Genomic DNA, 49,171 nt, shown 5'->3' on the forward strand with positions numbered 1-49,171 from the left:
TGGTCGGATGCTTACCTTAGATTTAGCTTATCACCCGCTTCAAAATCAGTGATAATATCAAAATTAGGGGTTAGTAGCCCATCGATGTCATTGGCCGTCCAGATAAAGGTATCTTCCCCTAATCCGCCTGTTAGTACGTCATCTCCAGATTTACCTTGCAGAATATCATTGCCCTCCATACCTAGTAAGATGTCATCTAATCCTTCACGGCCTACTAAGGTTTCTGAAGCATTGGTCCCTTGAACCGTTCCGGTATCACCTTGTTGGTACTCGATGCTTACTAACGCTGAGCTAGAAACGTCATTTTCAGAAATGGTGTAATCGAATGAGTTCACATCATCAAAGTCAGTCGTAGTATAGATGACTGGGTCAATACCTGAGGTTTGGCCCCCATTAACATCAAAGGTTGTTGTTACTTCAGAGTTAGGTGAGGTATTGTCATTGCCAACCAATACTGCCTGATCTAACTCCAACGTACCCGTAAAGTCATTAGTGATAACGCTATCGTCTTTCGCAGATAAACTGTAGACAAAGATGGTTTGCTCAGATTGAACACTATCGCCATCATCATCTATGAGGGTAAAGGTAATGTCTTCTTGATAATCAACCACTAAGGATTGCGTTTCATAAGTGTATTTACCTGTCTCGAAATCTAGCGTCATAATACCTTGTGCTAAGGTATTAATGGTAACCGTTGTGGTTAATTGGTCATAGCTATATATATCCGATGGTGGGCTAGAGGCTGTCATAGAGCCGTCACTGCCATCATAGTCATAAGTAATACCATCTAGGGTAAAGGTTAGGACGTGACCTTCATCCGCACCAAACAAGTTGCCATTAACCAGACCATAGTCTATGACATCAGGCAAGGTATCGACCAAAATATCATCTAGTTGATTTAGGTCAGTGATTAGCCTAGTAAGATCATCGGCACCTTGTTCACCAATCTGTCCATCATAAGCAATGGGTTCTAACTCATTGGTATCAGTGACGCTAGGACCAAATGCAAAGGCATAAGATTTAATGTCATTGGCATTTAAGAAGGTTGTCCAAAGTGACTCTTCTTCAGTTTGGATACCCTGATCTGGATCAGTACTGTTATTATAGCCTGTACCATTTAAACCAGGACCAAAGTCTTCTAGTGTGCCTTGACCATATGTTGGCTCACCATCAGTTAGGAAATATGAATAGTTGTTAGCACCAAATATAGCTCCTGCATCATCATAACTATTCATAGTCACATCTAAAGCAGCATCATAATTAGTCCCACCATCAGCGACTATACCAGGCAGGTTGGCTTTCAACTCATCGATAGTCATCCATTGTGGTTGAGACTGCGCCTCTTTAGCGAAGGTTATTAGTTGAACTTTAACATCACCGGCCACATCATAACCGTCTAGTAACTTCACAATAGCCGCTTTTGCTAAATCGAGACGGGTTTCCCCTCCAGAAATCTGCGTACTCATACTGCCTGAAGTATCTAGAATAATAGTGATATTTGAGTCTGAAGTTGCAGCAGCAATATCAATGTTACTTTCTGATTGCGCAGGTCTATCATCCTCGACGGTAACCGCAAAGTTAGTAGTCGCTGATTGCGCACCATCACTGACACTCGCTTCAAACTGAACGTCTAGCTGGTCCTCATCGTCATTACTAGGGTGGTCAATAGCATGTAACAACGTGGTATTGTAGTCGGCTACAAACCCACCTGAGCCGTCAGTAGTAATGGGTCCTACATCAACCGTCAAGACGTCTAACGATTCTCCCTCAATGATTACTTGACCGGTTAACTGACCCGTTAAGTCATCCCATGTCCAACTGACCGTTTCACCTTTCACAGTGATATCAGTTGGGCCCGCTAAATCAATAGAGAAGTCACTAATATCAAAATTATCAACATCTGTAAAACTGATTGAACCAGTGGCTTCTGTATTGTCCGTTGTATCATTATTACCTGTGCTATCAGGGATTGGGTCGAACTCATCTAGACCTTCTTCTGATACTGTCACTGGAGTAACGGTTGGAATGGCGCAGTCATTGCTACCTTCGATTACAATCTCTAATACTGCTATATCAGAAGCTGTACCATCGGTCATAGTGTAATTAAAGCTTTCAGTTAACGAATCACCATCATTTAAAGCTTGAACTGTGGCATCGTCATCATTAACTTCATACACATAGGTACCATCAGCGTTGACGGTCAGAGTGCCATACATGCCTACCAATGCTGTTCCTAATACGCCAGCGGTTCCACTGCCTTCAACTGCACCAACTCTAATATCGGTCACTGTAGCATCAGCTTGGTCTGGGTTATCATTGGTTAACAAATTACCTGTGGCATCTTGTGAGCCTGATCCGTTGTCAATACCACCTGCTTCAATAGCTTCAGCACTATCGTCTACTGCTAATAAGTCAATATCTAAAATAGTACCCGTACCACTATTTAAAATACTTACATTTGTACTTGGATTGCTTAGGGTTACGTTATATGTTTCAGTAGGCTCCCAGTCTAAATCATCGATAATAAGCACTTGGATGGTCTGAGTGTATACATTGGTGCCCGCTACAAAGGTTATTGTGCCAGTTACACCAGTATAATCTAAACCATCTACAGCAGTCATATCACTGGTAGCATAGTCAACCGTTATATCACCTGCTGGAGGCACATCACCGGTCAAAGTTACCGTAAACTCTGCAAAACCAGCATCTTCATCAACGATTACATTATCAACTGCTACCTGATAGTAAGGCTCATCAACGATTTCGACATCAGCTATATTATTATCAGCATCGATAGCTATAGATTCAAAACCGCCACCAGTTACGTCAGTGATGGTGATGACCACATCCTCTAAGTCCTCATCTAGTAAATCAGTTAAGGTCTCAATATCAAGGTTAACTGAACTTGAACCTGCTGGAATGATAACTGTGGTGCTTACCGTAGTATAATCATCCCCATTGGCTGCAGTTCCTGTATATTCAACGGTGACGGTCACATCAGTGGCGGCGACAATTAAATTACCGTCTGCATCACGTAGTTCAATTGGAAATACTGCCGTCTCACCTTCACTGACAGTACCCGCATCACTATAGGGATAATTGTCTACGATAGACACTTCAACCAGATCAGGTGGAGTTTCATCATTGATAGTTCCGGTAGCAATACTACCGCCTATGGTTAATGTGGTGGTTTCCCCATCGTCTGCATAGCTGTCATCAATCGTTGGGTAGGTTACAGTAAAGCTTGTAACCCCTGCCGGCACTGTAATATCACCTGTTACTGGGTCTAAGGTAACCCCATCACTAAACACTGGTAGGTTACTATAATCTTCACCCTCAGTAGCTGGGTTTGTTGCTCCATCTGCTAAGTCAAAGCTGTAGGTTTGGTCAGAAGCGCTAGGATTACTCAGCGTAACCACATGAACCAAATCTTCACCTTCAAAGGCTGTAGTCGGTGCAACATTAATCTGAATATCGTCATCATTAATGATGGTCATATCAGCGGTGTTAGCGTCAGGATTAATACCAATATCTTCAAAGCCGCCGCCTACAGGATTGCTGATAGTGATATCAACGATTTCATCACCCTCTGCTAGCAGATCATCTATCACCGTCAAGTCTAAATCAACTGAGCTTGCGCCGGCTGGAATAGTTACTTGAATAACGCCGGTAAAGTCATCGCCATTGTCAGCTGTTCCTGAGTAAGTCACATCAACCGTAACCTCTGTCTCAGCGGTTACTAGATTACCATCTTGATCGCGTATCTCAATAGGGAAGCTACCAACATTATCTGGATCGACGGCATCTTCATCTATTGAACCAACATCATCTACAATCGATACTGAAACTGCATCACGTTGATACTCATCTGTAATAGTGCCTATGCCATTATTTAAAATAGTGGCATTCACTGCATTACTTAACGTCATATTGTACGTTTCAGGAAGTTCAGCATAGACATCGTCTATAATGGGCACTTGGATGGTTTGGGTAAATACATTAGTACCCGCTACAAAGGTTATCGTGCCGGTTACCCCAGTGTAATCCAGACCATCTATAGCAGTCACATCACCCGTAGCATAATCTACCGATACGTCAGCTGTAGGAGGTACATCACCGGTTAAAGTCACCGTAAATTCTGCAAAACCAGCATCTTCATCAACGATTACATCATCAACTGCTACCTGATAATAATAACCGTCAGTGATTCCTACATCAGCTACATTACCATCCGCATCGATAGCTATGGCTTCAAAGCCACCACCCGTTACGTCAGTGATAGTAATGACCACATCTTCTAAGTCTTCATCAAGCAAATCAGTTAAAGTCTCAATATTAAGGTCAACTGAGCTTGAGCCTGCTGGAATAATAACTGTGGTACTGACCGTAGTATAATCATCACCATTGGCTGCCATGCCTGTGTATTCAACGGTGACGGTCACATCAGTGGCAGCAACAATTAAATTGCCATCTTCATCGCGCAGCTCAATTGGGAACGCTGCCGTCTCACCTTCACTGACAGTACCTGCATCACCCTCTGGATAATTATCTACAATAGACACTTCAACTAAGTCAGGTGGAGTTTCATCATTGATAGTGCCTGTCGCACTGCTACCCCCTATGGTTAATGTGGTAGTTTCCCCATCATCTGCATAGCTGTCATCGATGGTTGGGTAGGTTACAGTAAAGCTTGTGACACCCGCTGGTACTGTAATCTCGCCTGTTACTGGGTCAAAGGTGACACCATCACTGAAGCTAACAGTATTAGAATAATCCACACCTTCAGTGGCTGTACCTTCTGCTAAGTTAAAACTAAAGGTTTCATCCGTCATGCTAGGGTTACTCAGCGTAACCACATGTACTAAATTATCACCTTCAAAGGCTGCAGTCGGTTCGACATTAATCTGAATATAATCATCACTAATGATGGTCATATCAGCTGTGTTAGCATTAGGATCAACGCCAATACCTTCAAAGCCGCCACCAACAGGATTACTAATGGTGATATTAACAACTTCATCACCCTCTGCTAGCAGATCATCTATAACGGTTAGGTTTAAGTTAACTGAGCTTGAGCCAGCTGGAATAGTCACTTGAATAACGCCAGTAAAATCATCGCCATTGTCAGCTGTGCCTGAGTATGCCACATCAACCGTAACGTCTGTCGCCGCAATTATTAAATCACCGTTTTGATCGCGTATCTCAATTGGGAAGATTCCGACGTTATCGGGATTAACAGCCCATTCATTAATCGAGTCGACATCATCTACAATACATACAGTAACCGGATCAAGTGGATTTTCAGGATCTAAGGGAGGCTCGAGTTCATCATTGATAGTGCCCTCGCCTGTCACACCGCCTACTTCCAATGTGGTAGTTTCACCATCATCTGCATAGCTGTCATCGATGGTTGGGTAGGTCACAGTAAAGCTTGTGACACCTGCTGGTACGGTAATATCACCTGTTACTGGGTCTAAGGTGACGCCATCACTAAAGGTAAAAGTATTAGCATAATCCACATTTTCGGTGGCTGTACCTGGTGTTAAATCAAAGCTAAAAACACTGTCTGTGCTACTAGCAGCACTAAGAGTGACCGTATGAACTAAATCCGTTCCTTCAGTAGCTTGGGCTGGGCTAACCTCTACAATCTCAACAGTACTATCAATAATAGTTACGTTAGCAGTATTAGCCACAGGATTGACAAGGATGTCTTCAAAACCCCCACCCACAGGATTAGTGATGGTGATATCAACGATTTCATTGCCTTCTGGTAGCAGGTCCTCTAACGAGTTAATGTCTAAATTAACTGAGCTTGATCCTGCAGGAATAACAACTGTTAAGCTACCGGTATAATCATCACCATTAGTTGCCGAACCTGTATACTCTATGGTTACCGTTACATCAGTAATTGCGATTTGTGGATCACCATCAGCATTGGTAAGAGAAATAGGGAAATAAGTTGACTCGCCCTCATAAATTGAATCCACATCATCAGAAATAGAAACGGTTACCGGATCACCTGGATTACAGTCATCCACAATGTTCATATCAGCGACATACATCACTGGGTCAAGGGCTATAGCCTCAAAGCCACCACCAGACACACTTGTCAGCTCAATATTAACAATCTCCGAGCCTTCAGCGATATTATCATCCAGAGTTTGTAGAATCAGATTGGTACTTTGAGCACCTGCAGGAATTACAACACTGGCGACCCCTGTAAAGTCAGTACCATCAATAGCTACACCGCTATATTCAATGTTTACTGTGACATCCGTGACTGCATTAATAGCATTGCCATCTGCATCTTTAAGAACTATCGGAAACAAACCACTGCCGGCCTCTATGACATCTGTCGTGAAGTCAAGAATACACACAAAAGCTGAATCACAATCATCAACAATATTCATATCAGCGGTATTATGATCTGGATTAATGCCTATAGCTTCAAAGCCTCCTCCTGATACGTTGACAATTTCAATATTTACCAGCTCTGAGCCCTCAGCAAAATTATCATCAATTGTTTCTAATACAAGGTAGTTAGATTGACTGCCTGCGGGAATAATAATGGTTGATATACCTGTAAAGTCGGTACCATCAATGCCTACACCACTATAATGAATATCTACTGCAGTATCGGTAATTGCACTTATAGGATTGCCATCTTGATCATGCAGCTCGATTGGAAATACCCCATTACCACCTTCAATAACATCAGTTGCGAGGTCAAGAATTGACACGACTACTAATTCTGCATCACAGCAATCGTCGACTATATTCATATCAGCTGTGGCTTTAGTGGGATCAACTGCTATGGCTTCAAAACCACCCCCCGTCACACTGCTTAATTCGATGTTTACAATCTCTGAGCCTTCAGCGATATAATCATCCAATGTTGTAATATCAAAATCCACACTCGAGCTGTTAGCAGGTATAGTGACACTGGCCATCCCTGTATAGTCCGTTCCATCTATGGCCACACCACTGTAATGTATATCGACAGTGACATCTGTTATGGCGGCATTAAGGTTACCATCAGCATCTCTCAACTCTACTGTAAAGGTAGCAACCTCACCTTCATAAACTGAATCAACATTATCAACAATTGACACATAGACTGAGTCTAAATCTGTGTTACATTCATCAGTAATTGTGCCCACACCACTGTTTAGGATAGTGGCGTTGACCGCATCACTTAGCGTCACACTATAAGTTTCAGGTGCTTCAGCAATATTGTCATCTAAGATAGGCACCGTGATGGTTTGCGTGAGTGTACCCACTGGGAATACTAAGGTGCCGGTTACGCCTGTATAGTCCGTAGCGTCTAGAGCAGTAACATCACCAGTTGTGTAGTTCACAGTTACATCAGCTGTTGGGGCATCGCCTGTTAAAGTTACTGTGAATACTGCATTACCAGCATCTTCGTCAACTGTTACGTCGTTAATCTCAATAGTAGTGTATGAGCTGTCGATAATATCAACATCTGCAACACAATTATCAGCATCGACACCAATAGCTTCAAATCCGCCACCTGTCGCGTCAGTAACGGTAATGACCACATTTTCTAAGCCTTCGTCTAATAAATCAGTAAGCGTTGCAATATCAAGATCGACTGAGCTTGAGCCTGCTGGGATAGTGACAATGGTACTTACCGTGGTGTAATCATCGCCATTGGTTGCCGTACCTGTGTACTCAACCGTAACAGTTACATCAGTGGCAGCTACGATTAAATTACCCGCTTCATCACGTAGCTCAATTGGAAAGGTTGCCGTATCCCCTTCATTAACTGCATCATAGTTATCAACGATAGATACTTCGACTAAGTCAGGATACTGCTCTTCATCGGTAATCGTGCCAATACCGTTATGATCTATCGTGGCATTGACAGGGCTACTTAAGACAACATTAAAAGTTTCATCTGCTTCATAATAAGCATCATCTAGAATAGGCACTTCGATGGTTTGAGTCGTCTCACCTGGCAAGAAAGTTACTGTCCCGCTTACTCCAATATAATCTGCGCCATCTACTGCTGAGTCAGCATCGGTATTAAAACTAACTTCTACCGTTTCCGTACTCGGATGTGACAAAGTAACTGTAAATGTGGCAACAACGTCTTCCCCCATGAGACTTTCACTCACAGTGACATCATCAACACTAACACTTGGCATCATATCCGTATCTGTAATGACCGTATTAACCGTATGATCATCACCTAACTGCGCACCCCCTGTTACTGCAGTAATAACCACATTGTAATTTTCATCGCCTTCATAGACGCCGTCATCATTGATACCTACTTCGATAACCGCACTTAATTCTCCTGCGGGTATGGTGATTGTGGCAGTGGTAGGACCGGTGAAGTCGTCACTATCTGTGGTTTGATTTTGAACTTCATAGGTAACCACAGTATCCGTATCAGAAGCTTTATCGAGAGTAATGGTATAACTAGCTGGGCCAGCATTCTCATTAATGATGCCATCACCAGACAAAGAGACGATCGCTGGAGATTCTACGACAGCTGAATCACTGCTAGGTGCTGAAATATTTTCTTGCGGATCTGCAACATAGGCTATTACTTCGATAGTCTCACCGTTAGCAGGTGCTGGATATTCTAAGACTAAGCCGTTATCTATGATGGCTTGGGTAATAGCCACTTGACCCATAGATCCATCAGGATTGGTTATTACTAAAGTATCACCGACATTTGTCGCTGGATCTACGGTGATTAAGACACCCACAGTCCCATCTAGCTCACTTACTGAAATTATGCCATCATTTTTACTATCTTCAGTGATTGTCACAGTTGGAGGATTGATGACAACTTCACCATTAGGAGGATTTGGATCATCAGAGCTGCCAATCGAAGCAATACCTAAAGCGGCTAAAACAGGCAGTCCACCCATCCACCACGGTTGTACAAACTCTTCGCCGCCCAACGCATTACCTTGTACGGCACCATCTTGAAGCTGTGTAACATAATCAGCTTGCTCTGCACTATCAGGAATATAGTAGTAAGGCTCACCCTCTTTTGATGCGCCTACAAGCGCACTATTATTGTTCTCTTGATAAAAATCTCTAATAATAAGGTCTTCTTCTGTACCGCTACGATCAAAGGAAACCTTTAAATCGTCATCGACACGCCGAGTGATAATATGGTCGGGACCATATCCTTTAACGTTATCAAAAAATTCATAGTTAGCATTTTTTGTGGCATTTATTACCGTTGGGCCATTGTCAGAAAGAGTATTTTTTGCAACTACTCCGCTTGAATCTACTGTTGTTACAATGATATTTTTCATTATCTTTCCTTGTTGAATTTTAAAATGATTTATTTTTTTAATTACATCTAGAACTTTTACTAGGTAATTATTTGGGTCGACCCGCTAAATCTTGTTCAACTAGGCCTTTTGATATTATCTTTGTTGTATTACAGCGACTACTCTACGGTTCATCTGTCTTCCTTCTGCAGTTGTGTTTGAGGCAATTGGCCGTGACTCTCCATAGCCAACTGCTTGAATTCGAGCTGGGCTAATGCCGAACTGATTAATAAACACCTCTTTGACTGCCTGAGCACGACGTTTTGACAAAGCAATGTTATAAGCATCACTCGCATTACTGTCGGTATGCCCCTCAATAACTACAGTCGTATCTGAATACTTTTGCATGAATTCGGCAGCAGTAGACAGGTCGCGTAGATACTGAGGTTTAACCACTGATTTATCATTATCAAAAAGAACTTGAAGATTTATGGTTATTTTTTCTTCTAAAACAGGAACGCTAGGGGGCTGAGGTTTAGGTTGTGGACGAAGATCACAGTGTGGAATGACCTTACTTATTTGATGAGATTGATAGGACATGCCAGCCATGGCAGCACGGGCTTGATTTTCAGAAACACGCTTTGACTTTGCAACGCGGTTTTTATTGACATTTATTTCGAAATAGTAAGTCTCCTTATTTTTGATGTCTGAAACTTTATGATCTAGCAATAAGTCATTGGTATTGAGCTCAGAGGATTTGCTACTCAATCGGTTATCCCCAATACAGGAATAAACTGTAGTAAAGTTGCCAGGATGAAGACTGACCTGATAATCATCGTTTACTGCTATATTGACTCCTGTCCTTGAGTCATCATCATCCATAGGCCGGTAGAGGACCAGTCGGATTGTACCCTCTGGAGTTGGTGTATTTAATATAGCCTCGACATCGACAACTTCACTGGGATGCCATGCAACATTGTTTACTCTGACCATTTCGTTTTGAGTAGCACATCCCTGCGATAGGGTTGCTATAAGTAATGTACCAATAAGCGTTTTAATTGTTGTTTTCATTGAAGATATCCTTAATGTACGCTAGCTAAGTGATTACACCGAAGGAATGAACAACTTTTTTATTGATTTGTCTTTTTACTAAAAGCTGTCAAGGAAATCCTTTTCCTTACCCATCGACTAAATTTCTGGCATTAGTATTTACTAATAGGTTTTATTAACTCATAGGCTTATATCAATTAATTAGAGTCATGATTATTGTTCTATAACCTTTACAAACTTATTCAGCATAAATTTTCATAAAATAAGTGCTAGTAAATAAACTTCCTACCCTTCAGACGCCTACGATACTTCCATGACTCTATAACGATAGTACTTTTCGCACTCCAAAGTAGTAATGGTATAAACGTACTAAACTCTCTATTTAAAAAAATAAGTCATTTAAGCTAAGAACCCTCTAAACTGATTATTAAGGACAAAAAAATAAGCCACACTCTTAAGAATGTGGCTTATAAACTATGTCTTACTAAGTGTGGCTTATTTAATATTTCTTGCTATATACAATACAATGACTAAGGCCATTTTTTTATTTATCCCATATCCCTAATGCTCATATTTGCTGCTGACTTATTTTGATCAATAACAACAGCTTTAAAACCACCGCCATAAGCATGACTCAACTCAATATCAACAGCCTCAGAAGTTTCAACAATATGCTTATCTAAAGCAGCAATATCAAAATCAAAACTTGCACTATTGGCGGGTACTATTAAACTTACTTTCCCAACAAAATCCGTTTCATCTGTCATTGTTCCCGAGTACTGAACTTCAACTGTTACATCAGTGTTTGCGATATTTAGGGCGCCCTTACTGTCTCGAAGTTCTATAGCAAATGAACCACCCCCTATTTGAAACGGGCCCTCATAGGCTAAGTCATACTTCTCTATACTTGTAGCAGTGTTTTCTACAATGGAGACCAGTGCTAAATCTGGCTGCGTATTTTGGTTGTGCCTATCACAAGCCTGCCCAGAACACTCTTTAATTTGAGCATTGACACCATTGGTTAATACTACCTCAAAGTTACTATCACAATATTCGTAATCACTATCTGAGAAGGCTTGGGTCACTGTATGAGAAATAATACCAGGGTTAAAAGTTAAGGTTCCTGCATCTAATCGATAACAATCGATATTCTCCACAGCGACTTTACCTAAAAAATAATCTACAGATGCCTCTCGGGTTAAAGGGGCTCCGGATAAGACAACCGTAAATTCTACGACACCTGCTACCCCATCTACTGTTATCTCTGCCACACTAAACCCATCCTGCTGATAATCTATCATAGCTAGCTCTATAAAATTATGGCTCGCATCAATGGCTAAGTCTGCAAATTCATTACCTTTAATATCGATTAGGGCGACACTTAGCTGATCTATCTGTTCTGCTTTAAGATAGCTTTCTAAAAAAGGCGCATACTCCGTACTGCTTGATCCCGAAGCAATTATAACGACCCTACTTCCAATATACTCATCTCCATTGGCTGCTGTGCCGGTACAAATTATATTAACTGCCACCTCTTTATGCGCCGCAACTGGTTCATCATTATTATTGGTTAAACCAATACAGAGTTTTAAGTCCTGTGCTGCATAGACATTATTTACAGCATTAGTAATTGACACGTGAACCGTCTCAATGTTTTTAGTATGAGAAGTTTGAATTTCTTTGGTTTGAGAAGTATTAACTTTGGTTTCTTGGTTGTCCTGCATCCTTTGTCCTTGGTTGAATTACCGTGTAATTTCTCTTAAGCCCTCCTCAGTAAAACATATTTAAGCAACATTAGTTACTTAATAATAAAAAATAATCACAATCCATTACAATCTTAATTTTGCAACTTGCACACATAAACGGGCTTTAAAATGCTATAGTAAACCCCTAATTAGACCCTATGTCTGCGTATCAAAATCACAGTATTTAAAGCAGAAAACCTTTCATTAAGTTATTGAAAAAATATAGCCTTTCTCTAAAGTTAACTTAAACAAATTTTGTAATTTTAGTAGCAGTTGTCTCGCCCACAATTTTGCTTGCTTATTATCATCCGTTTATTAAAATCAGGTCGTTTATGGCATTTGTACATTTAGGCATCCACAGCGAGTTTTCAATTACCGACTCAATCATTCGTATCAAACCTTTGGTAAAGGCGGCGGCAGCTGATGGCCAAATGGCTTTGGCTTTAACCGACTTGTCTAACTTATATGCCACTGTGAAGTTTTATCGTGCCTGCCTAGAGGCAGGGATTAAGCCCATTATTGGGGCTGAAATTATCTTGGATGATGAAAATACCCGCTTAACCTTATTGGCGATGAATAATGAAGGCTACCAAAGCATCACTCGCATTGTGTCACTAGGATTTACAGACGGCCGTATGAATCCCGAAAACAGAGGCGTTCCTATCGTCAATAAAGAGCATTTAATGGCCAATAGTGAGGGGGTTATTGTCTTATTTACTGAAAAGTCGGATGTCGGCCAAGCTTTAATGGGCTCAAATCCTGAGCGAGGCCATGAGCTCCTAGCGGAGTATCAATCTGTCTTTGAAGACCGCTTATACTTTGCTATAAAACGTACCAGACGTGTGGGTGAGGACACCTTTATTGAACAAGCCATTTTGGCAGGTCAGCGTCATGGCATCCCTATCGTCGCTCATAATGACGTGCGATTCTTAGTAGAAGATGACTTTGATGCTCATGAGGCACGAGTATGTATTGCTTCCTCTCACGTTCTGGCCGACCCCAATCGCCCGCATGACTACTCAAGTGAACAATACTTAAAAACTCAAGCTGAGATGGTTCAGCTGTTTTCAGACATCCCTCAAGTAGTGGAAAACACTGTTATCCTAGCCCAACGCTGTAACGTTACCTTAACCCTTGGTATTAACGTATTGCCTGAGTTCCCTGTCCCCAGAGGTGAAACCATTGAATCATTTTTCCGCTCTGAATCTAAGCGAGGACTAGAGGCTCGCTTGGATAAGCTGTATCCAGTTTCAGAACGAGATGACACATGGCTTGAGGTTAGAAAGCCTTATGATGAGCGCCTAGAGCACGAATTAAATATCATTCTGGAGATGGGATTCCCAGGCTACTTCTTAATCGTAATGGACTTTATTCGCTGGGCTAAGGCCAATGGCGTACCGGTAGGTCCAGGCCGTGGCTCGGGAGCCGGCTCGTTAGTAGCGTATGCACTTAACATTACTGACCTTGACCCCTTACATTACGACTTGCTGTTTGAGCGCTTCTTAAACCCTGAACGTGTTTCTATGCCCGACTTCGATATCGACTTTTGTATTGAAGGTCGCGACCGAGTGATTGAGTATGTGGCCAGTCAGTATGGCCGTGAAGCAGTGTCACAAATCATCACTTTTGGTACCATGGCAGCGAAAGCTGTGGTGCGTGACGTGGCGCGTGTTCAAAGTAAATCTTATGGTTTGGCCGATAAAATCTCAAAACTGATTCCTAAAACTCCAGGTATCTCATTGCGAGATGCGGTGCTTGAAGAGCCACAATTAAAAGAATTGCTTTCAAACCCAGATAATATGGATTATGAGGATGCCAATGAAATTTGGGAGATGGCCTTAAAGCTAGAGGGCATTACCCGTAACGTTGGTAAGCATGCCGGGGGTGTATTGATTGCTCCAAATAAAATTACAGACTTTAGTGCTATCTATTGTGATGAAGAAGGTCACCGAGTTAGTCAGTTTGATAAAGACGATGTAGAATCTGTCGGTCTAGTTAAGTTTGACTTCTTAGGCCTGCGAAACTTAACCGTTATTAATGCGGCGGTTAAGAACATTAATGAGCGCCGAGCTCGGGAAAAAAAGCCAGCACTTGAGCTAGAAGATTTGCCGCTAGATGACAAGAATGCTTATAAACTGCTGCAAGAGGCTAAGACCACAGCGGTATTCCAGCTAGAAAGTTCGGGTATGAAAAAGTACCTGTCTAAGCTACAGCCGACCAATATCGAAGACGTTATCGCGATGTGTGCGTTGTACCGCCCAGGCCCGCTAGATGCCGGTATGGTTGAGATGTACATTGACCGCAAACATGGCCGTGAGGAAGTAGTCTATGACCACCCTAACCTTGAGCCTATTTTAGAGAACACCAACGGAGTTATCGTCTACCAAGAGCAGGTTATGCAAATCTCTCAGGTGATGGCAGGTTATAGCTTAGGTGGTGCCGATATGTTGCGCCGAGCCATGGGTAAAAAGAAACCTGAAGAGATGGCCAAGCAGCGGGATATCTTCGTCACTGGGGCAACAGAACAAGGCATTGATCCTGTAGTATCAGGCGGTGTATTTGATCTGATGGAAAAATTCGCCGGTTACGGATTTAACAAATCACACTCGGCCGCTTATGGTGTCTTAGCTTATCAGACCGCTTATTTGAAGTACTACTATCCAGCTGAGTTTATGGCTGCCGTCTTAACCTCTGATATGAACAACACCGATAACGTGGTGTTCTTTATCAACGACTGCCGTGAGAACTTTAATTTAACAGTCGATAATCCTTCTGTTAACCGCAGTGAGTGGCACTTCGTTGCTGATAAACCCACCAATATTATTTATGGACTTGGCGCCATTAAAGGCGTCGGTGAAGGAGCGGTTGAATCCATCGTACAGGCAAGAAGTTTAGGCGGTCCTTTTAGCGATCTATATGACTTCTGCCGCCGCGTAGATATTAAAAAAGTTAATAAGCGCACTTTAGAAGCCTTAATTAAGTCGGGCTGTTTTGATGATTTTGCCATTACCTTACGCCCTGACTTAGAGGATGATCAGCATCATCAAATTCGTGGCGCTCTAATGAAGCAGTTGCCTAGTGCCGTACAAGCAGCTGAGCAAGAGCGTCAAAATAACGAAATGGGCATGATGGATCTATTTAGTGAAGTCGACAACGCCACCACTGCCCCGCCGCTGCCTACGGGTCCTGAACTGATTTGGGGAGATAAGCACCGCCTTAAAGCTGAAAAAGATACCTTAGGGCTGTACCTGACCGGACACCCTATAGATCAGTACCGTAAAGAGGTAGCGGTCTATACCAGCAATGCACGTCTAGATAACTTATCTGATACGGGCTATAACGGCAGCACTCTGTTTGCTGGCCTAATTATGGATATTGCCAACTTTGGAAACCGCTGTGTAATTACCTTAGATGATGGCACGGCGCGGCTCGAGGTAAGCTGTTATGCTGAGCGTTACAATCGAATTAAAGATAAGCTCAAGGTCGATGAAGTTATTGTTATTAAAGGCGGTATCAGAGATCGTGATGGTCGCCTATTTGCACGTTTAGACAACGCTTATACTCTTCTTGAATGTCGTCAGCGTTGGGTGAAAAAAATTAGCATTAAGATTCATAGTGAAGACACCCTACTCTTAGACTCCTTAAAGCCTATATTAAAGCCTGCTCAGCTCGATATTATTCCAAGCATTTCAGCCCCTTCCTTTGAAGAAGAGGTCGATGAGAATGACGCAATGGAAGCTTATTATAATGATGAGCAAGGTGCTATGGGTATCTCGCCAGTGCCCCTCAATCAAAACGATGGCTGTATTCCTGTTGCCCTTAACGTCTATACTGACTTTGCCATTGCTAGTGTTAGTTTAAATGATGATTGGCGGATTTATCCCACTGATGAAAATTTAATGCAGCTAGGTATTGCGGTGCCTGAGGATAATCTTTATTTCCATTACTCTTAATTAGTTTAATACAGACCCCTGTGATGCCTGCTTCTGCAGGCATTTTGTTAATTCACTTAAGCCTAAGTTTGGTGTAATCAAATAGCTTTTAAGGTGACTTTTCTTTAAACTAATCTTTATGCTAACTGATGCCTTAGATGCCTTACTATGAGTTATGCCCTTTTAAACTTAACTCTTTAAATAAGAAAAATAATGACTGTTTCCTCCTCTACCAATCACAGCAATCCCCAAACTGAAACAATAGGGCCTAGCGCTTTACTGAATAAACGTCTAAGCAATATTAAAATAGTTATGGTAAACACTACCCTGCCTGCCAATATTGGCTCAGCGGCAAGGGCCATGCTGACTATGGGATTAACAGATTTAGTAGTGGTTGATCCTAAGCTACCCATTGATGAAGACAGTGTGGCGCATGCAGCAGGGGCTCAGTCTGTGTTAGCTAACTGCACTGTGGTAGAGAACTTAGAGGATGCCTTGGCTGATTGCCATCTGGTATTTGCTGCTAGCAGTCGGCAACGACACATCCCCCGTCCTGTAGTCACACCCAACGAGGCCGCGGATATTATTTTAGGTAGGCCGACTGATGAGACCAAAGTCGCCATCTTATTTGGCCGTGAGGACCGAGGGCTAACCAATCAAGAATTGGCTTTAGCTGATTATCACATTCAGATTGACGCTAATCCCGACTATCCTGTGCTTAATGTGGCCTCAGCGATACAAGTTATTGCTAGTTTTATTTATAGTCGTTTTCTGCAGCATGACCTACAGGCTAAGCCAACTGATAATACCACTGATACCACCGAGATTGAGATAAGACAGAGACAAAGCTGGGACATGCCAGCCATCGATCAACATCAAAAAAACCAACTACAAACTCGAATTATTGAGTTAATGCAGCGTTTAGAGTTAGTAGAAAGCACAGAAGCTGATAAACTAAGAGAGCTGCCAAGTCGGCTATCCCGTTTGCTGTCAAGACTGCAGTTGGATCAAAAAGAATTTGAAATTGTAAGCTCTATAATTGCTAAGATTAAACGAAAGTTGTAACGTTATACTGACTTAAATTTTTAACCCACACTGATAATAAAATAAGACAATCCTATGAGACTAATTAAAGCCATTAAAAAAGCCAAGGCCTCATTACAAGAGGATATCGCTGCGGTATTCGAACGTGACCCAGCTGCTAGAAACAGTACAGAGGTTTTATTAACCTACCCTGGTATCCATGCTTTGATGCTACACCGCGGTGCTCACTACTTGTGGAATAAAGACTATAAGTTCTCAGCGCGAGCGATTTCTTATGGCTCTCGCATGCTTACCGGTATTGAGATTCATCCGGCAGCACAAATTGGCAGACGTTTTTTTATTGACCACGGTATGGGGGTTGTCATTGGTGAAACCGCTAAAATTGGCGATGATGTCACCTTATATCATGGCGTTACCTTAGGCGGTGTCTCTCTAGGACAAGGCAAGCGTCACCCTACTTTAGAAGATGGCGTTATTGTGGGTGCTGGTGCCAAAGTATTGGGACCATTCACTGTGGGCAAAAACGCAAAAATTGGCTCCAATGCCGTCGTAGTAAAAGAAGTCCCTGCTGAAGCAACCATGGTCGGTAGCGCCGCTAGAATGATTAATGCTCCCACTGAAACTGAGTCAGAGTCGGTCAATGCCAATAGCCAAAAACCCAGTCAATCCGCTAAAGAGACAGACTGCCCAGAAACCTCTAAAAACTATGGGCAGCTTAATGGTAAGCGCTTGTCTGAAAGAGTCGACTTTAGCGCCTACGGTCTAAATCCAGACTCAGAAGATCCAGTCGCTGAAGCCTTTAGCAAAGTACTGAGCCACATTCAGCAGTCTGAAACCCGCATTAATGAATTGCAAAAAGCATTGTGCAAACTAGACCCAACCTTTAAGCCCAAAGACTGTGAGAAAATCTCAGTAGATGAGATTGATATGATGAATAATTAATAAAGCTATTAATTGTTTAAGGATCAGAAAACCATGACTTAATCACTGGCCTTAAGATAGCCAGTGATTTTGATAAAGCTCAATTAAACCTACCCATTCATGATTCTTGAATGGGTAGCGCTCTTCAACAGCAATGACCTCTCCCGAGTCGGTAACAATCGCTAAGATATCAATATCTATAATAACTACTCTATTTTTAGGCTCGGTAATAGATTGCAATAATTCATCAACTTCAAGCCGATTAATCTTTTCGGCCTCATAACAATCTTGTTGGATCTGCTTTTCAATTACTTTACTGGCCTTCACCAGCTCCCCTAAAGTTAAGCAAGGCTGATCAGCTTGATTTAGCTTTAAATAACCGCACTGATTGGTATAGTCAGGCTTGGGGTTTTCCGCCGTCGCCGTATAATCCGGGTTTATAAACTCAGTCGACCAATACGCCTCAATCGCCTGATCTTCAAGCACCTTCCTACTTTGCTGCAAGTGATAGCTTGCTTCTTGGTTGCTACCCAACTCAACAATATAGCCTGCAGGGGCAATATCAGAAATCTGCAATAAAGGTTGAATCTCTGAAATGATTTGCTTCTTAAGATTGTCTTGAACACGCTTTAATTTATCAGAGTCATTTAGGGCATTATCTTGTTTTGAAATGCTTAGGCTATTTACATCAACCCCTTTAGTAGAAAATTGTGCCGATGGTTTATCACTACACATCAATAGTTAACCCCTCACGGTTTTTTGAGATCCTATAGCTGTAAATCTACACTCAATTTTAGCTTGCAACAGAAGTTCTAATAATTTGTACTGCAACTGCATCAGCCTCTTTGATAGCGGTGGGCTTGGCGACACTAACTTCGACTTGAGTGGTGTTGTATTTAGTTAAGATATGCTCTGCAATCAACTCAGCCAATCGCTCAATCAGCATGGCTTTGGTTTGCTGGCATAGCTCAGTAATATCGTCACATATTTCTTTGTAATTAATAGCATCCTTGATATCATCGCTTTTACCCGCTTTGCTGATATCTGTGGCCATAGACACATCAATTAATAGGGGCTGCTCAATTTCACGCTCCCAATCAAACACCCCTATTACCGCCTTAACCTTCAGCCCTTTAACCTTGACGAAATCGGTGTTTTTCAGTGGTTCACTCATGACAATATTCTCATCTTATAAAAATAATTTTTTAGTAGGGTTAGTTTAGTGTTATTAACTTAATCGTTCTTTAGTAGGTGTAAAGGCAGCTAAGGATAGTTATTGGACTGATTAGCTGCTAAGCGATTCTTTTTTTAGCATTTTAGAAGGTCTGTTTTGCCACAAATCAATACTAAATAAAAACAACCCAAACCAAATCAAACCAAAGATCATTAATCTCTGAGTATCAAATGGCTCATGATAATAAAAGATAGCCAATAAGAAAATAATGGTCGGGGTCAGATAGTTCATAAAACTTAGAATACTAAAAGCCACCATTTTGGTTGATTTATTAAATAGCAGCAGCGGTATCAAAGTAATAGGGCCAGCAAGCATTAAAAACCAGATCTTACTGCTTAGCCAAAACGATAGTGATGAGCTGGCCACATCAGAGGTCATAAACCACCAAATACAAATAGGCACCAATAAGGCTGTCTCTATAAACATGGCATCTACTGCCTGAAGTGGGGTGCGTCTTTGCATTACCCCGTACACACTAAAGGAGCAGGCCAACACCAAAGATACCCAAGGGATACTACCTAGCATCACCACTTGAATTAATACAGAAGCTAAGGCAAAGCCCACAGCAATCCACTGTAATGGGCGTAGTTTTTCTTGTAAAAACACTAGAGACAATAAAATACCAATTAGAGGGCTGATAAAGTAACCCAAACTGGCTTCTAATATCAGATTGGCATTGACCGCCCACACATAAGTGAGCCAGTTAATAGCAATAATAATTCCCGATAGAAAGGTAATCCAGATTAGACGAGGATTAGATTTTAAGGTACCTAGCCACTGCCAGCGTTTGGTTACCACCAAAAACAATGCCAAACAGGCAAAGGTCCAAACAATGCGGTGCCCGATAATCTCGACGGCATTGTATTCGCCTAGCTGCTTGAAATAAAACGGAAAGCTACCCCAAATGCTAAAGGCAATCAAAGCCGTCAGAATACCTTTGCTGGTGGTATGGACTACTGTGGTTTTAGGTTTACTGAGCGGGCTGTCGTTTGAGGTGGATGAAGACATATAAACAATCCAGAATACGGCTTACGATATGTGAGTGAGTCTATTTATTTTTATAATTATTAGCTGTCCATTATATAGCCTGCTAGCGGACAACTGTGTATTATCTTTATTAGCATAGAAAGAGCAAAGCCACCCTGATTAGGATGGCTTTATTTTTGTTGTTTTAATCTATATCTTTTATCAAAAAATTATCAAAGACTTTATTGTGAATTTCTGAGGTCAAATCTGTAATTAGAGGTTAAGGTTATACCGATTTAACTTCAATATTCATACCCAGTCTGTTACACAGCTCAGCAAATCCTGGGAAGCTTGTATTAACCGTTTCAACCCCTTCAATTTTAATGGTATCTGAGGCTCTTAAACTGGCTACTGAGAAACTCATGGCAATACGGTGGTCATGATGTGAATAAATCTCTGCTCCGCCAAATACCGCTTCTGAATTATTACCGCCTTTACCTTCAATGATAATGCCATCTTCGGTCACAGTGCAGTCCACGCCTAACTGAGTTAGGCCATCCGCCATCACTGCGATACGGTCCGACTCTTTGACACGCAGCTCTTTGGCACCGGTAAGTACCGTTTGACCTTCAGCACAGCTAGCAGCGATAAACAGTACTGGGAACTCGTCAATTGCTAGTGGCACAAGCTCTTCAGGGATTTGAATACCTTTTAATTGTGAAGATTTAATCGTGATGTCAGCGACAGGCTCACCACCCACAAAGGTCTCATTACTGATGGTAATATCGGCATTCATCAGCTTTAAGATATCAATCACTCCGGTACGTGTGGGGTTCATGCCTACCTTAGTGATGGTAATTTCACTGTCTTTAGCAATGGCAGCTGCTACCATAAAGAAGGCCGCAGAGGAGATATCAGCAGGTACCGCAATGTCACAGGCTGTCAGTTGACCACCACCAACCACACTGATTTTATTGCCTTCAACTTCGACGTCATAACCAAAGGCGCTTAACATACGCTCAGTATGGTCACGGCTAATTTCAGGTTGGATAACCGTGGTCTTGCCTTCTGCCCATAAGCCGGCTAGCAATAAGCATGATTTTACTTGTGCTGAAGCCACTGGCATATCATAAGTGATGCCTTGTAGCTTACTGCCTCGTTTATCGCTACCAGTAATACTAATAGGCGCGGTGCCGCGTTCACCTGTGGTCTGTAAGGTCGCACCCATCTCACGCAATGGTTTTGCCACACGCTCCATAGGACGCTTCGATAGGCTGGCATCACCGGTTAATACACTGTCAAATGGCTGAGCCGCTAGAATGCCCGATAAAAGACGCATGGTAGTACCAGAGTTGCCCATATATAAAGGCGTTTTACTGGGCTTAAGTCCATTAATACCCACACCATGAATGGTTACTTCGCCATTTTCTGGACCTTCAATGGTAACTCCCATATCCCTAAATGCTTGTAGGGTTGCTAAGGCATCTTCCCCTTCCAAAAATCCAGTGACTTTGGTCACCCCTTCAGCCAAACTTCCAAACATAATACTGCGGTGGGAGATAGATTTATCGCCTGGAACAGTCATGCTGCCATTAATAGTGGTACTTGGGGTAATAATGTATGCGCTAGAGGCTTGATTTGAGGTTGCCATAGAGTTATCCGTATTAGAAGGGTCCGTTAATTTTTTAGTATAAGGGGTGCTGGTCAGCATATGACCAAAATGTTTTCTGGCGGATTGAGCCCGGCCCAGTAAACCTAATAATTGAGTAGAATCCTCGTTAACAATTAAACTGCGTAGTTCTGATAAATACCTGCTGTATTCATCCAAAGCATTGATTAAAGCTGGCTTATTGGCGATAAAGATATCATGCCACATCACTGGATCGCTGGCGGCGATGCGGGTGAAATCACGAAACCCCCCAGCAGCATAGCGAAAAATATCCATATTATCATCATGACTGGCCAATTGCTCTACTAAGTTAAAAGCCAGTAAATGCGGGAGATGGCTGGTATAAGCCAATACTGCATCGTGATGCTCGACCCCCATTTTCATTATGGTAGCGCCTGCACCCTCCCACAGCTTAGCCACCTTATCAATGGCTTCAGGGTCGGTGGTCTTTAGTTCACAAATGATTAAACTATGATTGACAAATAAGTTGCTGCGGCGGGCATTATAACCAGACTGCTCGGCTCCCGCGATGGGGTGTGCCGGCACGAAACCTGAAGGCAGCTCTTTAAAGACTTCCTTGGCAGCCTCAACCACATTTAGTTTGGTACTACTAACGTCACTAATGATGCAGTCTGCTTCAATCAAGCCTTGTCTCATCGCTTGTTCAATACCTTTGAAGACTGCGCCAACGGTCTTAACTGGGACCGCCACAATGATACAATCACTGCCTGCTACCACATCAAATAATGAATCACTACCTGCGTCTATCACATCGTCTGCTAAAGCAGCTTCAATACTGGGAGCATGCCTGTCTACCGCCACCAATCTTCCAACCAGCTGTCTGTCTCTGATAGCTTGAGCCAAGCTTGCCCCAATTAAGCCCAAACCTATTATACAAACCTGTTCAAACAGCATGTTTCATTAACCTACTTTTATTATATTAGTCATGAGGATATCTATATTGTCTTGCTTTGCTTTGCCTTTGTGCTTTGTCACATCAGCCAAAAGTCTATAACTTAACAGGCCTACATAGATTCCAAGGTGTCGCGAAGAGTGTCTATTAGACGGGTATTGTCTTCTGGCGTTCCTACCGTAATACGTAGCCACTCATCCAATCCATAACCTGCCAAGGGAAGTACGATGATTCCTTGCTCTAGTAAGGCTTGATTGATGCTGTCAGCGTCGCCTACATTGACCATTACGAAGTTAGCGTACGATTTAACAAAGCCTAGGCCTAGCGCATCAAACTGCTTACAGATCCAGCGCATCTGACCATCGTTTATTTTATGAACTTTGGCTATAAAATCTTGATCAGCTAAGGCAGCTACCGCCGCTGATTGTGCGAGTAAACTGACATTAAAGGGCTGTCTGATACGATTCAACATATCTGCAATGTTAGGATGACTTAAGGCATAACCCACGCGTAAACCTGCTAGCCCATAAGCCTTAGAAAAGGTTCTTACCAAAATAACGTTATCAAACTCATCGATTAGCTGGCGATTATTGCTCTCTTCGCAGTACTCAATATAAGCCTCATCCAACACAACCAAAACGTGTGCTGGCACTTGCTCTACAAACTCTTGAATCTCTTGTTTGCTTAATAAAGTACCGGTCGGGTTATTAGGGTTGGCGATAAATACCATACGTACATTATTGTTCTGCTGGATGGCTTCAAGCATCGCCTGTAAGTCATGACCATAGCGCTTAGCGGGCACTTCAATCCCAGTAGCTCCGATCATTTTCGCCAACATAGAGTAAACGATGAAAGCGTACTCACTATAAACTATGGCATCGTTATGACTAACAAACGTGCGAGCGATAATATCTAATAAGTCGTTAGAGCCATTACCCAAAGTGACTTGGCTACTGTGCACATCATTAAAGTCTGCCACCGCTTGCTTTAAATCCGTGCCATTGCTATCTGGATAGCGCGCCAGCTGATCCAACTGCTTGGTAATCGCTAAGGTCACATAAGGAGACGATCCTAAGGGGTTTTCGTTGCTAGCTAGTTTTAGGACATCATTAACCTCATACTCCCGCTTTAAATCCTCAACAGATTTACCGGTTTGATAAGCTTTTAACTTTAAGATGCTATCGTAGGCTGGGGTTAAAAATGTTTTTTCGGTCATGGTTTTACCTAATTTTGTGACAAATAGCCAATGGGTAACGGATACTGGCGGATTAACAGCATTTTAGCTCAAAACAACAGCTTAAGGCTCTAAATAACAGCTTGTGGATAAGAACCTAAAATTCTAACATCACGAACTAAAGGACGAATCTCCTCAATAGCGGCTCTAACATTCTCATCTTCAATATGACCTTCCATATCGATGAAGAACACGTATGACCACTTATTTGGACGCTCTGGACGAGTCTCAATACTGGTCATAGAGACCCCATGCTTAGACAGAGGCTTCAGAATTTCAATCAGCGCCCCTGCTTTGTTATGGGCTGAGACCAAGATGGAGGTTTTATCCTGACCTGAAGGCGCGATATCCTCATGACCGATGATTAAGAATCGAGTGGTGTTGCCTGGGTTGTCTTCAATATTTTCATGTAGCTTATGTAGATCATACTCTGCTACTGCCACATCCCCAGCAATAGCTGCCGAATGCCACTCATTTTTTAATCTGCGAGCTGCTTCCCCATTACTTGAGACTTGAACCCGCTCTACATTAGGATAGTTCACATCCAACCAATGGCGACACTGAGCCAATGACTGCTGATGTGAGTAGATACGACTTAAGCTATCAATCTTGGTATGCTCTGCCACTAAGAAGTTATGATGGATTGGCAGTTCCACTTCACCGATAATTTTTAGTGATGAGGTCAAGAAACCATCAAGGGTATGGTTTACTACCCCTTCTGACGAGTTTTCCACTGGCACCACGCCATACATGGCAGAGCCTGCTTCAACTTCACGGAATACATCAGTAATGGTGGTTAAGGGGACAGTAGTTGACGCCTTACCAAAATGCTTTAATGCCGCGGCATGAGTAAAGGTTCCGACAGGCCCTAAAAAAGCAATTTTCTGTGGGGCTTCTAAGTCTAAGCAAACCGACATAATTTCTCGGAATAAGCGTGCCATTTTTTCGTCACTAATAGGACTGTCTGAAGCTTGATTGCGCTTCATAATGTTTTTTAATACCTGTGCTTCACGCTCTGGACGATAGAAGATGGGGTTTGTATCTACTTCATCTGCATGTTCTTTTTTGAAGATGGCCACTTCTTGAGCAAGTTTGGCACGGTTACTAATGAGCTGTAAAATTTCACCATCCACTTGGTCAATTTTTTGGCGTAGCTCAACCAATACATTCTCAGGAGCTGAAAAATTTTCAGTAGCGCCTTTTTTGATATTGTTATCAGCGTTATTATCGTTATTTGTTGACGAAGTCATAAAAAAGCCTATGGGTCATGTTATGATAGTTGGGTACGTTACAAGTCATAATAAAGTAACTATAACAAACTTACGCCCTGTTTAGATAGCGTCGTTTAAGTTGTCAATACACTTACTTTCCATTTTCAGCCAACTTATGGATAAGTAAGTGTATTTTTAAAGGTATTAACCTAGTTTAATACTCTGCAAAAATTAACGCTAGAGGGTCCGCACTTTTATATTAAGTTACTGTATTTATTTACTATAACTTAGCATATACGACTGTGATGATACCCTTGATATTTTTTAATCTCATAGAAATAAATTAGGAATAGATGATGAGTGCCTTATCACAATTACAAACCATGACTACTATTGTTGCTGATACTGGAGACTTAAGTGCCATTGCTCGCTTAAAGCCAGTTGATGCTACGACCAACCCCAGTCTAATTACCAAAGCACTCACCCACCCAGACAAGCAAGCCATGTTGGCTGATACCCTAAACCGTTACTCCAATCATGGCGATGACATGATTGATAAAGTGATTGATGACTTAACGGTTCAAGTGGGCTGTGACATCCTAAAATTAATCGATGGCCGTGTTTCTACTGAAGTAGACGCTAGACTGTCTTATGACACTGAAGCCACCATTGCCAAAGCACATGAGTTTATGGAAGCCTATGAGCGTGCCGGCGTAGACAAAGACCGCATCTTGATTAAAATTGCTGCTACTTGGCAAGGTATTAAGGCTGCTGAACAGTTGGAAAAAGAAGGCATCCACTGCAACCTAACTTTAATCTTCGGTCAGCATCAAGCTGTGGCTTGTGCCGAAGCAGGCGTGACGCTAATCTCTCCTTTTGTCGGCCGTATCCTTGACTGGCAAAAACGTGAGCAAAACCGTCAAGACATTCCTGTAAGTGAAGACATGGGCGTGCAATCGGTTAAGCGCACCTATCAGTATTACAAACAACACGGCTATAAGACTCAAGTTATGGGTGCTAGCTTTAGAAGTGTGGATCAAATTCTAGCTTTAGCAGGATGTGACCTACTTACCATCTCACCCGAGCTTTTGGATGAGTTGGCTGCTTTAGACACTAACGTGGAGCAAGTGCTTTCAGCAGATATGGCAAGCGAAACCATGCCAAAGGTGAGCCTAACTGAAGAACAGTTCAGTGCTGAATATGAAAAAGACAGCATCACTCAGCATTTATTACCGAAAGGTATTGACGGCTTTATCAATGCGCGTGATGAGCTAGCCAAGGCTTTAAAGCAATTAAACAAATAATAAGTTAAATGCACAACTGTTGAATAAATAACTTTTAAAAGCATTAACTGTCTTTAAACCAAAAAAACTCTACGCTAGCGTAGAGTTTTTTATTATCGGCTATATCTATTATTTTTAAGATCTATTATTGCTAAGGGCTTAGCCTTCTAGTACGGTATATACTGGCACTGGGAAAGGCTTATGTAAATCTACTAAATCCAGTAGCACTAATACACCTGCCACTTCATGGCCAGCTTCTTTACACAAATGATAAGCGGTATTTAAAGTGCCCCCAGTAGCTAAAATATCATCAACCAATAATACTTTACGTGGAGCCATACCGCCTTGGATTTCTAAAGTATCACTACCATACTCTAAGGCATAGGACTTATTGGCCACAGGAGGCGGTAGTTTACCAGGCTTACGCAGTAACACCATACCTTTGCCCAAGCGTCCTGATAACAAACTTGCAAAAACAAAACCACGGGCTTCAACAGCCACAAAACAATCAATCTGCTCTAATAAGCCATCCGGTAAAGCTGCTAGCATGGCATCAATAACTTCATTCACATGATCAAGCAGTAACGGAGTGATGTCATAAAAATCAATACCAGGCTTAGGAAAGTCAGGAACAGTGCGAATGGCTTTCCACAAGTCATGCTGTCTACGGCTTTGTAAATCTTCATTGCTCGGTGGCACAGCGCCTGTCTCTTGCACGCTTGAGAGGCTTTGAGGGTTGTCACTCATAAGTTTTCCATCAAAATTAGGGTCGAAGAGGTAAGATAAACATATAGAGAGGGCTATTGTTTAACAAAACGTCTATTTTACCATATCATCTCCCTTGAGTCTTACAGATAGGTCACTGAAATTCGAATACCTGTTACTGAGCTTGTTTGCTATAATCAATGCCCAAATTTAAACGTTAACCTTATGCTATATAGAGAGCTGTATAATGAAAAAATGGGAATGCATAATTTGTGGCTGGATATATGATGAAGAGTTAGGCTGCCCGGAAGAAGGGATTGCACCAGGCACCAAATGGGAAGATATCCCTGATGACTGGACCTGTCCTGAATGCGGGGTCGGTAAATTAGACTTTGAAATGCTAGAGGTATAGTTTATCTTAATAGATACGACCCAAGGCCATTAAAAGGATTTTATGTACCATGCCAAACTCCATTCTCAACCAGTATGATTGGTATCCCTCGCCTGTTTCAGCAATGATGCAACAAGCCATAATTCCAGTCTCTAAGGATATTGAGCTTTGTGTCGAAGTGGGTGGCGATCCTAAAAACCCTCCCTTACTGCTGATTATGGGGTTAGGCTCACAGCTTATATTTTGGCCTGAAAACTTTGTAAAGCGCCTTATAGATGCCGGATTCTTTGTCATTCGTTTTGACAACCGTGATATTGGCTTATCTACTAAAATTTCTCGCTCAGATCTGCCCAAAACCAATACCTTGGCTGCCATGATGAAACTGCAGTTAGGACTGGATAACTCAAAAACACCCTTTCCCTATCGATTAGATGATATGGCAGAGGATACCGCAGACTTGATTAAGGCTTTAGGCTTTCGTCAAGTGCATGTGTTAGGTGCCTCTATGGGCGGTATCATTGCCCAGATTTTAGCCGCTAAGCATCCTCATTTAGTGGACCGTTTGGCCTTAGTATTCTCTACGCATAACAAACCTTTATTAGCGCCGCCTCGACCAAAACAACTGTACACGTTAATCAAACGTCCCAACAGTTATAAAGAAGAAGATATCGTTGAGCATGGCAAATGGTTTATTAAAACCGTGGGCTCACAAGGTCATATCGATGAAGAAGCTGTGGCTGAGGTTGCTAAATTAAGATATCAACGCTGCTTTTATCCGGTGGGTAGCCTGCAGCAACTAAAGGCTATTTTAATGACCGGCTCGGTGCAGCCTTATACCAAAGAGATTAAAGCCCCCACTTTGGTGATGCATGGCAGCAACGATGGACTATTACCTCCGTCGCACGGCAAAGCAGTCGCCAAAGATATCCCCAATGCTACCTTTAAACTTATTAAAGGCATGTCGCACGACTTACCTGAATACTTTCAACCCTTCATTGTCGCTGAGCTAAAAAAGCACATGCTGCAAGTTAGCTAACTGTCATAAAATTGACATTCAAATACTCTAGTCTTCTATAATGATAGACTCTCATTGAGTAATCAATTAAGAAGACTAGGTTCTTTTATGCCCTATAAAACATCAGATAATCAGTACAGAATTAAGACCAAGCCCTCAAAGTATGCACATTTCATGCAAGCTTATAAAATAAGAACGCCAAAATATAAGTTCTACTTAGAGCGTGGCGGCAATGAGGGTGATCCGATTATTCTATTAATTATGGGACTCGGTGCTCAATCTTTGGTTTGGTCCAACCTATTTTGCCAAGAGCTAATCAACTCAGGATATCAAGTGATTCGATTTGATAATCGAGACATAGGCAAATCAAGCAAGCTTAAGCACAAAAACAAACTTACCAAAGAGTATAAGTCAGTCTCAAAAAAGCTAGCTTTATTATCGCGATTTAAGCTAGGTTTGCCTCTACACATCGAAGAAGACAGCATCCCTTATACCCTTTTTGATATGACTGAGGATGTGCATCAGTTGTTAAATGCCTTAGAAATTGAGAAGTGTCATGTGATTGGGATGTCCATGGGCGGTATGATTGCTCAAATTTTAGCCGCCGAACATCCCGATAGAGTGGATAAGCTTGGTTTGCTAGCCACTAGCAATAACAAACCTTTTTTACCCCCGCCTAGGATTGATGCCCTCAGAGCTCTGACCAAACCTATCCCGCAGACCAAAGATGCCACTAAAATTATCGAAAACAACCTGAATTTACAACGGGTTATCGCCTCTCCTGACTTTTTTGATGAAAAGCGGGCTTTAAAGCGTACTAAACTGCTCTATAATCGCCGCTTTTATCCCATAGGAGTAAGCCGTCAATTATTAGCCCTATTAGCGACAGGCTCCTTAGTAAATATAGATAAAAAAATCAAACAGCCGACCTTAATTGTGCATGGGTCAAAAGACAGGTTATTGCCTCCTGCTCATGGTCATAGCCTATCAAGAACCATTCCGCACGCTGATTTTAAGCTGATACCTGGTCTGGGTCACGATATACCAGATACCCTAGCTCGTTATTTGGCGGATTTATTTGCTGAGCATTTCCGTTAAAAAAGGCAGCCATCGATAACAAGGGCTGCCTCAAAAAATATTAATCTAACTATAAGCTGTATTTAGCTACAAGTTATGTCAGAGCTAGCTAGCTGCGATAATCGGCATTGATGCTGACATATTCATGAGATAAATCACAAGTGTAAACGGTATCAGTAGCCTCGCCCATACCCAGATCAATATTAATGGTAATCTCAGGGCGGCTCATGACTTCTTGGCCTTGCTCCTCAGTATAGCTTGGATCTAACTGACCACGCGTACAAATGGCCACATCATCAAGGGTCACACTAACTTGATCGGCATCAAGGTTTTCAGCCCCTGAGTAGCCCACTGCAGCCACAATACGACCCCAGTTTGGATCACTGGCAAAAAAGGCTGTCTTCACTAAAGGAGAGTGAGCAACGGCATAGGCCACATCGCAACAATCTTCAACCGTCTTACCACCAGTCACTTTAACTGTAATGAATTTGGTTGCCCCTTCCCCATCTCTGACAATCAAGGTAGCCAAACGCAAAAAGACTTCTTTTAATGCTTGGTACAGTGCTTGGTAGTGTGGGTGCTGAGTTGAATCGATTAAATTCGCCTGGTCATCACCGGTAGCAATCAACACACAGCAATCATTGGTTGAGGTATCCCCATCAATGGTAATGCGGTTGAATGATTGATTGGTCAACTCTACTAACATCTGCTGTAGTAATGGCTGAGCAATAGGCGCATCTGTGGCCACATATCCTAGCATAGTAGCCATATTAGGGCGAATCATGCCCGCGCCTTTTGAGATACCGGTTACTTTGTAGCTTGTGGCTTCATCCACAACCACATTGGTACTGGCCACTTTAGGGATAGTATCTGTGGTTCTAATAGCGTTGGCAGCAGATAACCAATTGTCCTGCGATAGATTGGCCAAACAGTTATCCAATCCGTTAATAATGGCTTCACTATTAATTACTTCGCCGATAACACCGGTAGAAAAAGGCATCACCTGATTAACTTCTACCTCTACTTTGTCAGCTAAAGCTTTACAAGTTTGCAGCGCACGGCGATAGCCCTCCTCGCCTGTTGCAGCGTTTGCATTACCGGTATTAATTAGCAGATATCGTGCTGATTTATCACTGCCGGCAAGCTGTTGTAAATGCTCACGCACCAGCAACACAGGGGCTGCACAGCACTTATTGGTGGTAGTGACACAAGCCACCGAAGCGGTTTCACTTAAACGAAACACAACCAAATCATCACGATCTTTGTAGCGAACGCCAGCAGCAGTTATGCCAATTTCAACGCCTTCAATGGCATGAATAATGTCTGGTGGTGCTATATTTCCTACTGGCATAAATATCCCTTACTTATCGGTTAAAAGCTGTCGGTGCAGTCTTTATTTAAGTTGATTTTATTTGCTTAGGCTATTTTTTAGGCTGTTTTTTTTAAAATCGGAAAGAAGCCCAAATTGGCGCATGGTCTGATGGTTTCTCCATCGCTCTTAATTCATAACTGATTCCGGCATCAATACAGTTGTCTTTAATATCCTCTGTACATAAGATGTGGTCAATTCTAAGTCCACGTTTTGGATTATCATTAAAGCCGCGACTACGATAATCGAACCAGCTAAACTTCTCATTACAATCTGGGTTATGGATACGGTAAGTATCAAATAAATTTCGGCTCATTAAAGCTGTATACCACTCGCGCTCTTCTGGTAAGAAAGAGGTTTTGCCAGTTTTAAGCCAGCGCTGCGCATTTTTTTCACCGATACCGATGTCATTGTTTTCTGGCGCAATATTCATATCGCCCATAATAATCAGCGTACGCCCTTCTTCTTTTAAAGCATCAATATAGACATTTAACGAGGCGTAATACTCTCTTTTCATTGGAAACTTGGTTTCATGGTTTCGGCTCTCCCCTTGTGGGAAATAGCCATTTAACACATCAACCTCTTTTCCATCAAATACATAGCGGGCATGAATAAAACGCTTTTGAGCATCTTCTGCTTCGCCTGGAAAACCTTTTTGGACAAAAATAGGCTTCTGCTTTGATACTAGAGCTACCCCATAGTGTGCCTTTTGACCGAAGTATTCTACATGATAGCCTAGTGACTCCACATCTTGTACAGGGAACTGCTCATCATGTACTTTGGTTTCTTGAATGCCCATGACATCTGGATCAATGATGTCTTTTACCGCTTCTAATTGATGTTGACGCGCTCTAATTCCATTAATATTAAAACTGACAAAACGGATCATAAACCTAAATATCCCAAGGTAAAAAGTGAATTGCTAATCGTTTTTATACTATTTAGTAACTTTACTATTTTCTAATTTTGCTATTTGCTTATAACACTGTTTGCTAATTGCACACTATATTTTATTTATAAACCAAGCTAACCTTTATGGTAGTAAGCGCTTAATATCCCACTGGTCGGTATCAGTAACTTTGGTATAGACAATTCTGTCATGAAGTCTGTTGGGTCTGCCTTGCCAAAACTCTATCTCAGTAGCAGTGATTTGATAGCCACCCCAAAAGTCAGGCGTTGGTACCTCGCCTTCAGGATATTGCTGTTTTAGCTCAGCAAACTTATCATCCATAGCTTGGCGACTTGACACTGGTCCACTTTGCGGTTGACTTACCCAAGCGCCTATTTGACTTTCATAGGGACGCTTTTGGAAATAAGCCTCTGTGGTGGCACGGTCTACTTTAGTGATATTGCCTCGGATCCTTACCTGGCGCTGCATATCATGCCAAAAGAACAGAGCCTCAGCATGAGGATTTTGGTCAATATCTTGGCCTTTATGACTGAGATAATTGCTATAAAAAACTATCCCTTCATTATCAACTTCTCGTACTAACACCGTTCTTACCGCTGGCATATTGTCTGAACCACAGGTAGCTAAGCTGATGGCATAAGGCTCAGGAGCTTTTTGTTCAATGGCTTCATTTAACCATAACGTTAATAGCTCAAAAGGACTGTCCATCAGCACCTCTTCATGCAGCTCGCCTTTTTCGTATGAGACTCTTTTATCACTAAAATCCATATTGCCCCCATTGTCTCTCTTAGTAGCCATTTGCTTAACCGCATTGCGGTAAAAAAACTGTGCTATAAGAAAGACTGATGCCTTTAATAAAACCGTAAATACTCTAAATCTAACAGCAACAGTTTAGCCCATCACTGCTTTAACTTTAGCCGCCAGCTCATTAGCTAACTTATCGCATTCTTCGGCATTGTCTAATTCAACCATAACTCGGATAAGAGGTTCAGTGCCTGACTTACGAATCAGTAGTCTACCGCGACCTTCAATGCCTTTTGATGCCTCATCAAACGCTTGCGCTAACTCTGGGAAATCATACGGGTCTGCCATTTGCTCTAAGCGCACATTAACTAGGGTCTGTGGCAATAGCTTAAAGCCCTTGGTCAATTGGCTTAGGGTTTGTTTGGTCTGTGCCATCACTGCCAACACCTGCAGTCCAGCAATAATAGCATCCCCGGTACGACTCTTATCCAAGCATAAGATATGGCCTGAAGGCTCACCGCCTAAGATCCAATCATTGGCCTCTAAGCCTTGCATTACATATCTATCGCCTACTTTTGCTCGCTCTAAAGTAATGCCCTCAGCTTCAAGTGCTAGCTGTAAACCCATATTACTCATTTGAGTACCAACAACACCTGCGGCTTTGGTTTCCGACTTAGTGGCTAGAATGTATAATATGCCGTCTCCATCAACCAAATCACCGTTTTCATCTACCATGATGATGCGGTCCCCATCACCATCTAAAGCGATACCTAAGTCCGCTTTGTGCTCAACCACGGCCTGCTGAATCGCTTCTGGATAAGTAGAGCCACATTTATCATTAATGTTGATGCCATCAGGTTTATTGTGGATAGCAATAACTTCAGCCCCAAGCTCACGTAACACACGAGGCCCTACGCTATAGCCTGAACCATTAGCACAGTCAATAACGATCTTTAGATTGGATAAATCATATTGGTAAGGAAAGCTACCTTTACAAAATTCGATATAACGGCCTTTGGCGTCATTGATTCGAAAATGCTTACCCAGTTGAGCAGGGTCTTCTTGAGTGTAGTCCGCATGACCCTCTACAATGCCGTCTAGCTTTTTATTAATCGCTTCTTGCATCTCATCACTAAGCTTGCGGCCATCTGCAGCAAAAAACTTAATGCCGTTATCATAATAAGGGTTGTGAGAAGCAGAAATCACCACGCCAGCATCGGCATGGAAGCTACGCGTTAAGTGAGCAATAGCAGGGGTTGGTAAAGGACCCACCATATGCACATCAACACCCGCTGAGTTAAACCCTGCTTGTAAGGCTGCTTCGATAACATAGCCGGATAAACGCGTGTCTTTACCAATCACCACACTCGGCTTCTTCTTTGAAGAAACGTGATGCTCTACCAAAACTTGGCCTGTCACATAGCCTAGTTTTAAAACAAAATCTGGGGTAATTGGAAACTTGCCAAAAAGTCCACGTATACCGTCTGTACCGAAATAGCTCATAAATCCCTCAACTAAATAGCAATTAAATAGCATTAAAAATAGTAATCAAATAAGTAACCATTAAATCAATAACTAATAAATTTATTATGTCCTAATATACTACAAAAAAAAGACCAAAAGATATTGTCTTTTGGTCTTTTTGGCTGTCCAATAACAGGTTAACCAACAAAACAACCTTTATCTAGTCAATGATTTCTCATTAGCTAATACGATAGTTAGGAGCTTCTTTGGTAATCTGAACATCATGAACATGCGACTCTTTCATACCTGCAGAAGTTACTCTGATAAATTCAGGTTTGGTGCGCATCTCTTCAATAGTGGCACAGCCCGTATAACCCATTGATGAACGTAGACCGCCCACTAATTGGTTTACGATACCGTTAACTGGGCCTTTATAAGGAACACGACCTTCAATGCCTTCTGGTACTAATTTCTCAACGCCATCTTTGGCATCTTGAAAATAACGGTCAGAGGAGCCGTTTGAGCCAGACATAGCCCCTAAGCTGCCCATACCACGGTACGCTTTGTAGTAGCGACCTTGGAATAGCTCAACATCACCTGGCGCCTCTTCAGTACCTGCCAATAATGAGCCCACCATGATGCACGAAGCACCAGCAGCAATGGCTTTGGCCATATCACCTGAGTAACGAATACCACCATCAGCGATTAAAGGAATGCTGTCTTTTAACGCAGAAGCCACATTATCAATGGCTGAAATCTGAGGCACACCAATACCGGCAATAATACGAGTGGTACAGATAGAGCCTGGACCGATACCTACTTTCACTGCGTTAGCACCTGCATCGCGTAAAGCTAAGGCTGCATCGCCAGTAGCAATGTTACCGCCAATAACTTGAATGTGTGGGAAATTCTTCTTAACCCAGCTTACTTTATCAATAACGCCTTGTGAGTGACCGTGTGCAGTATCAACAACAATTACGTCCACTTCTGCTTCAACCAAAGCCTCGACACGGGCTTGAGTGTCTGCACCCGTACCCACAGCAGCGCCCACACGTAAGCGACCTTGTGAGTCTTTACAAGCATTAGGGTTGTTTTCAGCTTTGTTAAAGTCATTGACGGTAATCATACCTTTTAGACCAAAGTTATCATCTACCACCAAAACTTTTTCAATGCGGTGCTCATGAAGCAGCTTTTTAATATTTTCGTTAGACTCGCCTTCTTTTACGGTTACCAACTTATCTTGTGGTGTCATTACGTTACTTACAGGTTGGTTGTGATTGGTTTCAAAACGCACATCACGGTGAGTAACGATACCCACAACTTGACCACTACCTGACTCTACAACAGGTACCCCAGAGATGTTATTTTCATTGGTAATGCGAAGCAGCTCACCCACAGTAATATCTGGGGTCACTGTGATAGGATCTACCACTGTACCGGCTTCGAATTTTTTTACACGACGCACTTGCATCGCTTGACGGTCAATGTCCATATTCTTATGCACAATACCCATACCACCAAGCTGAGCCATGGTGATCGCCATTTCTGATTCTGTTACTGTATCCATTGCGGCCGATATTAGAGGAAGATTTAAAGAGATATCTTCAGTTAATCGCGTCGTCAATGAAGCTGATTTAGGAAGCACATTTGAATATGCAGGCAGGAGTAAAACATCATCAAAAGTTAGGGCATCATCTACGATTCGCAACATACAGACCTCTTGGCTAGGGAAAATAAGCAACCTATTATAACAAAATTATCAGCTTTGTGAGCACTTGAATTTAAAGAGCTTCCTGCTTTAAATACCGCTTAAGTAATTATTAATAATAGTGACTTTTCTTGAGTTGATTTTTAGTTTCTTGGGGCAAAAGTGATGCGGTCAGTGGGTAAATGGCCTCTGTGATTCTCATTTAAATAATCTAGCATTTGCTTACGAATATCACATTCTAAATTCCAAGCATTCATCGGCCCATCAGAGCTGACTTTACCTCGCAGTGTAATGCTTTCTTGGGTCACCTCGATGACTCTCATCTCAGGCTTCATGTCTTTGTCCCATAGCTCATGCGCTATAGCCAACTCATAAAACTTCTGCTGTATGGCATCGATGTCCGCGCCATAATCGACATATAAATGAACGGCACTGGACTGATGCGATGAGGTATGTGACCAGTTTTCTAGCACCTCAGTGACAAAGTACTTCATCGGCACAATAAGCCTTCTATCGTCCCATGTTTTTAATACCGCGTAGGTATAGCGTAAGTCTTCCACCTCACTCCAGATATCATTAACAAATATGGTATCGCCAATTCGTACTGGCTGAGTGATTGCTACCTGGAAGCCCGCAATAATATTGCCTAAAGTTGGCTGAGCCGCAATACCGATAATAGCCCCAGCAATCCCCGCAGAGGTTAACAACGTGGTGCCCAGTCCCTCTAAGTCAGCAAACTCTGCCAAACCAATCCAAACGCCACCCAGTACCATGACAAAAATGAAAATACGTCTAAATACTGAGACGTAAGTCATCCTAATACGCTGGGTATTAAATTGCTCTTCATCTAATGAATCAATTTGGTAATCTTGGTATCGGTTGGCAAAAAAGTTAATCGCCCTAACCCCAAGCCATAGACCGCTGATAACCAGACACAACCAAATAATAGGCCGGGTGGAGGTGGCGATGGCATCTACTCTAGGCAAGCTACCAGAGACCAAAGCCAGCATCATAGAGAAGCTTAAGGTGACAGTAAGAGGCACTGTTATTTTTGAGAAAAAGTCAGTCAGGCCTTTATTACCCAACGACAGCTCGTCCTTTTGGGTACGGTGAGTGATGGCATTGGAGTATAGACTGACAAACTTTGACACCCCTTTACTGAGCGCAAAGCTTATGCCCATAGTGGCAAACATAAATAGAATTAGAACCAGCACTTCCCAAACACTAATACCCCAAACTTTAGCCGTCATTGGCTCTGGTAAAAAGCGCTCGAACTCTGCTGGCTTATGAATATCATATAGCGCATTAATATTGGCCACAGTTTGCGAGGAGAACACCCAAACTGGCGACTGATTGCCTACCCGTACACGTTCTAAGTATAGGGGTACGCTTCTGTTCTTGTAGTTAATATCACCCAGTTTTATAGAGCGTCTTGGCACCCCATGAATGGGACTATCAGTCCCTAGTACAGGCTCAACTAAACCGTCTGAACGATCCGGCAGATCATCGAAAATATACAGACCTTTTTCGGTCATTAAATAATCCAGCTTCTTTGCCAGATCTGTGGCTTCGTTCTTTTGGGCCGCTTCAGGTAATAAATTTAGGTTTAACGCATAGGCTGCTAGGGCAAAGTTTTTTTGCAAGTTGGCGCTATTAAAGAATTCTAATGTGGCCAGAGGTGTTTCAAGATTAGGGGGAGTAGATAATTCAGGCAAACCAGAGTTAAGCTTATTTAGCACATAGTAGGCTTCATTGAACTCCCCTGTAAGCTCATTTTCAGCCAAGAGCGGACGAGTAACTTCCTCCTCATCCTCCTCTGGTTGGTCTTTTTGAACCTTCTGAATGGCATAGTCAATAATGTTGTCAGGCTGGTCAGCATTTTGTGCTTGCTGCGTTGTCTTTGCGTCTTTAGCATGGGATAAAGCTGGTGCCAAAAACATAAACAACACGACCACAGCTAAATGGAGCGCCTTAAGCAGAGGCTTATCCCACTTAGCTAGGGTCGGCTGATTAATAACGCTGTTTTTTCGAACAGATGACATCACATCAGAGCTCGACAAGCTTGTAGTACAAGCTACTTCGTTTTTGTATGCTAAGTTATTCATGCACACTCCAAGTCGTTTTGGTTGCCAGAGCCTAGGGCATTATACTTAAAACACAGACGCTACCTATCTAGACCGTGCTTGTCGAGTTAGCTTTATTTACTGTACCGATATCAATCAATTAAGCAAAACTAGATACGTCTCCAAGTCGTACCTTGCTTACCGTCTTCAAGCTCAATATTGTTTTGCTGTAACAAATCACGAATTTCATCAGCACGAGCAAAGTTCTTATTGGCTTTAGCCTCGATACGCTCTTGAATAAGCGCATCGATTTGCTCATCACTCATCTGACCTTCACTTACCGCACCAATTTGAGCCTGCAGGAACTCTGTCGGATTCACTTGACCAATATTTAAAGTAGCAGCCAGCGCTTTTAGAGTCATTGCAGCCGTTTGTAGCTTAGCAATACCTTGGTCATTTTCTGTTTCACGTGCCAGCTTATTAACCTCTTTTGCTAAGCTAAATAAGACGCTGATGGCTTGTGGCGTATTAAAATCATCATTCATAGCCTTGATGAAATTAGCACTATAACCACTGATCTCATTAACCACTTCAGTTGACGCTTCTACTGACTCATCCAGCTTGCCTGCTGATTCTAAAACTGCTTCGGCCGCTTTCAACGCTTGGTAAACTCGAGTTAATCCTGAATGCGCCTCTTTTAGTGCTGTATCTGAAAAGTTAACCTGACTGCGATAATGGCTCGATAGAATAAAGAAGCGAATAGTTTCAGGGTGGAACTTCTCCATCACTTCACGAATGGTAAAGAAGTTCCCTAAAGATTTAGACATCTTTTCGCCATCAACGTTAATAAAACCAACATGCATCCAGTTATTGGCATAAGTACAGCCGGTCGCCGCCTCTGATTGGGCGATCTCGTTTTCATGGTGTGGGAACTGTAAGTCATGACCCCCACCGTGAATGTCAAAGCTGTCCCCTAGACACTTAGTTGACATAGCAGAACACTCAATATGCCAGCCTGGACGACCACCGCCCCAGTTAGAATCCCACTGTGGCTCACCTGGTTTTGCCGCTTTCCAGAGTACAAAGTCAAATGGGTTCTTCTTATCGGTATCGACATCGACCCGTGAGCCCGCTTGCAAATCCTCTAATTTCCGCTTTGATAATTTGCCATAACCCTCAAAGGTTTCAACGGCATAATAGACATCACCATTTGCCGCAGCGTACGCATGGTCTTTTTGCTCTAGGGTATCAATCATTTGCAGCATTTCATCGATATGCTGTGTGGCGCGTGGCTCTGAGTTAGGATCTGCACAGCCTAAAGCCACAGCATCTTCATGCATAGCCTTAATGAAGCGTTCGGTTAAGCCGCCAATCTCTTCGCCATTTTCATTAGCACGAGCAATAATTTTGTCATCAATATCGGTGATGTTACGCACATAATTCACCTCAAAACCTAAGTGACGTAACCAGCGTGATACCACATCAAAGGCAACCATTACCCGAGCATGACCAATATGGCAATAATCATAAACCGTCATACCACACACATACATGCCTACCTTACCGGCTTGTAGCGGCTTAAACTTTCGTTTATCGGTAGTCATAGAATCATAAATCTTCAACGTGGCCTGACTTTCGACCAACTGTTTTGATAGGAATTCAGGAGTTTGCGTGATATTGGCAGATAAAGACATATTAAAACCTTATAATGAAAACTGATGAATGATGACATCAAGTATTATTCTTAGCGAGGCTCATATTACCTAAGCTTGGCTAAAATTGCTATATTTCATCGGCATAGGATATGATGCTAACTTAAGTTTTTTAATAAAACCCCCTTAGCTTTACTGGAGTTCCCGTTATGGGCAATCGATTAACCAAAATTTACACCCGCACTGGAGATGATGGCACGACAGGCATGGCAGATGGTAGCCGTGTCAGTAAAGCAGATGCTATCTTTGTGGTAATGGGTGACGTTGACGAATTAAATGCCCATATCGGCATGATCTTGGCACAGATAGCAGCCTTAGAGGCAGATAAAGCACAAAGATTTACTGCGATATCTGACAGCTTAAGCACCGTTCAACATTTATTATTTAATATCGGTGGTGAACTGGCTATGCCGGAATATAAAGGTATTACTGAAAGTCATATTAGCTGGCTAGAATCTGAAATTGATACCTTTAACCAAGATCTACCTGCCCTAAAGGATTTTATCTTACCAGCAGGCTCTCGTTTAGTCAGTCAAGTCCATATCGCTCGAACTGTCTGCCGCCGTGCTGAACGTCAAGCGGTTAACCTACAGCAAATCAGCGGTCAAGCCATAAGCGCAAATGCGCTTAAACTATTAAATCGTCTATCAGACTGGCTTTTTGTTTTATCAAGATATTGCGCCAAAGTTGAGGGCTCAAAAGAGGTGTTATGGGATAAAACCATATTGGATAAATTCAGCAGTTAGCCAACCATATAGCCAGCCTGTTATTTAAATAGTTTTATAAAGTATCTCACAATAAAAAAAGGTCCAACACAGTTTGTTGGACCTTTTTTAATGAGCTAACTTAAGCTAACTAAGGGCTTAAAAGCCCAAAAGTTTTAGTTACTTTTAGTCTATTACCCTTAGTAAGTGCCGTCTTCTTCAATGATGACCATTTCAATACTGTCATCTTTAGGAGCACTTAGCTTCTTAGGAACTTCAACGGGTTTAGTGGCCGTGTTATTGGCTTCCTCAGTTACAGGCTTGCTAGGCTTTGGGGTTTCAGCTGCTTGAGGCTTAGCGGGTTCTACTGGTTTAGCAGCAGGCTTTTGCTGAGCTTCAGTCTGTGCTTCAGCACTACGAGCAGGCTGAGTCTGACGTACAGGCGCTCTTTGCTTCTGCTCAGGCTCTGGACGAACGCGAGGCTGCGTAGGTTGTCTTGGCTCAGCTGGTAGAGCTGGAGCAGGTCTTGGCTTATTGGTATCTGGAGCAGTACGACGCGCATCAATAACAGCCTGATACTGCGACTTGGCAATAATGTCTGACGCAGCCATTAAGATAGAGGGCTGACCCACTACGCGAGCAATAGACTGTCCGCCTTGCATACCCACCACATAGCTGAAGTTATCACTAACCAACATGTTGTTATTTAATACGATGCCTTCAGAGCGTAATAACTCAGCCAAAGTACGGTCTTCAACTTGAGTGTAAACTCGATTAGCACGGCTTACATCTTGGTTTGGCAAAGTTAAGCTTAAGCTGGCACTACAGGTGATCATACCTTGATCATTTGCTTGCTGCATTACTCTTGGGTTGGCAACATCAACCAATACTGAACCTACCGCATTATTGACGTTGGTCAAACTTAGGCTTTCTCCGTTACTCTCAGCATAAGCATTGAATAAACGCTGTGACTGAGATCCTAAAGTAGACTGCACAGTTTGTGTCAACTGAGTTAAGGCCACTTGATCATCACATTGAACCACAGGAGCAGTTGTGACTACTTCAACTTTAGCCTCATCTGATTTATCAGTAGACTCTTCTTTTTTGCTACAACCCACAGCGGTTAATCCGCATAGCAACATCACCCCTACCAAACTTGTAGGACGTGAAACACGATCAAAACTTAACTTCATCATAACCTCTTTTAAAACCAGCCTTGACTATCGCACGGCAATCTATATTTTTACAAAAAAGCCGATAGCTCTTTTGTAAAAATACGTCTTAAACCGTACTAGTCATTATTGTTACGTATTATACGCCAAAGCATAAATATTTGTTAATTCATATTAAAGTTATTGCATTTTAATGAAGTGTTATCACAATTTATATCTATAGTTTGTAAAGTAGGCTAATTAGCCTCTATTAATACTGCCTATTTTCTGCCAGTATTTCATTATAAAACTGAGCTATTTTATCTAATCAGCTCTCTAATAAACGTACTTTTAGCCTATCGAAATTTTAAAGGCTTTGGCTTACTCAGAAGAGACTCTATGACTTCGTTAACCTCTTTACTCGACACCCATAATTGCTATTTACTCGGTCATAGAGGTGCTCGTGGCGAGCAACTAGAAAACAGTAAAGCCGGCTTTATCCATACTCAGCAGCTAAGTCAAATCTCATCGAACAATTGGCAAAAAAAGAAACTGGTAGGTATTGAGTTTGATGTGCAGTTAACTTTAGACGGTCAATTAGTGGTATTCCATGATGATACATTGCTTAGGCTATTTTCTCATCAATCTAGAATTGAACAATTAACCGCTGCCCAACTACAGCGCATCAGTTGCTCTGCTAGCGCTGATCAAAGTGGTCCTATCTTACTGCTGCGACAGATGCCGGAGTTTATTAAAAATTACAGCCACATTGAACTAGAGATTAAGACTAGCAATCGCACCAACTATCAGCAACTGATTCAATCATTAAAGCAATGTTTGATTACTCCAGAGTTTAAGACCTTATCTTTAACCTTAACCAGCTTTGATGTTCATTTGCTTGAGAAGCTACAGGCGGATACTTTCCTTAGCCAGTGTAAACGAGGCCTATTGGTAGAGCCTGCCTGCCCGCAGCTGACCCTGAAAATTATGGCACAGCCAGCTTTCAGGCATGCCGAGCCCCTCACCCCTTCTACGCACCCTATACTTATAAATGATATTAAAAATGCAGTAATGAGCACGGGACAGCCTTTTGCCAATACGGTATTAATTGCTTTACGATTAGGCTGCTCCTCTATTGGCCTATTTTATCCTCTATTTGATTCAAGCTTTATAGCTCAATGTCAAAGATATGATCTTGCTACTACTGCTTGGACTGTTAACAATATCGACTCTGCCAAACATCTTATCAAGCTTGGGGTTAACTACCTTATTACAGACTACCCCAACACTTTTTTATGTAGCTAAATAGCTTCCTAAAAAGCCAATCCAAATAATACCAATCTAGAAAAAATAGGGCGGCAGCAAAATTTGTTGCCACCCTATTAATTAACTGTTATATAAAAGTAAAAAAAGCCGAAAACCTGAGTTTCTCGACAATAATCTAGTGTATAAGTGTTCACTTTAATATTTATTTAAGGTATTCTACTCTTATCAATATCACTAATCTTATTTCAAGTAAGGATACCCTAGTAATGCAAATAAGAAATGGAAGTCTTTTGTCTTCCTTGCGTGCTGTAGGACGAAAATCTGTACATGGCGCCCACAAAGCATTTCACTCCGGCAAAAAAGTGGCGGATGCCCTAACTCGTTTGCCATTAGTTGAACTAATTAATAAACAGTTAAATTCTGATAGCTCTGTACCTTCCGCTACTATCAAAACTGTTAAAGATGAACGTCAAAAATCAACGGATTTATCTACTCATTCAGCTGACGTCACATTTGAAGGCTCATTAACTGCTGAAGAAGAACAACTGGCCAAGGAGCTGGCTTTTAAACGTGCCCCTATTAACTGGGTCCCCGCCGCTTTTCTTGTTGCCACACCAATTGCTGCAGCCTTAATTACCCCTTGGTATTTAGCCACCCATAAAGTTAGTGCTCCAGTATGGTTGACGTTCGCTGCTGTTGGGGTTTGGACCGGCTTGAGTATTACTGCCGGCTATCATAGGTTAATGTCACATCGGGCCTATAAAGCCCATCCTGCAGTGCGTAATTTCTTCTTAGTAGGCGCAACACTTGCGGTGCAAGGCTCAGCATTTGATTGGTGCTCTGGGCATAGAACCCATCATAGACATGTTGATGATCGTATGGATGATCCTTATTCAGCCAAACGTGGCTTTTGGTTTAGTCATATAGGTTGGATGCTACGAAACTATCCTAGCGGTAACTTCGATTATAAAAACATTCCTGATCTTACCAAAGACAAAGTGCTACAAATTCAGCACAAATATTATGGAGCTTGGGTAGTAGTTGCTAACGTAGGCCTAATTGGTGCTATCGGTTGGTTAATCGGTGATGTGTGGGGTACTTTATTATTAGCCGGTTTGGTACGTTTAGTGATTAATCACCACTTTACCTTCTTTATCAACTCGTTATGCCACATGGTTGGTACGCGTCCTTATACTGATACCAATACTGCCAGAGACAACTTCCTATTGGCCATTCCGACATGGGGTGAGGGCTATCACAACTATCATCATTTCTTCCAATACGATTACCGTAATGGGGTTAAATGGTGGCAATATGACCCAACCAAATGGTTAATTGCGGCTTTAGCAAAAGTGGGTTTAGCGTCCGATCTGCGTACAGTAGATGACACAACCATCAAACATGCTGAAGTAAATATGATGTTTAAACGCGCCCAAAATAAAATTGCCAAAATCAGTAATGATGAAGGGTTAATTACTGACAGCAACTTATCGCGTAGTCTGCAAAACTTTAGTGACCGTGTGCATTTTGAATATCAGCTATTTAACGACACAGTTAAAGAGTGGCAAGCTCTTAAAGCAAAAACCATTCAGCTGAAGAAAGAGCAGTTTGCGGAGCGTTTGCACGAAGCCGATGAGGCGCTTAAAGATCAGTACCAGATGATCGAAAAGCGCATTCTAGAACACAACCACAACCTTAAGCAGGCGTTTAAAGAGATAAGCTTTAAAACCGCAGGCTAATAAGTAATGAAGCAAAACTAAAAAACTAATAATAACCAATAACAATAATAAGATTCAGCTTTCTCCACCCCCTACCTTAGGTCAGGGGGATTTTTTTATTTCCCATTTGAACTATCTGGGTAATATTCTTAGTAACATTTTCTGTGTAATATTTTTAATAACAACCTCAGTTACAACCTTTGTAACAACATTGAAGCCACAATCGTTTATCCTACTATTTGATACAATCAATACTTCATTAAAGCTATGCTGAAGCTGAACACATCCCATAGCATCTGTTAAAATAAAAAAGCCAAAAACATGAATTATCAAAATAGTTACGCCACCTTAGACCCTCGCCTTTATAATCAGCAGCCCCCTACGGCTCTGAGTAACCCAAGGGCAGGACACTTCAATCCTTTTGTTGCTAAGCGCCTAGGCTGGGATCAAGATCCAGACTTAATGCAAAACTGGGTTGAGATATTATCGGGTAACTATGTGCCTGAAGGATTTGAGCCTTTAGCCATGGCTTATGCTGGTCATCAGTTTGGACAATGGGCCGGGCAACTGGGCGATGGTCGCGGGCTATTAATGGCACAAGTTATTGATAATAATGGCAAATTAACAGACCTGCATTTAAAAGGCGCTGGCCTAACCCCTTACTCTAGGATGGGCGATGGTAGAGCAGTATTACGCAGCACCATTCGAGAGTATTTGTGTGGTCATGCGATGACCTGCTTAGGTATTCGCTCTTCCACCTCTTTAGGCTTTGTCACCTCTGATACCCTCGTAAGACGCGAAACTGTAGAGCAAGGGGCAGCACTTATGCGGGTGGCCGATACTCACATTCGCTTAGGCCATGTCGAGTGGATAGCCAGCTTCGCTCCGGATTTATTGCCAAGCTTTACCCAATATATGATAGAAACTTACTATCCTGAACTTACTACGTCACAGACTCCTGTGGCTGACTTTATTACTGCGGTAGTGACTGGCACTGCTACCATGATTGCCGATTGGCAATTGATTGGCTTTGCTCATGGGGTGATGAATACCGATAACCTATCTATTACCGGAACCACTTTAGATTATGGTCCATTTGGATTTTTAGAAAGATTTGATCCCGCTTGGATCAATAACCATTCAGATTATTCAGGTCGTTATGCTTATCAAAACCAGCCTGCCATCGGTCATTGGAATCTAAATGTGTGGATGATGCACTTCATGCAATTATCTGGCAAAACCTTATTTAACGATAATAAAGAAACTATCAACCGCGAAGTTCTGGCGCAATGTCTGGCTAAATATGAATCAAGCTTTATGGCTCACTATCAGCAAGGCATCTGTAAAAAACTAGGCCTGCCTTGGGAGAGTTTAGACAATAGTGATGCGACAGCTGAAACTGTAACCGAGGTGATTAACGATACGTTAAAGCTAGCGTTTGAGTTTTTGGAGTTCATTGAGGCCAATAAGCTGGACTACACCAATAGTTTCAGAGCCTTAGTGGCAGTAATTGATAACAATAGCAATCCTTATGAGGCTGAGCTATTACAAGCAATAGACGCTGAATTAGACAACGAACAACGAGCGGCTTGGTCTGATTGGCAACAGCGTTACTTGACTCATATTGATACTATAGAGGCAGACAGAGCAAAGGTTATTGAGTGTCTCAAAGCTACCAACCCAGTTTATGTGTTACGTAATAGTATGGCGCAGCGTGCCATTACTAAAGCTGAAGCTGGAGACTTCTCCGAAGTAGATCTTTTATTCCAACTGTTAACTACCCCTTATCAGCAGCATGAGTTAGCGACCCAACAAGACATAACTCCTCCAGATCGAAGCGCCAAACCTTTAATTATAAGCTGTTCATCATAATTATTTTTGGCACTACTAAATATTTTTCATACAAAAAACTAGGTTCAGAGCCTCTTATACAAGCTATATGCGCTCTGAATCTGTATAATCAGCATATTACTGACGCGATAGACAAATCTAGACATTGCACACGTCATTAATAATGTTAATAATATTAAGTGACTAAAGCCCTCAAACTAGTAGCATAAAGTGCTAATATATCAGGGTAAAATGCCACAAATTTGAGTCTCCCGTTTGCGGATTTCCTTTTTCTAAAGATAATTGGTCTTAAACATGAGCGATAATACTTCTAATCCAATCTCCACTGAAATCAATGACATCAATGCGATGAATAAAGAGCAATTCGAGCAGTCCGCGCTGCATTATCATGAGTATCCTATCCCAGGTAAAATATCTGTTACCCCTACTAAGCAAATTGCTAACCAACACGATTTAGCACTGGCTTACTCTCCAGGTGTGGCCGTTCCATGTTTGGAAATTCAAAAAGACCCAAAACTAGCTGCCAAATATACTGCGCGTAGCAACCTAGTGGGCGTTATTACCAACGGTACTGCAGTATTAGGCTTAGGTGACATTGGTCCATTGGCATCAAAGCCAGTAATGGAAGGTAAAGGCGTTCTATTTAAAAGATTCGCCGGTATTGATGTATTTGATATTGAAATTGCTCAGAACGATCCTGATAAGTTTATTGAAGCGGTTGCTTCTCTTGAGCCAACCTTTGGTGGTATTAACTTAGAAGATATTAAAGCTCCAGAATGTTTCAAAATTGAGCGCGAATTGCGTGAACGTATGAACATTCCTGTGTTCCATGATGACCAACATGGTACCTCAATCATTGTGGGTGCGGCTTTAATTAACGCTCTACAACTCATTGATAAAAAAATTGAAGACATCAAGGTAGTTTGTTCTGGTGCCGGTGCAGCAGCTATCTCTTGTTTAGATTTGATTTGCGCCTTGGGTGTAAAAAAATCTAATATCATCGTATCAGACTCACGCGGTATTATTTCTACCAAACGTGAAAACTTAGATGAAAGCAAACAGCGTTATGCTCGTGATATAGAAGCCACCAGTATCACTGAAGTGATGGATGGTGTGGATATGTTCCTAGGCCTATCAATGCCGGGTACTCTAACTCCAGATATGATCACACGCATGGCCCGTGACCCAATCATCTTTGCACTGGCTAACCCTACTCCAGAAATTATGCCAGAGCTTGCTCATGCCGTTCGTGATGACGTTATCATGGCAACCGGTCGATCAGACTATCCAAACCAAGTAAACAATGCGCTTTGCTTCCCTTATATTTTCCGTGGTGCTCTAGATGTGGGCGCAACCATGGTAAACGAAGAGATGAAAATCGCTTGTGTCCATGCTATCGCGGCTATGGCTCACGTTGAAGCCACGCCACTACAAGGACAGAAGTATGTTGATACCAGCAAGAGCTTTGGTAGAGAATACTTAATCCCTGGTCCATTAGAGCCAAACTTAATTGTTGAAATCGCTTCAGCAGTGGCCAAAGCTGCTATGGATTCAGGTGTTGCTACCCTACCTATCGAAGACTTCGCAGCTTATCGTCAAAAACTTTCGGCCTTCGTATATAACTCAGCCTTCGTTATGAAGCCTCTGTTTGCACGCGCCAAAGAAGATCCTAAGCGTATTGTATTCTGCGAAGGGGAAGATCCAGACGTACTACGTGCGGTACAAGTGGTAGTAGATGAAGGTCTAGCTAAGCCTATCTTAGTGGGTCGTCCAAGCATTATTGAATCACAAATCAATGCTCTAAGCCTGCGTCTTAAGTCTGGTGACAATATTGAAATCGTTAACCAAGATAATGACCCGCGCTATAAAGATTACTGGCAATCTTACTATGAGAAGAATAAGCGTAAAGGCGTAAGTATTGAGCTTGCCCGTCGTGATGTACGTCGTAAGACCACTTTAATCGGCTCACTATTGGTTGAAAAAGGTGATGCTGACGGCATGATTTGTGGTACCTTCAGTTACTACAACTTGCACTTAAACTACGTTGAAAGAGTGATTGAAAAGCTAGAGGGTGTTAAGCACTTCTACTCGATGAACGCAGTATTAATGCAAAACCGCAATCTATTTATTGCTGATACTTATATCCATGAAGATCCAACTGCAGAGCAATTGGCTGAAATGACGGTATTGGCAGTAGCTCAAATGCGCCGCTTCGGTATAACGCCTCGCGTTGCCCTATTATCACACTCAAACTTCGGTACCTCTAATCGTGCCAGCGCCGTTAAAATGCGTAAAGTATATGAGCTGTTGACTGAAATGGATGTGGATTTTGAGTTTGATGGCGAGATGCATGGCGATGCGGCACTAGATGACCGTATCCGTACTCAAGATTTCCCACACAGTGTGTTGAAAGGTCCTGCTAACCTATTAATTATGCCAACTATGGATGCAGCTAACATCGCGTTTAACTTATTGAAGACAGCCACTGGCAGTGCTTCTATTGGCCCAATCTTATTGGGTGCAAGCAAACCTGTTCATATCCTAACTCCTTCAGCTACTGCTCGTCGTATTGTTAACATGACTGCATTGGCTGTTACTGAAGCTCAGGATATTGCTGCTGCTAAAAACGATGAATAAGCTGCTAAATTATAGTGGTTAATATACACTATTTATAATTTTATCTAATTGAAGTTAATAAAAAGCCAGCTTGAAGCTGGCTTTTTTATATTTAATAGTCTCTAATTATTAGTAGTCTTTAATTTGTGATAGTTCTTTATGGTTAATAGATTAAGGTCAAAAAGCTTTAAAGTATCCTATAGACCTTTTAATAACCAAATCTTAATTAGATAATACCAATTCCACAA

Annotated in this window: 30 protein-coding genes; 12 read left to right on the forward strand and 18 right to left on the reverse strand. The window is 42.1% G+C overall.

Annotation, left to right across the window (positions count from 1 at the left end; translation table 11 throughout):
• Positions 1-11: 11 nt before the first annotated feature.
• From B3S92_RS04415 to B3S92_RS04425, 3 genes are all read right to left on the reverse strand, one after another.
• The gene (locus B3S92_RS04415) at positions 12-9,299 is read right to left on the reverse strand and encodes a Calx-beta domain-containing protein (protein WP_296203109.1); all 9,288 of its coding nucleotides are present in this window, start codon (positions 9,297-9,299) and stop codon (positions 12-14) included.
• Between the two features lie 114 nt (positions 9,300-9,413).
• On the reverse strand, positions 9,414-10,328 hold the full coding sequence (locus B3S92_RS04420; RefSeq protein ID WP_296203111.1) for an OmpA family protein: 915 nt from the start codon (positions 10,326-10,328) through the stop codon (positions 9,414-9,416).
• A gap of 527 nt (positions 10,329-10,855) precedes the next feature.
• The gene (locus B3S92_RS04425) at positions 10,856-12,031 is read right to left on the reverse strand and encodes a hypothetical protein (RefSeq protein WP_296203113.1); all 1,176 of its coding nucleotides are present in this window, start codon (positions 12,029-12,031) and stop codon (positions 10,856-10,858) included.
• A gap of 353 nt (positions 12,032-12,384) precedes the next feature.
• On the opposite strand from B3S92_RS04425, the gene dnaE reads away from it, so the two are divergent.
• The 3 genes from dnaE (at position 12,385) to cysE (ending at position 17,970) form a co-directional block, all read left to right on the forward strand.
• The gene (dnaE, locus tag B3S92_RS04430; RefSeq protein WP_296203115.1) at positions 12,385-16,005 is read left to right on the forward strand and encodes a DNA polymerase III subunit alpha; all 3,621 of its coding nucleotides are present in this window, start codon (positions 12,385-12,387) and stop codon (positions 16,003-16,005) included.
• Between the two features lie 192 nt (positions 16,006-16,197).
• Positions 16,198-17,049 (forward strand): RNA methyltransferase, encoded by an 852-nt coding sequence (locus B3S92_RS04435; protein ID WP_296203116.1) that lies wholly within the window; start codon positions 16,198-16,200, stop codon positions 17,047-17,049.
• Between the two features lie 54 nt (positions 17,050-17,103).
• Positions 17,104-17,970: a serine O-acetyltransferase gene (gene cysE / locus B3S92_RS04440; protein WP_296203119.1), complete on the forward strand. Its 867-nt coding sequence runs from the start codon at positions 17,104-17,106 to the stop codon at positions 17,968-17,970.
• Positions 17,971-18,021: 51 nt separating this feature from the next.
• On the opposite strand, the gene B3S92_RS04445 is transcribed toward cysE, so the two are convergent.
• The 6 genes from B3S92_RS04445 to pheA all read right to left on the reverse strand — a co-directional run bounded on the left by B3S92_RS04445 (position 18,022) and on the right by pheA (position 25,215).
• Positions 18,022-18,684 carry a hypothetical protein gene (locus B3S92_RS04445; protein ID WP_296203120.1) on the reverse strand — a complete coding sequence of 221 codons (663 nt, stop codon included), beginning with the start codon at positions 18,682-18,684 and terminating at the stop codon, positions 18,022-18,024.
• A gap of 58 nt (positions 18,685-18,742) precedes the next feature.
• Positions 18,743-19,123, reverse strand: coding sequence for a dihydroneopterin aldolase (gene folB / locus B3S92_RS04450; RefSeq protein ID WP_296203122.1), 381 nt, complete (start codon positions 19,121-19,123; stop codon positions 18,743-18,745).
• Positions 19,124-19,234: 111 nt separating this feature from the next.
• A complete protein-coding gene (rarD, locus tag B3S92_RS04455) occupies positions 19,235-20,191 on the reverse strand; it encodes an EamA family transporter RarD (protein WP_296203124.1) in 957 nt (318 codons plus the stop codon).
• A gap of 244 nt (positions 20,192-20,435) precedes the next feature.
• Positions 20,436-22,733, reverse strand: coding sequence for a bifunctional prephenate dehydrogenase/3-phosphoshikimate 1-carboxyvinyltransferase (locus B3S92_RS04460; protein WP_296203125.1), 2,298 nt, complete (start codon positions 22,731-22,733; stop codon positions 20,436-20,438).
• Between the two features lie 110 nt (positions 22,734-22,843).
• Positions 22,844-23,947: a histidinol-phosphate transaminase gene (gene hisC / locus B3S92_RS04465; protein WP_296203127.1), complete on the reverse strand. Its 1,104-nt coding sequence runs from the start codon at positions 23,945-23,947 to the stop codon at positions 22,844-22,846.
• An 89-nt stretch (positions 23,948-24,036) separates the two neighbouring features.
• Positions 24,037-25,215, reverse strand: coding sequence for a prephenate dehydratase (gene pheA, locus B3S92_RS04470; RefSeq protein ID WP_296203128.1), 1,179 nt, complete (start codon positions 25,213-25,215; stop codon positions 24,037-24,039).
• 317 nt (positions 25,216-25,532) lie between these two features.
• On the opposite strand from pheA, the gene tal reads away from it, so the two are divergent.
• Positions 25,533-26,480 carry a transaldolase gene (gene tal, locus B3S92_RS04475; protein ID WP_296203130.1) on the forward strand — a complete coding sequence of 316 codons (948 nt, stop codon included), beginning with the start codon at positions 25,533-25,535 and terminating at the stop codon, positions 26,478-26,480.
• A 138-nt stretch (positions 26,481-26,618) separates the two neighbouring features.
• On the opposite strand, the gene B3S92_RS04480 is transcribed toward tal, so the two are convergent.
• Positions 26,619-27,206 carry an adenine phosphoribosyltransferase gene (locus tag B3S92_RS04480; RefSeq protein ID WP_296203132.1) on the reverse strand — a complete coding sequence of 196 codons (588 nt, stop codon included), beginning with the start codon at positions 27,204-27,206 and terminating at the stop codon, positions 26,619-26,621.
• A 205-nt stretch (positions 27,207-27,411) separates the two neighbouring features.
• On the opposite strand from B3S92_RS04480, the gene B3S92_RS04485 reads away from it, so the two are divergent.
• The 3 genes from B3S92_RS04485 (at position 27,412) to B3S92_RS04495 (ending at position 29,668) form a co-directional block, all read left to right on the forward strand.
• On the forward strand, positions 27,412-27,576 hold the full coding sequence (locus B3S92_RS04485) for a rubredoxin (protein WP_028858919.1): 165 nt from the start codon (positions 27,412-27,414) through the stop codon (positions 27,574-27,576).
• 49 nt (positions 27,577-27,625) lie between these two features.
• Complete coding sequence (locus tag B3S92_RS04490) at positions 27,626-28,591, forward strand: alpha/beta fold hydrolase (RefSeq protein ID WP_296203135.1); 966 nt, start codon at positions 27,626-27,628, stop codon at positions 28,589-28,591.
• Positions 28,592-28,678: 87 nt separating this feature from the next.
• A complete protein-coding gene (locus B3S92_RS04495) occupies positions 28,679-29,668 on the forward strand; it encodes an alpha/beta fold hydrolase (protein ID WP_296203138.1) in 990 nt (329 codons plus the stop codon).
• Between the two features lie 88 nt (positions 29,669-29,756).
• Here B3S92_RS04495 and argJ read toward each other — a convergent pair whose 3' ends face one another.
• From argJ to cysS, 7 genes are all read right to left on the reverse strand, one after another.
• Complete coding sequence (gene argJ, locus B3S92_RS04500) at positions 29,757-30,998, reverse strand: bifunctional glutamate N-acetyltransferase/amino-acid acetyltransferase ArgJ (protein WP_296203140.1); 1,242 nt, start codon at positions 30,996-30,998, stop codon at positions 29,757-29,759.
• Between the two features lie 91 nt (positions 30,999-31,089).
• Positions 31,090-31,905, reverse strand: a complete 816-nt coding sequence (gene xthA, locus B3S92_RS04505) for an exodeoxyribonuclease III (protein ID WP_296203142.1) — start codon at positions 31,903-31,905, stop codon at positions 31,090-31,092.
• A 144-nt stretch (positions 31,906-32,049) separates the two neighbouring features.
• Positions 32,050-32,694, reverse strand: coding sequence for a pyridoxamine 5'-phosphate oxidase (gene pdxH / locus B3S92_RS04510; protein WP_296203167.1), 645 nt, complete (start codon positions 32,692-32,694; stop codon positions 32,050-32,052).
• A 123-nt stretch (positions 32,695-32,817) separates the two neighbouring features.
• Positions 32,818-34,173 carry a phosphoglucosamine mutase gene (gene glmM / locus B3S92_RS04515; RefSeq protein ID WP_296203145.1) on the reverse strand — a complete coding sequence of 452 codons (1,356 nt, stop codon included), beginning with the start codon at positions 34,171-34,173 and terminating at the stop codon, positions 32,818-32,820.
• A gap of 199 nt (positions 34,174-34,372) precedes the next feature.
• Complete coding sequence (gene guaB, locus B3S92_RS04520) at positions 34,373-35,845, reverse strand: IMP dehydrogenase (protein ID WP_296203148.1); 1,473 nt, start codon at positions 35,843-35,845, stop codon at positions 34,373-34,375.
• A gap of 140 nt (positions 35,846-35,985) precedes the next feature.
• Entirely contained in the window at positions 35,986-37,947 is a 1,962-nt protein-coding gene (locus B3S92_RS04525) for a mechanosensitive ion channel family protein (RefSeq protein ID WP_296203150.1), read from the reverse strand.
• Positions 37,948-38,075: 128 nt separating this feature from the next.
• Positions 38,076-39,509 carry a cysteine--tRNA ligase gene (cysS, locus tag B3S92_RS04530; RefSeq protein WP_422662633.1) on the reverse strand — a complete coding sequence of 478 codons (1,434 nt, stop codon included), beginning with the start codon at positions 39,507-39,509 and terminating at the stop codon, positions 38,076-38,078.
• A 257-nt stretch (positions 39,510-39,766) separates the two neighbouring features.
• Here cysS and B3S92_RS04535 point away from each other — a divergent pair, with 257 nt between their 5' ends.
• Positions 39,767-40,363: a cob(I)yrinic acid a,c-diamide adenosyltransferase gene (locus B3S92_RS04535; protein ID WP_296203156.1), complete on the forward strand. Its 597-nt coding sequence runs from the start codon at positions 39,767-39,769 to the stop codon at positions 40,361-40,363.
• A gap of 158 nt (positions 40,364-40,521) precedes the next feature.
• Here the strand turns inward: B3S92_RS04535 and B3S92_RS04540 are convergent, their stop codons facing one another.
• A complete protein-coding gene (locus B3S92_RS04540) occupies positions 40,522-41,517 on the reverse strand; it encodes a hypothetical protein (RefSeq protein ID WP_296203159.1) in 996 nt (331 codons plus the stop codon).
• Positions 41,518-41,871: 354 nt separating this feature from the next.
• On the opposite strand from B3S92_RS04540, the gene B3S92_RS04545 reads away from it, so the two are divergent.
• The 4 genes from B3S92_RS04545 to B3S92_RS04560 all read left to right on the forward strand — a co-directional run bounded on the left by B3S92_RS04545 (position 41,872) and on the right by B3S92_RS04560 (position 48,944).
• The gene (locus tag B3S92_RS04545; protein ID WP_296203161.1) at positions 41,872-42,777 is read left to right on the forward strand and encodes a glycerophosphodiester phosphodiesterase; all 906 of its coding nucleotides are present in this window, start codon (positions 41,872-41,874) and stop codon (positions 42,775-42,777) included.
• A 506-nt stretch (positions 42,778-43,283) separates the two neighbouring features.
• The gene (locus tag B3S92_RS04550; RefSeq protein WP_296203170.1) at positions 43,284-44,477 is read left to right on the forward strand and encodes an acyl-CoA desaturase; all 1,194 of its coding nucleotides are present in this window, start codon (positions 43,284-43,286) and stop codon (positions 44,475-44,477) included.
• 300 nt (positions 44,478-44,777) lie between these two features.
• Positions 44,778-46,328, forward strand: a complete 1,551-nt coding sequence (locus tag B3S92_RS04555) for a protein adenylyltransferase SelO (protein WP_296203162.1) — start codon at positions 44,778-44,780, stop codon at positions 46,326-46,328.
• A gap of 273 nt (positions 46,329-46,601) precedes the next feature.
• The gene (locus B3S92_RS04560) at positions 46,602-48,944 is read left to right on the forward strand and encodes an NADP-dependent malic enzyme (RefSeq protein ID WP_296203165.1); all 2,343 of its coding nucleotides are present in this window, start codon (positions 46,602-46,604) and stop codon (positions 48,942-48,944) included.
• Positions 48,945-49,171 lie beyond the last annotated feature (227 nt).

The sequence above is a fragment of the Psychrobacter sp. UBA3962 genome, from assembly GCF_002385225.1.
Taxonomy (GTDB): domain Bacteria; phylum Pseudomonadota; class Gammaproteobacteria; order Pseudomonadales; family Moraxellaceae; genus Psychrobacter.

Coding starts and splice junctions, on each gene's coding strand:
- B3S92_RS04460 (WP_296203125.1), bottom strand. CDS start 22,733: ATGCTGTTTGAACAGGTTTGTATAATAGGTTTGGGCTTAATTGGGGCA.
- cysE (WP_296203119.1), top strand. CDS start 17,104: ATGAGACTAATTAAAGCCATTAAAAAAGCCAAGGCCTCATTACAAGAG.
- B3S92_RS04480 (WP_296203132.1), bottom strand. CDS start 27,206: ATGAGTGACAACCCTCAAAGCCTCTCAAGCGTGCAAGAGACAGGCGCT.
- B3S92_RS04560 (WP_296203165.1), top strand. CDS start 46,602: ATGAGCGATAATACTTCTAATCCAATCTCCACTGAAATCAATGACATC.
- B3S92_RS04435 (WP_296203116.1), top strand. CDS start 16,198: ATGACTGTTTCCTCCTCTACCAATCACAGCAATCCCCAAACTGAAACA.
- B3S92_RS04485 (WP_028858919.1), top strand. CDS start 27,412: ATGAAAAAATGGGAATGCATAATTTGTGGCTGGATATATGATGAAGAG.
- guaB (WP_296203148.1), bottom strand. CDS start 35,845: ATGTTGCGAATCGTAGATGATGCCCTAACTTTTGATGATGTTTTACTC.
- B3S92_RS04420 (WP_296203111.1), bottom strand. CDS start 10,328: ATGAAAACAACAATTAAAACGCTTATTGGTACATTACTTATAGCAACC.
- B3S92_RS04425 (WP_296203113.1), bottom strand. CDS start 12,031: ATGCAGGACAACCAAGAAACCAAAGTTAATACTTCTCAAACCAAAGAA.
- B3S92_RS04540 (WP_296203159.1), bottom strand. CDS start 41,517: ATGATGAAGTTAAGTTTTGATCGTGTTTCACGTCCTACAAGTTTGGTA.
- B3S92_RS04545 (WP_296203161.1), top strand. CDS start 41,872: ATGACTTCGTTAACCTCTTTACTCGACACCCATAATTGCTATTTACTC.
- B3S92_RS04525 (WP_296203150.1), bottom strand. CDS start 37,947: ATGAATAACTTAGCATACAAAAACGAAGTAGCTTGTACTACAAGCTTG.
- folB (WP_296203122.1), bottom strand. CDS start 19,123: ATGAGTGAACCACTGAAAAACACCGATTTCGTCAAGGTTAAAGGGCTG.
- glmM (WP_296203145.1), bottom strand. CDS start 34,173: ATGAGCTATTTCGGTACAGACGGTATACGTGGACTTTTTGGCAAGTTT.
- argJ (WP_296203140.1), bottom strand. CDS start 30,998: ATGCCAGTAGGAAATATAGCACCACCAGACATTATTCATGCCATTGAA.
- B3S92_RS04555 (WP_296203162.1), top strand. CDS start 44,778: ATGAATTATCAAAATAGTTACGCCACCTTAGACCCTCGCCTTTATAAT.
- B3S92_RS04535 (WP_296203156.1), top strand. CDS start 39,767: ATGGGCAATCGATTAACCAAAATTTACACCCGCACTGGAGATGATGGC.
- B3S92_RS04445 (WP_296203120.1), bottom strand. CDS start 18,684: ATGTGTAGTGATAAACCATCGGCACAATTTTCTACTAAAGGGGTTGAT.
- hisC (WP_296203127.1), bottom strand. CDS start 23,947: ATGACCGAAAAAACATTTTTAACCCCAGCCTACGATAGCATCTTAAAG.
- pheA (WP_296203128.1), bottom strand. CDS start 25,215: ATGACTTCGTCAACAAATAACGATAATAACGCTGATAACAATATCAAA.
- B3S92_RS04490 (WP_296203135.1), top strand. CDS start 27,626: ATGCCAAACTCCATTCTCAACCAGTATGATTGGTATCCCTCGCCTGTT.
- dnaE (WP_296203115.1), top strand. CDS start 12,385: ATGGCATTTGTACATTTAGGCATCCACAGCGAGTTTTCAATTACCGAC.
- tal (WP_296203130.1), top strand. CDS start 25,533: ATGAGTGCCTTATCACAATTACAAACCATGACTACTATTGTTGCTGAT.
- pdxH (WP_296203167.1), bottom strand. CDS start 32,694: ATGGATTTTAGTGATAAAAGAGTCTCATACGAAAAAGGCGAGCTGCAT.
- cysS (WP_422662633.1), bottom strand. CDS start 39,509: ATGACTACCGATAAACGAAAGTTTAAGCCGCTACAAGCCGGTAAGGTA.
- B3S92_RS04495 (WP_296203138.1), top strand. CDS start 28,679: ATGCCCTATAAAACATCAGATAATCAGTACAGAATTAAGACCAAGCCC.
- xthA (WP_296203142.1), bottom strand. CDS start 31,905: ATGATCCGTTTTGTCAGTTTTAATATTAATGGAATTAGAGCGCGTCAA.
- B3S92_RS04415 (WP_296203109.1), bottom strand. CDS start 9,299: ATGAAAAATATCATTGTAACAACAGTAGATTCAAGCGGAGTAGTTGCA.
- rarD (WP_296203124.1), bottom strand. CDS start 20,191: ATGTCTTCATCCACCTCAAACGACAGCCCGCTCAGTAAACCTAAAACC.